Below are 57,671 nucleotides of genomic sequence, written 5' to 3' on the forward strand. Positions count from 1 at the left end.
ATTCCAAGCCGCTGTCCGTAGTCTGCGTCTGCAGCAGCAGCTGTCCCTCCGGCGCATCGGCAGCAGTAGGAATGAGCACTTCGGCACCTTCCTGCAGCACAATGCTGACTGCATGCAACAGCTTCACCAGATTCGCCTCGCTCTGGTCCGCAGCAAAGAATTGCTGGGCGTTCATGATAATATCATTAGATGGATGTAACATAAGCGTCATCTCCTTATAAAAATCGTTTACACACATTCATAACTATAATATATAACAAAAAAACAGCTCTGTAAAGAGCTGTTTTTTGTATTTGACGCTAAAGTGACATCATTTTACATGCATTTTACAGTCAGGCTATTAGAGCATACGGAATACAGAAATAACCTTGCCAAGCACCTTAATGTTGTCAGAACCAACAATAGGCTCATACTTATCGTTCTCCGGCTGCAAACGCACACTGCGCAGCTCGCGGAAGTAACGTTTAACGGTGGTTTCCTCACCGTCAATCAAAGCAACAACAATATCGCCGTTATTAGCAAAATTCTGCTTACGCGCAATAATGTAGTCATGATCAAGAATACCTGCGTTAATCATGCTGTCACCGCATACGGAAAGCATGAAAACATCATCGTCGCAACCAATCAGGTCACGAGGAATAGGATAGGTCTCTTCAATGTTCTCGACAGCAAGAATAGGAACACCTGCAGTAACCTTGCCAACCAGCGGTACCGGAACAAGGAGCTTGTTTCTCCAGGCATCGCTCTCGCTCATCAGCTCCAGAGCACGCGGTTTGGCAGCATCACGCTGAATGAAGCCATACTCCTGCAGCTTCTTCAGATGATTATGCACACTGGCACTGGAGGATAAACCCACAGCTGCACCGATTTCGCGTACAGCAGGTGGATAACCCTTATGATTAATAAAAGTACGGACGAATTTCAAAATGTTACGTTGGCGTTCAGACAACATATCTTCGGTATAGTTGCCATCAAAGTCCGGCGGGAGTGCTTTTCTTCTTCCCATTTTAGACCCTCCAATCATGTGTTTATAGTTAGCCTTATACAAATTATAACAGATAAAAGTAATTTCGTCAAACAGCAGTGCGCACGGTTGTTAATCTAACATAAAAAACATTAAAAACTTCTCCAAACCTCCGGGGGAGGAGCAAAAAGCGAAAAATTATCATAATCCGATGCTTTTTTAAGCAAATTCCTCAGTCGGGAAATAACCATGTCTATAATGCTGCCTTTTTACCGCAAAGACTGCAAAATAATATTTTACGTCCGATAATGTATATTATGTTAAATTTTCCTTTTCTCAGACATAAGATTTTCATGCACTGCAATTCATTGCATCTGTGTAGTTAAAAGTGCCATTTGTTTACTTGCTGTTCAAGGCTTTTTTCCGTTTCAACGTCAGTTTTTTTGATAAAAAGCATCGCTGTAGCAGCTTTTTGGTTGCAGCTCAGTAAAATTTTGTTGTTATAAGCAAAATCCTTCAGCAAATCGGTATCAGCATTGATGCCGATAAGAGCTTTTTCCTGGGTGAAGTCAAAATTTGTCTTATAATCCTTCAAAGCAAAGTATTCGTTGCTGAAGCCCTTCATGCGCTGCAGACCTTCGGAGATAAAACTCTCAACCGCAAGTCTGTTGGCAACAGGCGTTGAAAGAAGCTCTTTGATTTCAGCGTCGGTAATGTTATCAACACTGGCAGTAATCAGCAGATGATTCCAGTGCTGCAGAACATTACGTGCACCGCTGCTGTAAAGCTCCGTAACCTTCTTCTGGTATTCGGGGTCAGCCTGCGGAATAGCTAATACGGCATAAACACTGTCATAATCAGTATTTGCGGCAACCTCCTGCATTTCCTTCATTGAAGAAGCCAAAGTCAGGTAAAATGTGCCCTTGTCCTTATATTTAAGATTCAGCTGGCCATAGAACCAGTCATCAGGCAGCTGCACACTTTTACCGGCTGCGGCATCGGTAAAGCCGATGGCCTTCGGCGTGCTTGTCGGAGCAAAAGCCTTAAAGCCCTTCAGCAGATCAGTGTGTGCTTTAGCGAAGCGCTGCATGGTTTCGGCCGGTACGTCGCGTACAAAAACATTCTCAACCTCCAGAGCCTTGTCCATCTCTTCCTTTGCGGAAGCAGCAGATTTGGGCTCGGTCTTGGCCTCGTCATTTTCGTCGCTTTCTGCGTCAGTATCGATATCATCAATATCTGCATCAGCGTCAGCGTCTTTTTCATCCTTCTTAGGTGCATAAAGATCCTGGTCAGTATTTACGGTAGACAGCAGATAAAGTCTGTCATTGGCAGAAACAAGGCTAGTATCAATTTTAACCAGCACATCACCCTGTTTATATAGGTAAGAAATAGTTATCGCCTTTTTGCCGGCAATTTTCCCTGTCTTAATAAGAGGCGTAAGCTTTTCCAGCTTTTCCTTGAGCACCTTGCTCTGAATCGTCAGATTGCCGTTACTGTCATGCTCGGCATATTTATCAAGCTCCAGCAGCGGCGCAGGCACGGTTTTCGGATTAAGCTGGGAGCGCTCCAAAAGTGCCAGCTTCTCATATTCCGCATCAAAATAAGCAGTAGAGAATTTTTCGCCTAAAATCTGCTCCATATCCTCTGCTGTGTAATAGTTAACAATATTAACTGCGGTATTTTTTAAATTCTCTTCGTTCTGATAAACCTTTTTGCTGCTGATATTGGTATACGCATAAACCTTCTTCGCTTCCAGCTTATAGTAAGGCTGTCCGTCCTTAACGCTGTAGCCTGCGTAGCTGTTTTCGTAGGCAGAAGCATGCGCAGCGCACAAAACAAGCACTGCCGCCAAGACTGTAATTTTTTTCATATACTCACCATCCTTTTGTTGGAAAAACGGTGGAATTATTTATTGTAGACGATGTTAACCATCACGCCGCTGCCCAGGTTGCAGGCATTAGCTTCATCAGTATCGATATGAACCTCGTCAGCATGCTTTACGCCCGCACGTACCAGAACATTATGCAGTGTTACGGAACGCTCGCCCTCTGTCTGGATATCAACGATATCGCCGTCCTTCAGGCCGTATTTTTCAGCGGTTTCCGGATACAGATGCACGTGGCGCGCAGCGATGATAATACCCTCTTTCAGCTCAAGCTCGCCTTTCGGACCGATGAGCTTAGCGCCAGCGCTGCCTGCGATGTCGCCACTGTTGCGGATAGGGGCATCAAGGCCAACCTTGCGCGCGTCGGTCAGAGAAAGCTCAATCTGAGTTTCCGGACGCAAAGGACCGATGATACGCAGCTTCATGGAATCCTTGGGAGTTACCATGGTAATCTGTTCTTCAGAAGCAAACTGACCGGGCTGCCCGATTGGCTTTTTAACGTGCAGCTCACTGCCTTCACCAAATAAAATATCCATATGCTCACGGCACAGATGTGCGTGACGTGCAGAAACACCTAAAACTATCGGAAATTGCATTGTATGTCACCTCATAAAATAATTTTTATTTATATACTTATTATAGCTTGAATTGTGGTAATTGTCATCAGTTATCGAAATTTTTTTCATAATTATAGCATTTTAAGAACATTCATATCCTATTATATATAGCGAATCTGCGTGGAATTGCCAAAGAAGCCTGTAACAAGCCATAAAACCGGTAATACTGGACAAAAACTGCCTGATAGCTTATACTAAAAGCTATCAAACACAAAGGAAGTACCATAATGAACGGTCAAGAATATTTACAGCAATTAGAGCAGCGTCTTGCTCACTATTATGATAAGAAGCCATTACCGAAAGCACCGGCATTTGTCCTCGCAGCAGAGCTTAACGCTGCGGACGAAGGCTATTTCATCGTGCCTTCTTTAAAGACCTACAGTGTGCAGCACAACGAATATCTTTATGCTGCGCACTTCGACAAAAAGCTGACTGCGGACATGGCTTCCCCCTATCTGCAGTTCACCAAGGACGCTATGGCAGCGCTCAAAACCACTACCGAGCACATGAGCAGCGTCTATGCCCTTGTGCTTATCTGCGAGCAAGGCGTTGAGGAAAAGGCTATAGCAGACCTGCAGAAGCTCAGGCAGCACAAGGACTATTGCTTCACCCTGAAAGGCTGGTCCGATCTTGCTTTGTACCTCGTAGATATCCCTGCACAGAAGCTTTATTGCAACAAAGCAGGCGTTAAGGAAAAGGCTATTTTCGAGTTTGCCAAAGCTTGATATCTGTCGATTCACACTGGACAAGTTATTTCTCCGCGGAAAAAATAAATAGTATTCGGCTGTTAAGCATTTGCACATTTTGTACAAATCTTAACAGCTTTTTCACTTTTTTAAGTTAATAAATAATTCTGTGACAATACGTTGACAATAAGCCTAATTGTGGTATACTATTTCTATATTGCACATAAGATATAGAGTGCACTAGTAGTTATCATTTTCTAAATTATTTATTTTGCAATGATGCAAAAGGGAAAGAAAGGATGTTATTTATGAGTGGTTTATTGTTGCTTGTAGGCTCAATGGTTATCTTCTTTGTTGCCTACGTAACCTATGGTTCCTGGCTGTGTAAAAAGTGGGGTGTTGACCCTACACGTAAGACCCCGGCTGAGAGATTGTGCGATAACGTCGACTATATGCCGACCAGGCCCGCTGTATTGATGGGCCATCACTTCTCCTCCATTGCCGGTGCCGGTCCTATCGTTGGTCCTATCACCGCTGCTGTATTCGGTTGGGTTCCTGTAATGCTGTGGATTTTAATCGGCAGCATCTTCTTCGGCGGCGTACATGACTTTGGTGCTCTGTACTCCTCCATCCGTTTTGACGGCAAAACCATCGGCCAGATTATCGATGCAACTCTGGGCAAGAGCGGCAAGTTCCTCTTCTCCATTTTCGCATATGTAACTCTGCTGGTTGTTATCGCTGCTTTCGCTAACATCGTAGCCGCTACCTTCGTAGCAAGCCCGCAGGCTGCAACCGCTTCTCTGCTGTTCATCGTCCTGGCTGTTATCTTCGGCTTCTCCGTATATCGCTGCGGCCTGAGCCTCGGCGTAGGCACCGTTATCGGTGTTATCATGCTGGTTGTTGCAATTGCTCTCGGCAACATGTATCCGCTGCACCTGTCCAAAAACGTATGGGTTTGCGTCCTGATGGTTTACATCTTCGTTGCTTCCATCGCTCCTGTCTGGATTCTGCTGCAGCCGCGTGACTATCTGAACTCCTTCCTGCTGTATGCCTGCATCGCATTCGCTCTGGTTGGTATCGCAATTTATCAGCCTTCCATGCAGCTGCCGGCATTCACCACCTTTGATCCTTCCGGCAAAGGCACCAACCCGATGTTCCCGATGCTGTTCGTAACCGTTGCCTGCGGTGCTATCAGTGGCTTCCACTCCCTGGTATCCTCCGGTACTACCTCCAAACAGCTCGATAGCGAAGGCAATGCTAAGCTCATCGGCTACGGCTCCATGCTGCTTGAAGGCGTTCTGGCTGTAGTTGCAGTTGTTGCTGTAGGCTATGTTGGCGGCGACAAGCTGACCGAACTGCTGAAAAACGGTGGTCCTGTAAACGTATTTGCTGATGGCGTTGGTACCTTCATGACCAAGCTCGGCTTCTCCTTCGGCGTAGCTAAAGGCTTCGTTGCTCTGACCATCTCCGCTTTCGCTATGACTACTCTGGATACCGCAACCCGTCTGGGCCGCTTCATTTTCCAGGAGCTGTTCACTAAGGTTGATCCGAAAACCGGCGAAGCTCAAGGCAATGTTCTCACCAACCCGTTTGTTGCTACTCTGATTACCGTTGTACTGTCCGGTTATATGTCCCTTGGTTCCTACCTCACCATCTGGCCGATTTTCGGTGCTGCTAACCAGCTGTTGGCTGCCCTCTCCCTGTTGGCTGTCGGTGTATGGCTGAAGAGCGTTGGCCGTGACAACCTGATGGTTCTCATCCCGATGGCATTTATGTTCTGTGTAACTTTGGTTGCATTGGCACAAATCATCTTCGCTAACATGGCAACTCATATCATTACCGCTGCATTGGGTTCTGTACTCTTCATCCTGGCAATTGCACTGTTCCTGGAATCAAGAAAGTATCTCTTCGGTGGTGCAAAATAACCAAATATGCTCTAAGCATTAAACACTGAACGTGTTCAATGGCTGTTACGAATTTCGTAATGAAGTACGTAACAGCCATTTTTTTGTTGATATTTTATACTATATATAGTATCATAAAGAAAAAAGGTATATTATGACATCCCTCGAGAAAAAACTCCGCGCTCTGGCCAACGGCAAGGATTTGCCTTGGGACCAGACCAAAGCTCTCTTAGAAAGGTTAGGAGCTGAAGTCATTCCTCCGCGTAGTGGTGGCAGTCATTTTAAAATTGTTTGCAAGGGATACAGTACAATGTACATCCCTGTACACAAAGACTCTATCAAAAAGATTTATGCACGTCAGATTGCAGATTTATTGAGCGATTTAGCGAAAGGTTAAGGTGAGGCAGATGAAAAAAAAAGACTTTAACTATTACATGTCCTTAAACTATCCTGTTGAAATCAGCGTTATTCCCGAGGATGAAGGCGGCGGTTACTTTGCCTGCATTCCCCTGCTCCCCGGTTGCTGGAGTGATGGCGAAACCTTTGAGGAAGCATACAAAAATATCTTGGAGGTAAAAGGTCTCTGGATTGAAGATATGCTCGACCGCGGTATGCTCATCAACGAGCCGAATATTAAGCCTCGTTTCAGCGGCAGGTTCGTAGTGCGTGTACCCAAAACACTGCACCGTCTGCTGGCCGAAGAATCAGAACGTGAGGGCATCAGCCTGAACCAGTTCGTCAATAACTCGTTGGCCTTTGTTGTTGGCCAAAAGCTTGCACACTAAAAACAGCTCCTCGATACGACCGTATCGGGGAGCTTTAACTTCCATAAGAAAAGCTAGTCTGCCGCAACTACAGTTACAACAGAATGGCTTCATTATATATATAATTTATCAAAAAACTTAGGATCTCTTCTTCAGTTCTTCAAACAGCATCGGATTCAGTACGCGGATATAGGTTCCCTTCATGCCCAGGGATTTAGTTTCAATCAGGCCGGCACTTTCAAATTTACGCAGTGCGTTAACGATAACGGAACGGGTAATGCCTACGCGGTCAGCAATCTTCGAAGCAACCAGCAGACCTTCGTTGCCATTCAGCTCGCCCATAATGTTTACAATAGCTTCCAGCTCGGAATAGGACAGGGTGGAGAAAGCAACCTGTACGGTAGCCTTCTTGCGGATTTCTTCGGAAACAACTGCTTCGCGATCATGCAGAATTTCAACGCCCAAAACAGTAGCAGCATATTCAGCCAACAGCAAATCATCATCATCGAATTCCGCATCATATTTAGCAACAATCAGGGTACCAAGGCGTTCGCCATTGCCGTAAATAGGTACAACAGTAGTCATCTTACCGTTAAAAATACATTTTGTATCAGCAACAAAAGAGCAGTTCTGATTCTGATGAGGAATGTTGGCCAGCGTTTCCTTAACGCTCATAATAAAGCCCAGATAATCCTCAGGGAAACGCATATCGTCAAGAACCTGCTCGCGCATAATATCGCATTCAAACTCGTGAATCAGCGCATAACCCTTTACGCCGCCTTTACGTCCGACAATATAGGTGTTTGCTTCAATAACGTCACGCAACAACTTTGCAATAGCGTTAAACTCAACCTTATCTCCTTTTTGTAAAAGCTTGTTAATCTTTCTGGTCTTTTCCAACAATTTCATGATTTTACCCTCCTAAAAAAAATTATGCTCTTGGATGATTCTTCTTGTAAACATTCGTCACATGTTCATTTGAAACGTGCGTGTAAATTTGCGTTGTTGATAAATTCGCATGTCCTAAAAGCTCCTGTACCGAACGCAAATCGGCACCATGCTCTAAAAGATGCGTTGCGAAGGAATGGCGTATCGTATGCGGACTGACATTTTTATGGATAGCCAGCATATTTATATATTTCTCTAAAATACGCCTTACACTGCGGTCCGTGAGCCTACCACCACGGTTATTGACGAAAATGAAGTCATGCTTCTGCTGATATTGAAGCATCAGCTGCTGTCGTACACGGTAATATGTGCTTAACGCAGCACAGCAGGTGTGGCCTACCGGCATAACTCTTTCCTTATTACCCTTGCCGAGCAGAAGCACGAACCGGTTGCTCAGGTCTACTCTTTCCAGAGTAAGCCCTACTAGCTCGGATACACGGCAGCCGGTAGCATAAAGCATCTCCAGCACCGCCTGGTCGCGAACACCCAACACCTTACTTTTATCGGGCATCGCCAACAGCTCGTTGATTTCAATTTCATCCAAAAAAGCCGGCAGCTTTTTTTCCAGCTTTGGTGTGCGCACCTTTGTCAGCGGACTATATTCAATAACCGCTTCACGCACAAGGTATTTAAAAAAGGAACGCAGTGCAGATATCCTGCGGGCAATCGTCCTGCGCGCATACTGCTTTTCGTTAAGCTCTGCGAGATAGCCACGCACATCCAAAGGACCTGTCTGCTGCCAGAAAAAATTCTGCTTGTTTCTGCGCAGCATAAACTCCGCAAAGGCAGCCAAATCCTTTTGATAGCTTTCAATCGTATGCTGAGAACAATTTTTTTCAACCTCCAGATAAGTTAAAAACCTTTCCGGATAGTTATTAACTGTAGTGTCCATAATCTAAAAATACCTTCATTTTATTTTATCACACAAAACCGTAAGAATCAAGCTAATATTGCTATTCTTTCTAATTTTCTAACAGCTTTGCAACGCTTGAAAAAAACAGTGCTAAAAAGCACTGTTTCATCATTGAATCAGCAGTCATACGTTACAGAATTTATCCTATAACATGTAAACTGATTTGTCAAGTAATTGAAAATGATTTTACTATTTTGTCAAAATTTAACTCTGAAATTGTATCTTTAGCTACGATTTCAGCTATAATCATTCCTAATTACTTACAATTATTTACGTGTCAGCTTATAGATAAGCGCATTGCAGATTGCTGCAGCAACGTTGCTGCCACCCTTGCGGCCGCGGGCAACGATATAAGGAATACCGGTCTTCATGATGATTTCCTTGGATTCCACAACGTTTACAAAGCCTACAGGAACACCGATAACCAGCTCCGGCTTAATCTTGCCTTCCTTAACCAGCTCGTCCAGACGAACCAGTGCGGTCGGTGCATTGCCTACGGCAATGATTACCGGGCCTTCGATTGTGCAGGCCTTTTCCATGCAGGCAGCGGCTCTGGTGGAGCCTGCTTCCTTAGCGCGTGCCGCAACATCGGGATCTGCCATGAAGCAGACAGCCTTTGCGCCCAGCTTGCCCAAGCCCATTTTGTTAATGCCGGTGCAGGCCATGTTGGTATCGGTAACGATGGTAGCACCCTTTTGCAGTGCATCCAGCGCCTTCTCTACTACGCCGTCGGAGAACAGCATATTGCGGGCATAATCAAAATCTGCGGAGGTATGGATAACACGCTTAACGATATCAATCTTCTCGGGGTCGATACGAATCTGCCCCAGCTCCTCACCGATAATTTCCATACTACGTTTTTCAATGTCAGCGGGTAAAACATTTTGTAAATGCATTATTTTACACTACCTTTCTTAACATATGCTGCAAGGCCGAAGCCTTATTTTTCAATGCCTACACGCGCCGGAATACCTCTTTTGAAGGGGTGCTTGCGCATGCAGACCTCAGATACATAATCAGCCAGCTCCACCAGCTCATGTGCCGGATTACGGCCTGTCATAACAACCTCCAGCTCCTGCGGCTTGTTCTTCAGGAATTCTACTAAAGCAGCCTGGTCAAAAACGCCGGTATTGCAGGCACCGATGATTTCGTCGAAAATCAGCAGGTCGATATGCTCGTTGGCGCATTTTTGCTTAACCTTATCGAAAAGCACCATATGCTCGCGCTTAACCTCTGCCTTTTCCTTATCGTTCATCTGGAAGGTGAATTTCTTGGTTTCCTTGCCGCGCATTACCTCAATATTGGGCAGCAGTGCCAGGCTCGCAAGCTCGCCTGTCGGTCTGCTTTTGAGGAACTGTACAATCAGTACATGGTTGCCATGGCCTGCGCAGCGGATTGAAAGACCCATAGCAGCAGTGGTTTTTCCCTTGCCATCGCCACAGTAAATATGAATCAGCCCACCGTCTTTCATTCAGACACCTGCTTCCAAAATCTCATAGATTTTCTTCATATCCAGATTTTCGCGGATGCTGTCGGCAAGAATATCGTATTGCTGACGTTTGTATTCCGCAAAGTTAATGGTCTGGATATCATCCATCTTTTTACCCTTCTTGGCCAGCAGCGCCTCTACAATCTTCACGGCAATACCATCGCCGTCAAAGACGCCGTGTACATAGGTACCGTAAACATTGAGCTTACCTTCGGTGTTCTGAGAGCCTTCGGCCATAATCTCACCGTTCTCATGAATCGGGCTGATAGAGGTCAGTGCCTTCTCCTCGGGGAATTCGGTTACACCGGAGTGAATCTCATATCCGTAAAGCGGCAGACCGCTCAGTGCGGAGAAAATGCCCTGCACCTGACCGAATTTGCCAGCCATCTGGATGGTACGTTTCTTTTCGATAAAGGTAGTTTCGATATCCAGCAGGCCCATGCCGGGAGTAACGTTGGCCTTACCGGTGCCGTCCTCTTCGCCGTACGGGTCGGAAATCTGCTTGCCCAGCATCTGATAACCGCCGCAGACACCGAACACTACGGTACCGCTGTTAGCATGCTTCAAAATAGCAGCCTCCATACCGCTCTGGCGCAGCCATTTCAGGTCACCGGTGGTATTTTTGGTACCGGGGATAATAATCATATCCGGCTGGCCCAATTCGCGTACACTGGTTACATAGCGCAGGGATACGCCGGGAATCAGCTCGAATACGTTGAAGTCTGTATAATTGGACATACGCGGAATGCGTACAACCGCAATATCAATCAGCTTAACCTCACTGCGGCCGCTGATACGCTCGGAGAGGCTGTCCTCGTCCTCGATATCAACCTTCAGCATCGGCAGCACGCCTACGATAGGCACGCCTGTTTTATCTTCGATCATCTTCAGACCGGGGCGCAGGATTTCTACGTCACCGCGGAACTTGTTGATGATAACACCCTTAACCATTTCTCTTTCGTCATCCTCCAACAGCATCAGTGTGCCGTAGATGGAAGCGAAAACACCGCCACGGTCAATATCTGCTACCAGCAGCACGGGAGCCTTGGCCATTTTAGCCATGCCCATGTTGACAAAATCGTCCTTTTTGATGTTAATTTCCGCCGGGCTTCCTGCACCCTCGATGCAGACGATATCAAACTTGGAAGCCAGCGTATCAAACGCCTTCTGTACCTCCGGACGCAGAGTATGCTTCATTGCATAATATTCGCCGGCCTTCATGGTACCGATTGCTTCGCCGTTGACAATAACCTGGGAACCGCTGTCGCTGGTAGGCTTCAGCAGAATAGGATTCATCAGTACGCTGGGTTCGATATTGGCTGCTTCAGCCTGCACAACCTGCGCACGTCCCATTTCCGCACCCTCGGCGGTGATAAAGGAATTCAGCGCCATGTTCTGGGATTTGAACGGTGCTACCTTGTAGCCATCCTGATTGAATACACGGCATAAACCTGCTGTTACCAGACTCTTGCCTGCATTGGACATGGTACCTACTATCATAAGTGCTTTTGCCACTTTAATCACTCTCTTTCATCAAAAAGTCCAGTATGTCACGGTAGCTTTGCAGCCGGATAATGTGACCTGTGGTATTAAGATAGCCTGCAATCACAGGCGTGCAGCCGTCACCGTGCTTGCCTGTTACCGAACTGGTAACGTGGTCGCCGCAGATGACGAGCTTCAGTGGTTCATGATACTTTGCTGCTATGGTCTGTAAAAACTGGGTATCTATCCTGCTGATAAAATCAGCCTTGCCCTGATAATCATAACGATGTGAAGCCTCGTCACTGCCGTTGAAATGTGCAATAACGAAATCATCCTGCTGCAGCATAGCAAGTGTTGCTTCGGCCTTCGCCATAATATCAGTGTCCACATCGCCGGTTGCATTCGGCGGTGTTATTACATCCATGCCCAAGGCTTTGGCGATGCCGATGACAATCTCCGCCTTGCACACCGCCCCACCGCGCAGTCTGTGCATACCGCTGAAGGAAGGCAGTCCCTGACGGGCTGAAGGGCCCCAGGGATAGAGGATGTACTGCAGGCCGTCGCGGGCAAAGGGCTGCAACCTTTTTGCCGACTCCTGCAAAAAATAGTTAATGGACAGAGATTGGCTACGCAGCTCCTGCAGCAGCTTGCTTACATCCTCGCCTACACTTTCGTGCGGCGGCTGTACTGTGCAGTCCAGCACACTTGCTTCCCTGTTCATCACTAAAAGGTTACGGTATTCGGATAAATGAATAAACTCTATATCTTTAAGGATACCGTCACAATGTTTGGCAGCCTGCTGCATCTCCAGCGGCGTAAGTCCCTGCCCGTTAAAGGCAGCAAGACGGCCGGATGCATCAACAGCAGCCAGATTGCAGCGCAACACCATTTCATATTCGGAAATATAACGATTGTGCGCCAACAGCTCCAGATAAGCACGGTTGCGCGGTATATCCTTTTTATCTACACCCAGAAGCCGCAGAATACAGCTGCAGCTTTCGGGAATAATGTCATTTTCACATATGCTGAAGCTCCCAAGTGTCCCGGAAGCAGCCAGCGCATCCATTGCAGGATGCACTGCGTGCTCAAAGGGAGTCTGTCCCTGCCATGCAGAAATCGGGGAATCGCCTAAGCCATCAATTAATACTAATAAAGAGCGCATGTTTTTATTGCTTCCTTAAGTGCTTTAATTAGACCGCGGTTCTGCACTCTCGTTTTGACCGCGATACGGTAATATCCTGGCTGCAGATTGTGGTAGTTGGCGCATGAACGTATCAGATAGCCACGCTCATGCAACAGCTCCGGAAGATTTTCCGGCTGCGGCAGATAAAAGAAAATATAATTGGCCTCCGAGCCGTATACCTTAGCACCCAAAGCTGCAAGCCGGTTACGCAGATAGCTGCGCTCCTGCTCAATCAGCTTAAAGGATTTAGCCAGATATTCGTGCTCCTTTAAAGCAGCCTTGCCTGCCTCCTGCGCCAGAATGGAAACGTTCCAGTCCTGACCGCTCTGATGCAGCGCTGTGATCAACTCACTGCTGCCGCTGAGGCAGTAGCCTAAGCGGATGCCGGGCATCGCAAAGGTTTTGGTGAAGGCCTTAAGGATAACCAGTTCAGGATAGGTTGCCAGCAGATCACGCATGCTGAAGGCCTTTTCCTCACTGACAAAATCCATAAAGCATTCATCTATTAAAAGATGGGCTCCTACCAGACGGCATTTGTCGAGAATCTGCACCAGCAGCTCACGGCTCGTCAGCTGGCCGGTAGGATTATTGGGATTACAGATAACAACCAGATCTGTATCGGGCGTAATCGCATCGACAATATCATTATTGTCAGCAGCAAAATCACGCGCCTCCTGCAGATTATAATAGCTTATTTTGCAGTCTACCGTGCGCAGAGCCTTTTCATAATCGGCAAAGGTAGGTGCCAATAAAAGTGCTCGTCCGGGCTTCAAGGCCAGCGCCAGACGGAACAGCACGTCGGCCGCACCGTTACCGAAGAAAATATAATCCTGCGGCAGCTGCAGATAGCTTGCTGTCACCTCTGCCAGCTCGCGGCAGAAGGGATCAGGATAGTTGATACAAAGCTTTAAAGCCTGTTGAACGGCCTGCTTTATACCAAGCGGCAGGCCAAGAGGATTGATATTGGCAGAATAATCTACGAAGGGACGACCATCCTTGGTCAGCTTTTCCGTATAGATATCTCCGCCGTGTTCGTATTTATACATCATCTTCTACCTGCTTCATTTCAAAATAAGACTGTTAACCAGATAAATCAGAGAAAACAGCAACAGGCTGAGAACAGCCGTCATATAAAGTAAATTGTTGGTGGTAACTATATCCTCGGGGCACACCGGACGGATGTCGTCGCCGATTGTTTCCTTGTGGACGAGTTTACCGAAATAAAAATGATCGCCGCCGAGCTGAATGTTCAAGGCACCGGCCGTAACTGATTCCGTCATTGCGGAATTAGGACTGAGATGATGATAGCGGTCGCGCCAGAATGTCTTCCACGCTCTCTTGGCATCAAGATTAAGGAAATAAGATGCCACAATCATTACCAGACCGGTAATACGCGCGGGAATCAGATTGGCCAAATCATCTAGCTTGGCAGCACAGCGTCCAAAATAAAGATACGTGTCATTTTTATAACCGACCATGGAATCCATAGTATTTATGCCTTTGTACAAAAAGGCCAGAGGAGCGCCGCCGATAAACATATAGAACATCGGAGCGATGATGCCGTCGGCAGTATTTTCCGCAACGGTTTCTACTGCTCCCTTAGTCACCTCTGCAGCATCAAGTTCTTTTGTATCACGCCCAACGATCCAGGAAAGCTTCAGTCTTGCATCCACAAGATCGTTATCCTTCAGAGCAGTGTATACCTTCATGCTTTCGTCACGCAGACATTTTGTAGCAAAAATCTGGTAGCACATAACGGTTTCCAGAGCAAAACGCAGCCAGGGGTTAACATGTTCCGCCAACGTCAGCACAGCATACGGCACGGCAAAGGCAAGAACCAGAACGATTATTACCATCAAGGCACCGCCGAGCAGTAATGCTGTCTCGCCGGGAGCAAGCATACGCCGCAGTTTTTTATCCAGAAATCCTATTAAATTGCCAATTAAGCAGATCGGATGCGGCAACCAATGCGGGTCGCCGAAAATCAAATCTAAAATAAAACCTGCTACAATTGCGCCTAAGGTCATCATCTAAGCAAACTCCCCTTTTCAGCAGTCTGTCGACTGCTATTTAGCAGCATACGCTGCACATTGTTTGATAAAGCTGCGGGCAAATTCAGGATTGCCCCACAGGTGGATGTGCGGATAACCGGCATAAAGTGTCGGTGTTGTATTCGCGCATTCCCAGCTGCCGCGGCCGGACGCCTTGGCAGCTATAAAGCTTGCACCGTTGTTGGTGCTGTCGGAGTAATGGAACTCGTGTCCATTTATCGTACCACCGGCAGGACACAGCAGATTATCCTGCTGCGCCGTCAGGTGCACATATCCGAAGCGCGTCAGCTTTTTAGTCATGGCCGATTCGCCCTTCAATGCACCAACCCAGCTGTACAGCTTATCGCCGTCGCGATAATGCTCCAGCAGATACATGAAGCCGCCGCATTCCGCAAAACAAGGCATACCGCCGTCGATAGCGGTTTTTAGCTCCTGCAGCAGCGTTTTGTTATCCGCTAATTGCTGTGCGTAAAGCTCGGGATAGCCTCCGCCCAATACAAGGCCGCTGATGTTCTCCGGGAGATGCGCATCAGCTATCGGGCTGAAGGGTACGAGCTCCGCACCCAGCTCAGCTAAGAGGTCAAGTGCGTCCTGATAGTAGAAACAGAAGGCTTTGTCCATAGCGACAGCCACACGCATACGTCCGACGGGTTCAAGGCTTACCTCGTCATATGTAAGCGGTGCAGCCTGCGCCGCTATCTGCAGCAGGCCGTCCAGATCAACTGATTTGGCTGCCTGAGCTGCCAGCTTGGCAACTATCTGCTGCAAATCTCCTATTTCCTCAGCTGTAACCAGGCCTAAATGACGGCTTTCAAAGTTACAGTCTTGCATCACCGGGAAGTAACCTAACAGCTTCACACCGGTTTCGCGTTCAATTACATCCTTATAGAAAAGATAGCTCATCGGATTAACATTGTTCAGAATAGCGCCGACGATGTAGCTGTCGCTGCGGAATTCCTTAAAGCCCTTGATGGTCGCAGCAATGGATAAGGCGGCTCCCTTGCTGTTGACAATCAATACTACCGGAACATCGCATGTGCAGGCCAGCTCATAAGCACTGGCTTCCGTGGTTTTACCCATACCGTCGTAAAAGCCCATCGCTCCTTCAAAGACAGCTACATCCGCATGACGTGCATTTTTTGCCACCAGATAACGGGTTGTCGCCTGCCCCAGCATGAACAGATCCAGATTGCGGGATTTTGCTCCGATAACACGAGAATGAAACATCGGGTCAATATAATCAGGTCCTGATTTGAAGGCTGCCACAGACAGCCCTTTTTCCATCAGCGCCTTCAGCAGGCCGCAGACGATAGTTGTCTTGCCGCTGCCGCTACCGGGAGCACTGATCATAAAACGTGGAACTTTTACTTCAGCCATGTTAATCTTCCTTCTTCAATGCAGTCATTACATATACAGGGTTTTGTGCCATCATCAGGTTGTAGCTGCCCAGATGCTTGCTGCGCGCTACAAACACATTGACGATTTCCAGACTGTAAGCGGGATGCTCCTTGTAATAAGCAGCAACCTCTGCCAGAGTTTCTACCGTAATGGCATTGATTACAACACGGCAGTTACTGTTCTTGGCATAAATTACATCCAGCATTTCACACAAATCGCCGCCGCTGCCGCCTACGAAAACACAATCGGGAGCAGGCATGGCTTTGATGTTTTCCAAAGCCTCACCAGCAATAACCTCCAGATTGTCAACGCCAAATAAGGCCTTGTTCTTTCCGAGGAGCTCAACGGCAACAGGGTTGCGCTCAAATGCCCAAACCTTACCTTGGCTGGCCAGCAGAGCCAGCTCAATGGAGCAGGAGCCTGTACCGGCACCGATGTCATAAATCAAATCCGTAGCCTTCGGCTGCAGCTTGGACATCGATACGCTGCGTACCTCCTGTTTGGTCATAGGCACCTTGCTGCGCTGGAACAGGTCATCGGCAAGGCCGTGTACGGTAGAGGTAAAGCTTTGCGCATCCTCGTTCAAAATCATCATTACGGACAAGGACGGGAAATCCAAGGCACTAATTTCTTCCGCCGTACCGCTGGTGATTTTTTCTTCGGGATACGAAAGGTTTTCACCGACATAGACCTTAACCTGACCAAGACCATGCTCACACAACTGTGCGCACAGCTTTTGCGGAGAATTTTCTCCGCCGGTCAAGGAAAATACCTTTTTGTTACGGGCAACTGCCGCTACCAGATTTTGCGTACGTCCGTGCATGCTGACGATTTTGGCGTCATCCCAGGACAGCTGCAGCTTGGAGGAAAAATACACCAGGCTGCTGATGCCGCAGTAGCGGACACATTCACAATCCGGCAGCTTACCGCTGATGGTTTTGGCGAGGCTGAAAAAGCCTACATCGCCGGAAACCAGCACCGCCAGCACATCCTTATCAGGCTGTGCCTGCGCTGCAATCTCAGCAATAGCAGCAGTTTTGATTGTATCATATACAGTTTTGCTGCTGTCTGCAAAAGCAGCCAGCATGCGTTTGTCGCCAATCAAGATATTACTTGAGGCAATAGCCTGACGTGCTTCGCCGGTCAGCAAATTGGGATTACCGGGGCCGATACCGACGATGTTTACGCGTAATTTTTGCGACATAGGAAGCAAGCCTCCTTTTTATTTATATCAATTACCGGCAGCAAAATGCTGCTTGAGGTAATCAACAATCTCACTATAACCGGCACCGGTTTCCTCCTGTGCACGGCCGATGACTATCAGCTTGGCGCCGGCAGCAGCCGCTGCCTCCACCTTTTCGTCAAAGCCGCCGACAGCACCGGAATCCTTGGTCACCATAAACTTGCTGCCATACTTTTTCAGCATAGCGACATTCAGCTCTTTGCTGAACGGTCCCTGCATACAGATAATATGCGCAGGCTTGTAACCAAGCTTAAGAGCAATCTGCAGGCTGCTTTCCAGCGGCAGGATACGCAAAACGATACGCTCGGCGTAATCATGCACAGCGGTGAAGTCCGGCAGATTCTTGCTTCCGGTAGTCAGGAAGATGCCGCCGTCCAGATGATTCAGAAGCTCAACTGCTTCCGCAAAATCGTGAACGGTAATGTAATCGCCGCCCTCGCCCGACGGACGCACCAGGCGCAGATATTCAACCTGCTCTGTGCTGCAGGCCTCCTGCACCGTTGCGGTAACAACGGTAGCATAAGGATGCGTAGCGTCGATAACGCAGGCAGGGCGATGCTCCCGAATAAAGGCACGCATAGCCGCAAGGTCCATACGCTCTGCCATAACGGTCATTCCCGGCTGCGGCTCAATTAAGGACGCACCGTAATCCGTAGCAACAGAAACATACAGCTCCACCGGCAGCTTAGCCAGCTCCTTAATCAGGCGGCGTCCCTCACTGGTACCGCCGATAAGCCAGATTACCGGTTTCATGCCAGCTTGTAACCACGCGGGGTTACCATACGGCCATTAATTACTTCGGTCTGGGTGTTGCCGATAATAACGGTAGAGAACATATCTACCTGTTTATCGCGCAGCTCTGCCAGAGTAGTCAGTTCAAAATCCTGACCATCGCGGCCGATGTTGCGTACAATGCCTGCAGGAATGGTACCGGGCTGATTTTTCAGCATGATATCGCAAGCCTTTTGCAGGTAATCATGACGCTTGTGGCTGGAAGGATTGTACAGGCAGATGCAGAAATCGCCTTTGGAAGCGCAGTCAAGACGCTTCTCGATTTTTTCCCACGGAGTCAGCAAATCGCTGAGGGAAATCAGGCAGAAGTCACTGATCAGCGGTGCGCCCAATACAGCAGCGCCGGAGCATGCTGCTGTAATGCCGGGAACAACCTCGATTTCAATTTCGGGATGATCCTTGGCAACCTGGCACATAATGCCTGCCATGCCGTAAACGCCTGCGTCGCCGCTGGAAATCATAGCAACGGTTTTGCCCTTCAGAGCTTCGTCCAGAGCCAGCTTGCAGCGGTCAACCTCTTTACGCATGCCGTTGGAGAGAAATTCCTTCTCCTTGAAATCTTCCTTAATCAGGTTAACATATACATTGTAGCCTGCAATAACATCGCAGGACTTCAGTGCGTCGTAAGCTCTTTTGGTCATTTGCTCTACGCCGCCGGGGCCAAGGCCCACAACAAATAATTTACCCATTATCTCGTCTCCTTAATCAGTCTTCAATCCAGTTCTGGCAAAATCCAGGACCAGGTTTTCGGCTGCAACAGCCAGAGTCACACCATTCAGACTTGTCTTGCGCAGCAGCAGCCTGCCGCCCTTGCTGTCTTTCACAGCACTGCGCTCGCATACGTTGCTTACACCAACTACGCTCTGCACAAAGGCCGACGGCGTGAAATCGCCTGCTACGCTGTTCAATTCATCGGCTGAATAGAAATTAGCAGCAAAGTTATATTTTTTGGCAAAGGCCAGTAAACCCTGCTCGTCTTTTTTCAAATCTACGCTAGCGATTGCCACAACGGAACGCTTGTCCAGCTGCAGCTTTTCCAGCTCCGGCAGTACCAGAGCTTCAATATTTTCCAAAGGCGTATTGCGACGGCAGCCGATTCCCAGATGCACAATCTTGGGAAGCAGGCGCACCGTAGTAGCAAACGGCTGCAAATGCTTTTGCAGCGTAACAGCCATGCCGACAGGCAGGCTGCTGTCCTCAACTACCAGCTTGGGCAGAGAACCTGTAAGCTGAAATTCCTTATCATAATACAGGCCTACCTTTTCATCACCCACCAGTGCTGCGGCAAAATCCTTGGCTGCTGCCAAAGAGCACAGCACCATGCGGTTGCGGGCCGCCCATTCGTCAACAGCGAAAAGGCCGTTGACATCTGTCGCCGTAGTTACGCAGGCAGTTGCGCCCAGCGCTGCCGCCAGACAACGCGAAAGCTCATTGGCTCCGCCGATGTGACCTGCAAGCAGAGGAATAACAAAGCTGCCGCGTTCGTCTACCGAAATAACCGCAGGGTCCGTCAGCTTGCTTTTGATAAAGGGCGCGATAGTACGCACCGCAATACCAACAGCGCCGACGTAAACCAACGCCTGACATTTGTTGAAAACAGCTGCGCAGGCACCGTTATGGTCCGGCAGCATCGGGGCAATGCCCGTCTGCTCCGCATATTTCGCTACAGTCTGCAGCTCCGTTTCATAACCGATGCTGTGCAGATATTCGGCAACTTTTTTGCTCAGCTCCGCGCCACGCGCTGAAAAGGAAAATATAGCCGCGCGCATAGCTTATTTAACCTCGGGCTTAACGTCCAGTTTAGTCGGGTCTGCTTCACGGAAGCCGTGAGCGAAGGTCGGGTTGTACAGCTCGCTGCGGTCATAAGCATTGCCCAGGAAGCCGCCGACAGTAATCAGCGCAGTTTTGTTGATACCGTATTTAGCAGCGTTTTCTGCCAGGGTACCAACGGTGCAGCGGATAACCATTTCATCCGGCCAGGATGCTTTGTAAACAATAGCAGCCGGAGTATCGTTTCTGTAACCGCCTCTTACGAGCTCGGTCTGCAGTTTTTCCAGCATGCCGCTGCTCAGGAAAATAACCATAGTTGCCTTGTGGGAAGCATAATCAGCAATCTTCTGATGGCTCGGAACCGGAGTACGGCCTTCCATACGGGTGATAATAACGGATTGGCTTACGTTCGGCAGAGTGTATTCAGCCTTCAGGCAAGCAGCAGCAGCGCAGAAGGAGCTTACGCCGGGAACAACCTCGTAGTCAAGGTTGTAGCTGCGCAGCAGGTCAATCTGCTCGCGATGTGCACCGTAAATGCTGGGGTCACCGGTGTGCAGGCGTACAACCAGCTGGCCTGCCTGAGCTGCGGGAACCATAGCAGCAATAACCTCTTCCAAGGTCATGGTTGCGCTGTTCATAATAGTACATTCCGGTTTGCAGTATTTCAGCAATTCCGGGTTAACAAGGGAGCCTGCGTAAATAACCAGGTCAGCCTTTTCCAAAAGCTCTTTACCTTTTACAGTAATTAAATCAGCTGCACCGGGACCAGCACCAATAAAATAGATCATTATTCATCAAACTCCTTTTCTTTAACCAATATTACAGAGAAATAGCTGCTCTTAGGATCTACTTCTTCAAGGTTACGATAGATTTTTTCACCCGGCAGGCCGCATCTTTCAACCATACCGGAATTTTTAATGAGCTTACGCTCGCGCAGCTCGTCAACTACACGGCCGATTTCGCTTGCAGATTTCATCAGCACCTTGTTGCCAGGGCCATCTAGGAATGCTGCGGACTGTTTGTAGCTGCCGGGCAGAACAATCAGCGGTTCCGCTCTTTCGCACAGGGAAGTGTTCAGCTTAGCTGCAACAGCGCAGATAGAGGTTACGCCCGCAACCAGCTCTGCATCATAGCCATCCTTCAGCACCAGCTTATGAACGTAAATGCAGGTTGCATATACGGTAGGACAGCCAAGAGTGATGAATACAACGTTTTTGCCTTCATCAAGCAGCTTTTCAATAGCATCGGCACCCTCGCGGTGTGCTTTGTCCATTGCTGCCATATCCTTAGTCATAGGCATATAAACAATCAGCTGGGGTTTTGCATCAAGATCTACTACGTGATTAACGATTTCCTTAGCCGTCATTACGTCGGTATCTCCCTTAGGCAATGCAACAACGTCACATTCCTTCAACAGGCGTACAGCCTTCAGGGTCATTAATTCCGGGTCTCCGGGACCGATACCAACACTATAAAGTTTGCCTCTCATTCTCTCATACTCCTTTTTGCTTATGTAGCTGGATTAATTCGTCTGCGTACTTGGTCTTGCCCAAAATGCCATAAACATTGGAAAACATCAAAGCAGCCGTTTTTATTTTGCCATGCACTCTATGCTGCATGTAAAAATCAATTTTTTCCGTAACCTTGTCCATTACAGGCTCAAAAATTTGCTCCCGTTTCAGAACCTTAGTCACCTCATCGGTAGTAAGGCAGCCGTAAATCTCACGTCCTACCTCCACCGAAGCTCCGTGGAACATCGCCTCCAGAGCAAACAGCTCCGTGCGGCAGTCCGCGTACTTGGAATGTGTATTCATTACGCCCTGCGCCACCTTCACCAGCTTACCGGAATGGCCGATAAGCAGCAAGGTTTCAAAGCCGCAGTAAACAGCATAATCCAAAAGCTCACCCACAAAGTTACTGCAGGTAACATGACCTTCAAGGTCAAGCTTCATTTCATCGCGGGTAAAATCCTCGCCGTAGTTACCGAAGAACACCAACAGATTTTTATTGCCGCGTGCCTTCTGCGCTCTGATTTCCACATACATCGTTTCAATCAGTGCCTTTTCACTCATCGGCTCAACAATGCCACTGGTTCCTAAAACCGACAGACCGCCGATAATACCAAGACGGGGGTTGAAGGTTTTCTTGGCAATTTCTACACCTGCGGGAATAGAAATCGTCAGCTTCATGCCGCCGTTATAACCGGCAGTCTCCATAGCCTTGCCAACCTCCTGCGTAATCATTCTGCGCGGCGTGGGATTAATTGCCGGTCCGCCGACAGCACATGCCAGACCTGGCTTAGTCACCCTGCCTACGCCTACGCCGCCATCCAGCTCAATACCGCTGCCATCAGTCCTTTCGGCTCTGGCATAAACCAGTACACCGTTAGTATCATCAGGATCGTCACCGGAATCCTTGCGGATTGCGCAGCTGACGTAATCCGGAGTCATCTCTACATCCAAAGGCTCGAGATCAAGTACGATGCCCTTGGGAGTGTCAATGCGCACAGTTTCAACGCGCTCGCCTGTCAGCAGCATGATTACTGCTGCCTTAGATGCGGCCGTTGCACAGCTGCCGGTAGTATAACCACAACGCAAAACCTTTCCTTGCGAAAACTGATATTCTTCCAAAGTGCAGCTCCTTCACAATTAATTTTCCCATCTGATAGGGATTATCAATAATAAAAAAAGACTTCTGCCGAATCCGACAAAAGCCATAAAGACAGAATTAACTAATGACAATTATTCCATGCAATTAGCAAACTCAACTGCCTCCATCACCCGTGGATTCAGAATAAAGCATGGGCTGACTGCTGACTTAGACACAAGGCCTTCACAGCGGCGGGACCGTCAGGAGTTAACCATCTTGTCAATTAAGAATGAATCACCCACACCAATAACCTGTTTTATTATATCATAAATAAATAAAATTTCCAATACTTTGCATAAGAAAAAGCAGATAAGCCGAAGCCTATCTGCTTGAAACTCTTAGAGAACACGGCAAGCGCCGTAATAACGTGCGCCCCAATAGCCGGTAAATGCGGAAGAAACAGTTACGCCGGTGCTGGTGCCTGCATGAATGAAGTTGCCGTCACCAACATAAATACCAACATGAGAAGCACCCGGTTCATATGTGGTAAAGAAAATCAAATCGCCGGGACGAAGCTGGCTCATGGAAATCTGACGGCCGGAGTAGAACTGGCTGTCAGCCATACGCGGCAGATATATACCGGCTCTGGCAAATGCATACTGGGTAAAGCCAGAGCAGTCAAAACCATAAGGAGTAGTTCCACCAAATACATATGGAGTACCGATGACACTGTAAGCAGAACGCAGTACGTTGCGTACAACGGAATTGCTACGATTAGGAGGCATCTCCCTGTTCATCAGCGCTCTATAAGTAGCTGATCCTACAATACCATCAACCTCTAATCCTTTATCAGCTTGGAAGTTTTTAACAGCTCTTTCAGTTTCGGGACCGAAATCACCATCTATATTATTAATAGAATAACTTAATTCTAGCAATCTCTTTTGAATCGCCACTACTTCCTGCCCATTGTCTCCGCGTTGGAAGGAAGCCAAAGCTGTTACAGCACAGCTTAAACTAAACAAAACTGTCATACAGAAAACTAATACTTTGCGTTTGACCACTGGCACCTACATCCTTTCTTCTTTTTTAAGACATACTTATTATACCACAAAATACCGTTTCTGTAAAATGCTAATTTGTTATAATATTAATGCGCTTATTTTGCTTTATTTTCGTTTATTTTGTTACAGTTCTGCAGATGGCGCGCCACTAAATATAGTGGTCTATGCTTGATTTCTTCAAAGATACGCCCAATATATTCGCCCAGGATACCTATCCCTACAAGCTGAATTCCTCCAAGAAACAAAACACTGACTGTAGTAGTTGCCCACCCCGGAACGGCATCGTTGGTCACAAATTTCACATAAAAAACATGGCCCAAAAGCAGAATACTGCACATACCGAAAACAATACCGATGTAAAAAGCCCAGCGCAAAGGCAGGTTGGAAAAGGCTGTAATACCGTCCAGCGCAAAGTGCAGCATCTTGTGCAGGTTGAACTTGGAACGTCCCGCAAAGCGTGGCGGTGCTACAAATTCCACCACAGCAACGTGAAAGCCGAGTGTATTTACCAGACCGCGTATAAAACGCGCACGCTCGCGGTACAGCTTGAAGGCATCAACCGCAATTCTGTCCATCAGACGGAAATCACTGCCGCCGGGAGTAATTTCTACTTTAGATAAGGTGTTGATAAGCTTATAGTAGGCTGCGGATGTCAGGTTCTTGAAGAAGCCCGCATCCTCCGTAGCCATGCGCTTGGTCTGCACAATCTCGTTGCCTGCTTCCCAAAGGCGCAAAAGCTCGGGAATCAGCTCAGGCGGATGCTGCAAATCTCCATCCATCGTAATAACCGCGTCACCGTCGGCATGATCAAGGCCACAGGTAAGCGCCATCTGGTGACCGTAGTTACGGCTCAAAAGATAGGCCTCCACATGCTCGTCCTGCGCCGCCAGCTCTGCCAGAATCAGCGCGCTGCTGTCACGCGAACCGTCGTCAACAAAGATAATATTGTAATCATAGGCTTCCTGCTGCATAACAGCGGTAGCATGCTTGTGAAATTCGTGCAGGTTATCTTCTTCATTAAATACCGGCACTACCAAAGAAACTTTTTTCTTCATTATATTACACCACTTATTCTTCTGCCAAAAAATCTGCTCAAATAAAATCAGACAAAAAAGGCTGCCATCAGGCAGCCGTTTTGCAAGGTATGAGTACTCAATAAGCCGAGTTCTGTTCCGCGAAGCGGTGATGATCATTTATCTAGTCTTACAGTTACCTGCAAGCTCAAGCGACACAACCCGGAAGGCTCAGCGGGCAGCTTCATCCCTCCCCTATTTGGTCTTGCTCCGGATGGGGTTTACCTAGCCGGCCTGTTACCAGACCGCTGGTGCGCTCTTACCGCACCGTTCCACCCTTACCTGCAAATGCAGGCGGTACACATTTCTGTGGCACTATCCCTGAGGTCACCCTCGCCGGACGTTATCCGGCATCCTGCCCTGTGGAGCTCGGACTTTCCTCATCTGACTTAAAGCCAGCCGCGATCATCTTTCGTACTCAACTGTAGATTTTAGCATATTTATTCCGCTTAGTCAATAGCAGCGGCTGCAGTATTATTGTCGCAAAGCATACTGAAATCAAACTGAACTGTCACGAAGCTTCCCCCAAATGTTTTTCTACCCAAAGCAAACCTGCCGGCTGACTCACGTCAGGCGGCAGGCCCATAAACGCTTTATTCAGTTGTCGCAGGTTTAATTATGCTTCCTTATGTTCAGCGATAATTTTTTCTGCCATCTTAGGCGGAACGTCTTCGTAATGGTCGAATTTCATTTCGAAGGTTCCCTGACCTTGGGTAATTGCGCGGAGGTCTACGGCATATTCCGAAATCTCTGCATAGGGTACCTGAGCATTAACTACGCTCAAGCCGTCTTCTACGCTCTGCATACCGAGAATGCGACCGCGTTTAGAGTTCAAATCGCCGATAACATCGCCCATCATAGAATCGGCACAGGTTACGTTTAAGCTGTAAATAGGCTCAAGCAACACCGGCTTGCATTGTTCCATGGCCTTCTTGAAGGCGATATTGGAAGCAGTTTTAAATGCCATTTCAGAGGAATCGACAGTATGATACGAACCATCAAGCAGGGTGATACGCATATCTACAACCGGATAGCCTGCAAGGATACCCTTTTCCATAGCTTCGCGCATACCCTTTTCAACAGCAGGGATATATTGGCGAGGTACTGCGCCACCGAAAATCTTATCTACAAACTCAAATCCACCTCCGGGCGGCAGGGGTTCCATTTTAATAACTACGTGACCATACTGGCCATGACCGCCGGACTGTTTCTTGTGCTTGCCTTCTACTTCGGCAGAGCCACGAATAGTTTCGCGATATTCGATAATCGGTGCTTTGAGAACAGCCTCAACACCAAATTTACGCTGCATACGCTCCATGATTATATCAATGTGCTGGTCGCCCATACCGCTGATTAAGGTTTCCTTGGTAACAGGGTTCTTGGTAACGATAATCGTCGGGTCTTCATCCATCAGACGATTCAGAGCGGACATGATCTTGTCCTCATCACCCTTTTTCTTCGGGTAAATTGCTCTGGTGTACATCGGCAGCGGGAAGTTAATGGGCGGGAATTCAACCTCAGAATTCTTGTCGCAGAGGGTGTCACCGGTAGAGGTATATTGCAGCTTGGCAACTACACCGATATCACCGGCAGGAACCTGCTTCATAGGAATCTGAGCCTTACCACGCATTGTGAAGATGTTAGCAATACGCTCTTCTTCTTCACGGCGGGAGTTATAAACTACGCTATCTGCTTTAATTGAGCCTGAGAATACACGGAAATAACTTAGACGGCCAACAAAGGGGTCGGAAGTTGTCTTAAATACCAACGCTGCCATCGGAGCATTGGCGTCACGCACTTCTTCTTCGCCGGTTTCTTTATCCATAACGATATAGTCGTTCAAAATTGCCGGATAGGTAAAGTCGATGATAGCGTTCATCAACCGACCAAGACCAATGTTCTTGTAGGCACTGCCGCAAAGCATAGGATAGATGATAGCCTGACGAATGCCCTTAATCAGACATTTCATAATTTCCTCGTCGCTAATCTCTTCTCCTTCCAAATAACGCATCATGCAATCGTCATCTGCTTCAACCGCAGCCTCTACCATCTTTTCGTGGGCAGCAGCAGCAGCCTCTTTATACTCATCCGGAATCTCTATTTCATCGGAGCCATTACCGTTGGTACGATAGGCCTTCATTTTGTAAAGGTCTATAATACCCTGGAAGTTTTCCTCCTTGCCCAAAGGCAGCTGTAACGGCAGTACATGCTTACCGAACTTACCACGCAGGTTATCCAAAATGCTATCAAAATCAGCGTTCTCACGATCCATCTTGTTGACAAAAATGATACGCGGCAAACCGGCTTCTTCAGCCAGCTTCCAGCATTGTTCGGTACCAACCTGTACACCGCTGGTTGCGCAAACCACGATCAACGCACTGTCTACTGCTCTAAAAGCTCCTTTGACCTCGGCAACGAAGTCAGCAAAGCCGGGAGTGTCGATGAAGTTAATCTTGGTATCACGCCATTCAACAGGTGCCAAAGTGGCGTTAACGGAGACCTTACGTTTGATTTCCTCGGGTTCATAGTCAGTGGTGGTAGCACCGTCTTCAACCTTGCACATTCTGCTGATTGCTCCGCTGCGATACAGCAGGGCTTCGGTAACGGACGTGGTTCCTGCTCCACCATGACCCACAATGGCCACATTTCTAATCTTATCTCCAGTGTACTCTTTCATGATAAATCCCCCTTTATCAGGCATTTGTTATGATAAGTATTTCGCTGATATTGCCCATTTATCCTGCTTTTTGTGAAAAATTTCTCATAATTTTTTAAATTCACTTAAAATTGTAACGCATATTACAGTTTTTCGGGAGAAGGCAGGATTAGGCGAAAAAATCCGACGCACCGTTCCCACAGCACGTCGGATTTGCTTTATTCATCAAACAATATTCACTTTACCATCTTTTGCTACTGAGCCAGTATTCACCGCGAAGCAAGGCCAGCACGGTAAACAGCTCCAAGCGTCCCAAAAGCATAGCCAACGCCAGCGTAAGCTGTCCCATACCGGTAACACCGGCATAGTTACCCGTAGCACCGATACTGCCAAACGCAGGACCGACACTGGAAATACAGGAGGCCACGCCGAAAACTGCCTCATCTACATCTACACCGCTTAAGCATAGCAGCATAGTTAAAATTGCGATAACCAGAACATAAACGAAAAAGAAACGGCTGACGTTGATAATCGTTTCTGTCGGCAGACGTCTTTTAGCGTAGTAAACGTTGAGCAGCATCTGCGGATGCATAGTGCGACGCAGCTCCGCCATAACTGTTTTCAGCAGTACGATAAAACGGCAGACCTTAATACCGCCGGCAGTAGAACCTGCGCAGCCGCCTGTCAGGAAGGTTACAGCCAAAATCAGCTTAGAGAAAGACGGCCACTGGTCGTAGTCCGCCGAAACATAACCCGTGGTACTGCCGAAGGAAGCCACCTGGAAGAAAGCCTCGCGTACGCCGTCTGCCACGCTGTAGCCATTCACCATAATGATGTTGATGCTGATTAAAACAGTGAAAATAGTCAGCAACACAATGTAGCTTTTGAATTCCAGATCATGCCACAAAACCTTCAGGCCGATTTGCGTAACCTGATAGTATAAGGCGAAGTTGCCTGCCGCCAAAATCATAAACAGACCAGTAACAATCTCAATACCCGCACTGTGAAAATGCGCAATGCTGTCATTATAGGTAGAAAACCCGCCTGTAGCAATCGCAGAGCAGGCATGATTGACAGCATCATAGGTGCTCATGCCCAAAATTGCCAACATACCGGTAAGAATAATCGTAAACAGCAGATAGATATAGAACAACGCTACTGCAGTTGTACGGATACGCGGCAGAATACGGCTGTTGGAAAAGCCGCTGACCTCTGCATTAAAAAGATACACAGCACCACCGGCAATCTGCGGCAGCAGCGCTACGAACAGCACGATGATGCCGATACCGCCAATCCAGTGCGTCAGCGTACGCCACAAAAGCAAGCTGCGCGATACTATGTCAAGATTGGCAATCGCCGTTGCGCCGGTAGTGGTCAGTCCGGACATACTTTCAAAGTAGGCGGCGGCGGGATTCAAAATGCCGTCAAAGCAATAAGGCAGCGCGCCCAGGGCAGCAGCCAAAAGCCATGAAAAGAATACCGTGCCGATACCCTCGCGCACGGATAAATTGCGTGCTCCTCTACCGTCACCATAATAATCAAAGATCCTGGCCAAAATAACAGCTACCGCTATGGAAAAGATAAAGGTTCTGGAGGTAGCATATTCGCCGTAAACAACAGACATCAAAAGCGGCAACAGCTGTGCAATTGCCAGGCCGGCAGAAATTTTTCCCAGGAGATATATTATAACCTTTGCATTCATCTTCTATACCTCCTGCCGTTACCAATTCTGCTTATCGCGCCAAAAATCCGGGCGCATGATAACCAGCAGCGTAAAAATTTCCAGACGTCCCAAAATCATCGCCCAAATGCTGATGAAACGTGCCCAATCCGAAAGGCTATTATAGGTAGACGTCGGGCCTACAATGCCGAAGGCCGGACCTACACTGCTCATACAGGCAGCAATCAAGCCCATTGATTCCATTATCGGTATCCCCGACAGGGAAATCAGGATAGTCAGCACAATGAATACCAAAATATACAGGAAGAAAAAACGCGTAATATTACCGACGATAATCGGGTTGATTTCGCGCTCACCCATTCTGATGGAATAAACAATGCGCGGGTGCAGGGTACGCAACAGCTCCGCCCAGCCTGCCTTCAGCAGAATAACAAGACGTGTAATCTTGATGCCGCCTGCGGTTGAACCGCTGCAGCCGCCGATGAACATCAGCATCAGCAGAACGCTGCGGCTGAAGCTTGGCCAGTTGTTATAGTCATCAGACGCATAACCTGTTGTACTACCGATAGACACAGCCTGGAAAATACTGTGACGAAGAGCGCCGTTAAAATCCATATAACCGGAAAAATACAGATTGCCACAGATAAGTGCAGCCGCTGTTGTGAGTATCAACAGATAATATCTGTGTTCGCTGTCCTGACGCACGGATGCCCAGTCACCACGCCAGATTTTATAATACAAAGAAAAGTTCATGCTGGCAATCAGCATAAAAACAATAGCAATAATCTCGACATAAACAGACCTGAAGGAGATCAGGCTGTCGTGATAATATGAAAAGCCGCCTGTCGCCATAGTTGCCAACGCCAGGTTCAATGCCTGAAATATAGGCAAGCCTGCAAGCAACAGCAAAGCAACTTCCACTGCTGTTAAAATAACATAGATTAAGAGAATCATCATAGCAGATTCCTTGATCTTCGGCAGAGTACGTTCAGCCGTACCGCCCGGAAGCTCTGCGTTGAACAGGTAGCTTGTACCGCTGTTCATCTGCGGCATGATGATAATAAACAACATGATAACGCCTATACCGCCTGTCCAGTGCGTTAAGCAACGCCAGACACGGATGCTGGGCGGAAAATCGTTAAAAGAAAGTGCGGTAGTAACACCGGTAGTAGAAAAACCGGAAACACTTTCAAAAACCGCTGCAATCGGATCCGCCGGATTTAAAAACAAATACGGCAGCGCACCCATCAGGCAGACAAGCAGCCAACCGCAGCCTACGACCGCAATGGCTTCACGCACACGCAGGCGCTGACGCGGTCTTCTGCTGCCAAAGAGGTTAAAAAGCGAAGCGATAGTGCTCGTTGTAATCAGCGTAAATATAAAAATCCATATATGCTCCCTATCTGCAAGTAATGCAGCAATCAGTGGCACCAGCAATACACAGGAAAATGCTATTGTCAGCTTGGCTAATAAACGGTTAACAAGCCTTGAATCCATAGTTAAGCGCCCCGGCCTTCAAATAACGGTACTGTAGTCTTGGAAAATTCACTTTTAATGAAGAGAATAACACGGTCATTGGCATGCAGTACAGTATTACCATTAGGAATATAGGCTTCATTACCACGTACAATAGCACACAGCAAGCATTCCGGCGGCAGGTTCATATCACGCACTGCCACACCGTCTACATCGCTGTTTTCGCCGACGATGATTTCCAGAGCCTCGGCCTGTGCGCCCTCCAGCAGGGATACTGATACAATACCACCCTTGCGGACGAAACGCAGCACCTCGCCTGCACTCAAAAGACGCGAAGACAGTACGATGTCTACGCCAACCTTTTCCATCAGCTCAATATATTCGTTACGCGCAACACGCACGATAGTTTTGCGTGCGCCCAGATGCTTGGCAAGCTGTGCCAGCAACAGGTTCAGCTTATCATCCTCAGTTAGGCAGATAACAACATCTGCTTCCGAAACGCCCTCTTCAATCAGAAGGTCGATATCGGTACCGTCACCGCACAAAACCAGACCTCGCTTCAGCTTAGCAGCCAAAAGCTGACAACGGTCCTTATCCTTTTCGATAACCTTTACCTGAATGCCCTGCTTTTCCAGCATGGGAGCCAAAAAGCGACCTGTGCGGCCTGCACCGATGATGAGAACCTTCTCCAGCTTTTCATAAGTATTGGAGAAGGAATTTTCAAACTCACGGATTGCTTCATGCTTGCCTACAAAGTAAACGTTATCGCCCGGAATTACGTAATCATTACCATGAGGAATTATCATCTGATGACGTCTGAAAACCATGGCCATCAGGATATCCTTAGGAATATTCAAATCCTTCAGCGGTATATTAACGATTGGAGAATCCTCCTTCACCTTAGCTTCGAACATGCGCACCTTGCCGTCAGCAAAGTCATCTACGTTCAATGCAGAGGGTGTCATCAGAATATGGTCGATTTCACCTGCGGTAATACGCTCAGGATTGATTACGAGGTCAATTTTCATATCATCCTTAAGCATTTCCGGCGAATGGATAGCATAATCCACGTTGCGGATACGGGCAACGGTATGCTTAATACCATGATTCTTGGCCATCAGGCAGGTCACCATATTTACTTCATCACTATCTGTGCAGGCGATAAGCACATCGGAAGCACTGATATCAGGATCAGCAAAGGTAGTAGGGTTGCAGGAGTTGCCTTCAATCGCCAGTACGTCCAAAGTATTTTGGATGACGTCCTTGCGCTTGGGGTCGATTTCTACAACTACTACATCAAACTGATCTTCAGCTAAAAGCTGTGCAATACTAAAGCCAAGCTTGCCTGCACCAGCTATTACAATACGCATTTTAGTTACTCCTTTAATACGGGAAATCCGTTAATCTCTATTACTCAAATACTGCTCTATATTATAACACAAATAGCCTTAAACGTCGACAGATGCAATTTTGACGCTGTTGACAAAGTATTAATAATATGTAAGATGGCTGTTATCATAGTAAACTGAGCAAGAGATATATCGTGCAAGGAAGAGCAATTTCAGCGAATAAGTGTCCGGAATCATCGAAGTGTTGCATTCTTGCGTGCGCATCCAAGAAGTGAGTACGCAGGGCGATGCTGATTGGCTCATGCGCGCCATGCGATAGTGTCCCAAGAAGCAAGCTCGAAGAGCGAAGCTGATTGGTTTGACACGAACCGCTAAGTGTCGCACTGTCTGAGCGCTAAGCTATCTACTATAGTAAAATCTCTTTGCATAGCGCGAGTTTTGCGACACTTCGTCTTGATTCCACACGAAATTTGAGTTAATAAATTGCTGTTGACTGAAACGATATACTCTCGCGAATAGAGAAAATAAGGTAGAAAGCTTAATCCATGCTTGTGCATCACTTTGCTCCTTCAAGCATGGCTATCTATCCCTCCAAAAATACTCCTTGCAGCAATACTTCATTAAGAAGTTGCCGCTACCGACTTTACTGCATAATCGTAGATTCTATCCTCAATCGACAAGCTGATTACATCAGCTCGTCGATACGCCTCGCCGCTTACACGTCTATGCGTCGCATAGCTCCTTTAGACGTGGCGGTTGGGCAGCCAGCCCCGCCGTTGGTCATAAGATGGCTGACGGTAAAAGAAAAAAGACATGTCACATGACATGTCTTTTTTCTAACCGGCAGCTATCTATCCTCCCAGGCCGCTTCCAGCCAAGTACTTTCGACGTATAAGGGCTTAACTACTGTGTTCGGGATGGGAACAGGTGGATCCCCTTAGCCATCACCACCGGATTATTTAATTTTGAGGTTTGTACCCTCAAAACTTCAACAGAAGAATGAACCGTTAAGTTCTTTTTAACGTTTTGTTTAAGCTGACTTCTTCATCAAAAACCGCTCCTTATTCAGTCGCTGTTTTCGATGTTTGCACGACCTTTTCGATTTCTCGCTTCGCTTTGCTTGCGACAAATCGGGTCCTTGCTTCAAGTCAAGCCCTCGACATATTAGTATCGGTCCGCTGAATACATTACTGTACTTACACTCCCGACCTATCAACCTCGTCTTCTCCAAGGTGTCTTACTAGATTGCTCTATGAGAGATCTCATCTTAAGGCTGGTTTCACGCTTAGATGCTTTCAGCGTTTATCCTTTCCGAACGTAGCTACCCAACTATACCTCTGGCGAGATAATTGGTACACCATTGGTTCGTCCACTCCGGTCCTCTCGTACTAGGAGCAGCCCCCTTCAAATCTCTTGCGCCCGCGATGGATAGGGACCGAACTGTCTCACGACGTTCTGAACCCAGCTCACGTACCACTTTAATGGGCGAACAGCCCAACCCTTGGGACCGACTTCAGCCCCAGGATGTGATGAGCCGACATCGAGGTGCCAAACCTCCCCGTCGATATGGACTCTTGGGAGAGATTAGCCTGTTATCCCCAGGGTAGCTTTTATCCGTTGAGCGATGGCCCTTCCACTTGGATGCCACCGGATCACTAAGCCCTACTTTCGTACCTGATTGCCGTGTTTGGCTCTCAGTCAAGCTCCCTTCTGCCTTTACACTCTTCGCGCGATTTCCGGCCGCGCTGAGGGAACCTTTGGGCGCCTCCGTTACTCTTTGGGAGGCGACCGCCCCAGTCAAACTGCCCGCCTGACACTGTCCCGAGTTTCGTTACTCCTACGGTTAGAATTCCGATACATCAAGGGTGGTATCCCAACGGCGGCTCCACGAAGACTAGCGTCCTCGCTTCCATGCCTCCCACCTATCCTGTACGTGATGTATCAGAACCCAATGTCAGGTTACAGTAAAGCTCCATGGGGTCTTTCTGTCCAGTCGCGGGTAACCTGCATCTTCACAGGTACTTCAATTTCACCGGGTCCCTCGTTGAGACAGTGCCCAAATCGTTACACCTTTCGTGCGGGTCGGAACTTACCCGACAAGGAATTTCGCTACCTTAGGACCGTTATAGTTACGGCCGCCGTTCACCGGGGCTTCGGTCGAATGCTTTGGATTGCTCCGGACATCCTTCCTTAACCTTCCGGCACTGGGCAGGTGTCAGCACCTATACGTCAGATTTCTCTTTAGCAGGCACCTGTGTTTGTGGTAAACAGTCGCTTGGGCCTCTTCTCTGCGACCGCCTCATGCTCCGTCTGTTCAGACTTCACAACAGCGGCTACCCTTATCCCGAAGTTACGGGTACATTTTGCCGAGTTCCTTAACGAGGGTTCTCCCGCGCACCTTAGGATTCTCTCCCCGCATACCTGTGTCGGTTTACGGTACGGGCGGTAATTCTCTAACTAGAAGCTTTTCTCGACAGTGTGGGGTCAGCAGCTTCAGTTCCGTTTCCGGAACCTCCACATCACGCCTCAGACTCACAGGACGCGGATTTGCCTGCGTCCCATCCTACACGCTTGTACAGGAACAACCAATCTCCTGCCTGCCTGCCCTCCTGTGTCACTCCATCGCTCAAACAATCATTACCGGTACTGGAATATCTGCCAGTTGTCCATCTCCTACGCTCCATGCCTCGGATTAGGTCCCGACTTACCCTGGGACGACGATCGTTGCCCAGGAATCCTTATGCTTTCGGTGGAATGGATTCTCACCATTCTTTTCGCTACTCATACCAACATTCTCACTTCTGTGAAGTCCACCGTTCCTTACAGAACGACTTCAGCCCTCACAGAACGCTCCCCTACCCCACGACATATGTCGTAGCCACAGCTTCGGTTTCGTACTTTAGCCCCGGTAATCTTCGGCGCAGGGTCTCTCGACCAGTGAGCTATTACGCACTCTTTAAATGGTGGCTGCTTCTAAGCCAACATCCTGGTTGTTTTAGAGACCCCACATCCTTTTCCACTTAGTACGACATTGGGGACCTTAGCTGGTGGTCTGGGCTGTTTCCCTTTTGACCACGGATCTTATCACTCGTAGTCTGACTCCCAAGCTCTACAGTATAACCATTCGGAGTTTGACAGGGTTCGGTAACCTTTATGGCCCCTAGCCCGATCAGTGCTCTACCGCCTATACTTACTACTTGAGGCTAGCCCTAAAGCTATTTCGGGGAGAACCAGCTATCTCCGCGTTCGATTGGAATTTCACCTCTACCCACATCTCATCCTAAAGCTTTTCAACGCTCACAGGTTCGGTCCTCCACGCAATTTTACCTGCGCTTCAACCTGGACATGGGTAGATCACTGCGGTTTCGGGTCTACGTACACTAACTATCCGCCCTCTTAAGACTCGCTTTCGCTTCGGCTCCGTGTCTTCCACTTAACCTCGCTAGTGCACGTAACTCGTTGGTTCATTCTTCAATAGGCACGCCGTCGCTTTCGCTCCGACTGCTTGTAGACATACGGTTTCAGGTTCTCTTTCACTCCCCTCCCGGGGTTCTTTTCACCTTTCCCTCACGGTACTATGCGCTATCGGTCGCCATTCAGTGTTTAGGGTTGGAGGGTGGTCCCCCCGGCTTCCCACAAGATTCCTCGTGCCTCGTGGTACTCTGGATACTGCTCATCTCTCCGGTCTTTAACCTACGTGGCTTTTACACTGTATTGCCTACCTTTCCAGGTAGTTCGGATAGACCATTGAGACTAAATGCAGTCCTCAACCCCGGCGAGCCGTAGCTCACCGGTTTGCCCTCTGCCCTCTTCGCTCGCCGCTACTGTGGGCATCTCGTTTGATTTCTCTTCCTCCGGGTACTTAGATGTTTCAGTTCCCCGGGTTCCCTTCCTTTCGGATACCTGCCCATGACGGCAGGTGGGTTTCCCCATTCGGACATCTACGGATCAATACTTGCTTGCAGTTCCCCGTAGCTTTTCGCAGCTTACCGCGTCCTTCATCGGCTGATGGCGCCTAGGCATCCGCCGTATGCCCTTAGTAGCTTGACTTTTTCAGCTTACTAAGAACTTTGCGTTCCTAGATCTCGTTAACTCATTCTCTTTGCTTTCGCATTGATTAGAGGTGCCTTGTCATCTCATCAACAACAAGGACTTTTATTCTTCTGTTTGAAGTTTTCAAGGTACAATAGAAGGTTTTTTGAACCTTCAAAACTAAACATCAACCTAAGCGAATGTGCGTCGACTTGTCGTACGAACAAGTTTCCCCGTTCATGTACTCCATAGAAAGGAGGTGATCCAGCCGCACCTTCCGATACGGCTACCTTGTTACGACTTCACCCCAATCATCGGCCCCACCTTAGACGGCTGGCTCCTTACGGTTACCCCACCGGCTTCGGGTGTTACCAACTTTCGTGGTGTGACGGGCGGTGTGTACAAGGCCCGGGAACGTATTCACCGCAGTATGCTGACCTGCGATTACTAGCGATTCCGACTTCATGCAGGCGAGTTGCAGCCTGCAATCCGAACTGGGATCGGGTTTCTGGGGTTTGCTCTGCCTCACGGCTTTGCTTCCCTCTGTTGCCGACCATTGTAGTACGTGTGTAGCCCAAGACATAAGGGGCATGATGACTTGACGTCATCCCCGCCTTCCTCCAAGTTGTCCTTGGCAGTCTCCTATGAGTCCCCGGCATTACCCGCTGGTAACATAGGATAGGGGTTGCGCTCGTTGCGGGACTTAACCCAACATCTCACGACACGAGCTGACGACAGCCATGCACCACCTGTTTTCATGTCCCCGAAGGGAAAGCTCCATCTCTGGAGCGGTCATTCAATGTCAAGCCTTGGTAAGGTTCTTCGCGTTGCGTCGAATTAAACCACATACTCCACCGCTTGTGCGGGCCCCCGTCAATTCCTTTGAGTTTCATCCTTGCGGACGTACTCCCCAGGCGGGGTACTTATTGCGTTAACTCCGGCACAGAAGGGGTCGATACCTCCTACACCTAGTACCCATCGTTTACGGCCAGGACTACCGGGGTATCTAATCCCGTTCGCTACCCTGGCTTTCGCATCTCAGCGTCAGACACAGTCCAGAAAGGCGCCTTCGCCACTGGTGTTCCTCCCAATATCTACGCATTTCACCGCTACACTGGGAATTCCCCTTTCCTCTCCTGCACTCAAGTCTTCCAGTATCCAGAGCCATACGGGGTTGAGCCCCGCATTTTCACTCCAGACTTAAAAAACCGCCTACATGCTCTTTACGCCCAATAATTCCGGACAACGCTCGCCACCTACGTATTACCGCGGCTGCTGGCACGTAGTTAGCCGTGGCTTATTCGTTTACTACCGTCATTACAGATCATTATTTACAATCTGCACATTCGTCATAAACAAAAGAGCTTTACGGAACGAATTCCTTCATCACTCACGCGGCATTGCTCCGTCAGGCTTTCGCCCATTGCGGAAGATTCCCCACTGCTGCCTCCCGTAGGAGTCTGGGCCGTGTCTCAGTCCCAATGTGGCCGTTCATCCTCTCAGACCGGCTACTGATCATCGCCTTGGTAGGCCGTTACCCCACCAACTAGCTAATCAGACGCAGGCCCATCCTCTAGCGATAGCTTATAAATAGAGGCCATCTTTCACAGCATCCTCATGCGAGATTGCTGTCACATTCGGTATTAGCACCCCTTTCGGGATGTTGTCCCCATCTAGAGGGCAGGTTGCCCACGCGTTACTCACCCGTTCGCCACTAAGAAAGTTCAACACCTAATACTTCAACCACCGTGTTAGTTCATGCTTTTAATGCGTAGTAAAAATTGCTTCGCAATTTTTACCGCTACACTTCAGCGGATGAAATACTTGGTGTTGAACTTTCTCCGTTCGACTTGCATGTGTTAGGCATGCCGCCAGCGTTCGTCCTGAGCCAGGATCAAACTCTCCAATAAAGTTTATTGAAGAACTAATCTAGCTCTTATTATTTAAAAAAGAAGTTATTTGACTTGGTCTTGCGTTTTCACGCTCGACCCGCACATTCGCTTTTTTCTAGGTTCAATGTTCAGTTTTCAAGGTTCAGTGCCTAGCGACTTTGGCTTTTGTTTTGTTGCCGTATCGCGTCGACTTGTATATAATACCATGTGACCTGCATTATGTCAACATCTTTTTTGTTACTTTTTAACATTTTTTCGTGAAACACGTGGCTCTGTATTCAAAAGAAGTATCATGTATACACGCTTTAAAGCACCTAAAATTTCTTCAAAAAAATCTCAAAAAAAGTTAAAATTTCTACCGAAAAACGGTAAAATCTGCGTATATTTCTCCAAAAAAACGAGCTGACTCAAGAATTTTTTCTCTCGCCAGCTCGTTTTTTATTGTACTAATACTATTCTATTTTACTTCAATTGGCAGCTTAATCAGCTTCTGCTGCTCGCCGCTGTTATCCAACATCACAAAAATTTCTTCTGCATTACCGGTTTCCCAGTCTGCTTTAAATAATTCAATCGGATACAACTTATGGATTTGTCGCCAGCTGCTGAATTTATATGCAGGAATATATCGACGCACCTTTTCCTCATCACGCCAAAAAGCAGAAACTACCTCAAAAATTGCCTCCGTCTGCCACTTCAGCCACTCCGGACGCCATTGCGGTATCTCGCAGAATACGTCAAAACGCAGAATCTCCAGCAATTCCGTTTGCTGCTCTACATAGTTTTCTTCTATAAACTGCTTTAAGATAGCTGCGACACCCTTATCATTATGCGTCTGCGGATAGAAGCCTGCCTTCACCCACCACTGCGTCAGCTGTTTATAAAAAGCAAATGCCGTCATACCGGAAGCACGCAGCAATGCCCTCAGCGTATACTTAAAGCCACCGCTGTTGGCCGTCTGGTCCAGAATATTATCCAAGTGCTTCAAATACAGCATATCCTCATATGGCATATACTTAGTCGCCAAAATCTCATAAGGCGGTTCATCCATATAACGCAAATCATGCTGCTCTGTTTCCCTGCGCATCTGCGTACCAGGCAGAACCTTTAAAAAGCCCAGCTGCAGCATATCCGCACCCAAACCGTAAACATCATCAAAGGATTTAGCAAAGGTCGGCAAATCCTCATAAGGCAGGCCGGCAATCAAATCAACATGGATATGCATATTACCGAAGGACAGCAGACGTTTGACATTTGCTGCCAGCTTCTCCCAGTTATCCTGCCTGTTGATGGCCTTTAATGTAGGCTGATGCGTGCTTTGAATGCCGACTTCCAGTTGGAAACGTCCCTTAGGCACCGTCGCCAGGAAATCCATAACGCGCTCTGACAGTATATCGGCCTTAATTTCAAAGTGAAAGGTAGCATTTGTATCAGCCTGCGCCAGATGCTGCATCATCGGCAGAAAGTATTTTTCGTCCAAATTATAGGTACGGTCGACAAACTTCACCAACGGCACACCTGCAGCGATAAAGCGGTCCAAATCGCGCAGCACCAGCTCCAGCGGACGCTTGCGCACAGAGCGCGAAATGCTGGACAGACAGTAAGCGCAATTAAAAGGACAGCCACGCGTGCATTCGTAATAAACTATTTTATGCTCTGCCAGCATTTTTTCCAGATCAGGATACGGAAACGGCAGCAGGGACATATCTTCTATTACAGTAATGCCTCCGTTCAGGTTCACCTGCTCCCCTTCGCGATACGCAATATGCTGAGAGACAGCGCCACCGCCAGCCAAATACTGCAGCAGCTCGCTGAATACCAGCTCGCCCTCACCCTGCACGATATAGTCTGCCTGCGGCAGTTCCACAAAAATTCTCTCCGCATCGAATGCTACCTCAGGTCCACCAATCACGATTGCAGCCTGCGGACGCAGCTTGCGCAACATACGGATCAGCTTAAATACGAACGGCTTGTTCCAAATATGTACCGAAAATCCGTAAACCTGCGCCGGCACTGCCATGATTTTTTCCAGCACCGCCAAAATAGGCGTGTTAATAGTTTCTTCTATCAGTGTTACCTCATGTCCCTGCGTTTTGGCATATTCGCCGACGTAGCGCAGGCCAAGACCCGTATGAATATATTTACTGTTAATTGCGCTTAATACTACTTGCATTTCCTTGCTCCTCAAATTTTTAACCACAAATACAGAAAAAGCTCTACAACCGAAATTGTAGAGCCTAAATTTACTGGTGCCGAAGGCCGGACTCGAACCGGCACGAGCGTGAACCCGCTTGATTTTGAGTCAAGTGCGTCTGCCAATTCCGCCACTTCGGCATAAGTTCCAATCACTCGGAACAATAATAATTATACTCGTTTCTTAAAGCTTTGTCAATAGCCTTATTTAAAAATTCTTATAGAGAGGATTACTTTCCCAACAGTGCCTTCAGCTCCTTGAGCTTAGCAGCAAACTTCTGCAAAGTTACGGTTACAGGCTGCGGCGTATTCAGATCCACGCCGGCGTTCTTCAGGATGTTCAGAGAATAATCGCTACCGCCCGCATGCAGGAAGCCCAGATATTTTTCCACCGCTCCCGCTTCGCCGCTTAAAATTGCGCTGGCGAAGGCGGTCGCTGCACTGTAGCCTGTTGCGTACTTGTACACATAAAACGGCGTGTAGAAGTGCGGTATGCGTGACCATTCGCTTGCCAGTTCCTTGTCCACAGTCAGCGCCGGGCCATAGTAATCCCTGTTGCTCTGCAGCCAGTATTCCTCCAGCTTTTCGGCCTGCAGTGAACGGCCTGCTGTGATCTCGCCGTGAATATATCTTTCGAATTCCGCAAACTGCACCTGTCTGTAGACTGTTGTGCGCACTGCCTCCAAAAACTGATTCAAAAGATAAATCTTCTGCTCCGCCGTAGCATGCTTCAAGGTATGCTCCAAGAGCAGGTTTTCGTTCGTCGTGGACGCAACCTCAGCGCAGAAAATCGTATATTCCGAATTAACGTAGCTCTGTGCCTGGCTGCTGAAATAGCTGTGCATAGCATGGCCCATTTCGTGCGCGATGGTAGAAATGCTGTTGTAGCGCGCCTGATAATTGAGCAGCACAAAGGGATGCACGCCGTACACGCCCCAGGAATATGCACCGGAGCGCTTGCCCTTGTTTTCGTAAACGTCAATCCAGCCTTCGGTCATGCCTTTGTGGAGTGCCGTCAGATATTCCTTGCCCAACGGTGCCAGTGCCTCCTCAACCTTAGCGCAGGCCTCCGGGAAGCTGCAGGCAAAGCTATCGCCTGCGGTGGAAATAGGCATATACATATCATAGTAATGGAATTCATCTACTCCAAGTACATCCTTCTTTAATTGGATGTATTCATGCAGCGGTGCAAAATTATCATGCACAGTATCAATCAGTCCGTCGTAAAGACTGGACGGAATATTATCCTCTGCCAACGCTGCTTCCAGTGTATCTTTATAGTTATGCACGGTAGCATAAAAATATCCGGTGCGCGCAGAGCCTGTGAGCGTTGCTGCCAGGGTATTGCGGTATTGATGATAGGTATTCATCAGGCCGGTAAAGGAATTTTTACGCAGCACACGGTCAGGCGATGTCATATTCAGCAGATAGCAGCCTTCGCTGACGTTTGCCTTATTGCCCTGGCCGTCGGTAATCTCCGGGAACTGCATATCGGCACTCACAAGTGCGCGGAAGGCCGCTGCCGCCGTGCCTGTTGCCAAATGGCTTTGCGCAAAAACAGCCTCTTTATCTGCAGACAAAACATGGTCTGATAAACGAACCATATTTTCAATATAAAAACGGTATTCTGCCAATGCAGGCTCTTCGTCCAGCATTTGCAGCAGTTTTTCCTTACCTAAGGCCAGCATTTCCGGCTCTACAAAAGCATTAGCGTTACTGAAGGCTGCCGCCATACCTTCAGCCTCGCCTGCGAGCGCCTGCAGCTTCTGGTCCGTATTATCCGCATCCTGCTGCAAGCGTGCGTAAGCGTAAATCTTATCCAGCAGCTTTGCCAACTCTTCCTGCAGCTTTAAGGCTGCACAGACTGCGGCTGCAGTATTCAGTTGGCCCTGCATAGCCTGCAGCTGCGGCAGCTTGCTCTTATATTCTTTGCAGGCCGCCTGCCAATCATTTTCACCGGCATATATATCGCTTATATGCCATTTGCAGGCTGTCGGAATCTGCTCTCTGGCAACATTGCTGCCATGAAGCGGAGTAGTATTTTTTTCTTCTGTCATTATCAATCAGCTCCTTATAAAACTGCTTATTTAGGCCACAGGCTGGGATTGCCGTATTGAGCATCCAGCTCGTCACTGAACCAGCGTCCGTTCAGCACATTATGAATGATATAATTTTTGCTTTGCTCATTGATGCTCTTGTCATTAGCCATCTCTGCCAAAATGCCGGCATAGCTTACTCTACTGTTGATACTGCTGATGCGTGCATGCTGACGGTTGGCATCCCATACAAGTTCCGGACGGTAGGTGGGATTCCATGCCTGCCACGTTGTTCCCAAAGCCGAAGTATTAGGATTACCGGTACGCACAAAGGCTGCAATCGAATCAATAAATGCTTTGCTCAGTTCCTTGGAGCCTGCCTGCTCAAAGGCATCGGTATTTTTGGTATAGCCGTAGCCCTGATCCGTCAGGAAGGGCTGGAAGATGCCATGCAACGCACCGTTACGCACCATATATTCCTTGCCGACAACGTCAGCAGTATGAGCAAAGGCAAAGCTGCAGACATACATATCTGCCTTATAATGCGGATACAAAACCTCGGCAGACTGCTGGCCGTTGAAGAAGCCATACAAAGCACTGCCGTATTTATTGGCAAATTTAAATTCACTCGTAGTCTTATAATCGTTGTTGATTAAGCCAAGACGATCCTTAAAGAAAGGATCACGTGCAGCAAAGGAGCTGAACTCGTCAGCACTTGCCAGCATCAGCAGCGGTACGCTGTAGTAATGCTTCGTAGCAAAGCCTTCTACCGGCAGCACCTCTCCATCGCCGTAAAGATGCGGAAATGCGCTCATGCGGATGACAGCGCCTGCCATCACCGGCGCCAGACGCTCTGCCGGTATTGCCTGCAGATATTGACGCACAGCCTTTTTATCCTTGCCGTTGTCACTAAGCAGCCAGTTTTCGGCGTTAATCAGGTTATTCTGCTTACCATCCTCTACCACCATCGGTGCTAATTTCTGCGCGATAGTTTTTTGACTCTTGGCAGCATCGGCAACAGTCAGACCGCCGCTGAAGGAAATAGCCTTATCAAATTTATTTTTGAAAACAGGCGAAATCAGCATCGCCATAACATCACGTCCACCGGCGGAAAAACCGGAAACAGTAATATTCTTGGCGTCACCACCGAACTCCTTGATATTTTCGCGTACCCAGTCCAAGGCTGCAGCCTGGTCAAGGAAGCCGAAGTTACCGCTCTGTTCCTTCTTGTTACCATCTGCCAGAGCAGGCAGATTATTAAAGCCAAAAAGTCCCAGGCGATACTGTACGGAAACATAAACCATGTTGCCTTCCTGCGCCAGCCTGTTGCCCTCCATCAGATGGCTGTTGCTGGCCTGATTATTGCCGCCGTGAATATAAACCAGTACCGGCAGATTCTTTTCCTGCGTATCCGGGCGCACAATATCCAACGTCAGCATGCCCTCCTGCCCAAGCACCTTTTTGCCGTTGTATTGGATATTCGCCGGTGCAGCCTTGGTGCAGTCCAAAATTCCCTTATGCTTTTTAGCCTGCTGCGCCTCACGCCAGCGGTCAGCGCCCGTCGGCTGCTGCGCATACGGAACACCCAGCCATTGTACTACCTGATGCTTGTCGTCATAAGCACCGGCAACAACACCCTGCTGGGTTTTTACTTCATTATTAAAATTGGCAGCCTCAGCAGCAGTTGTAAAAACGCTTGCCGCCAGCAGCGAAGCAACCACATATTGCATCTTTTTCATCTATATCATCTGCTCCCTCATAGAAATTTATTAAACACTTACTTTCTATTATAAAGAAGTAGCGCCAGCTTGACAAGCTACGGCACGAAAAAAGAGGCTGCCTTCTCAGCAGCCTCAAATAACTATTGTGATTGACTTTTTCAAATTACCTTAGCAGCATAAAGAGCGCACAGGGTTTTGGCATCATACAGCTCGCCGTCGGCAACCATGCGACGCAGCTCTGCAGGAGTAAAGGCCTGCACGCCGATGAATTCGTCCTCATCGGTATGCTGAGCAAACTTTTGCAGTCCCCAGGCCTTATATAAATGGATAATCTCATCAGAAAATCCCGGCGTAGTCGCAATGCTGATCAGCTGCTGCCAATGCTCTGCGTCATAGCCTGTTTCCTCGCTCAGCTCACGCTTCGCGCACTCCGCAGGATCCTCATCCGGACCATGGTCAAGCTTGCCTGCCGGAATCTCCCACAGCAATGTACCAAGCGGATAACGGCACTGCTTTACCAGCACCACGCTTCCGTCAGCCAGCACTGGTACAATCGCCACTGCCCCCGGATGACGGATATATTCACGCGTTGTATCATTACCGTTCGGTAGCGTTACGTGGTCACGCTGCACCTTCAGCAGGCGGCCGCTAAAGACCTCCTCATTGCTTCCAGGTACATATATTTCATCTAAAGCCGCCTCATGAAATTTTTTCAGCATTATCTTACCTCATTTCTCCTGCAGTTGCTTCAAGCTGCTTTTTATCTGCTCCGCACCCTGCAGCAGCTCGGTAGCACTTTCAAAGGCTGCCCTGCTGGCAGTTGCGCCTGCCGTCATGCGCACCAGCTCCTGCAGACGTCCGTTATAATCAAGCGTTGTCAGCTGCGTTACCGTGCGTCCGTCAGTACTTTGCTTCTCAATATGAATATGATTATCCGCAAAGGCAGCAATCTGCGGCAGATGCGTAATACACAGCACCTGGCCGACACCGGAAATAGCAGCAATTTTTTCCGCCATCTTCTGCGCCGTAACGCCACCGACACCGGTATCAATCTCGTCGAATACCATCGTAGCAACATCGCCGCTGTTCATCAGCACAGTCTTAACCGCCAAAGCAATACGGCTCAGCTCGCCGCCGCTCGCTACCTTTTCCAGGTCATTCAGCGGTTCGCCCATATTCGCACTGAAAATAAATTTCAGCTCATCACGGCCCAGCGGCATAAACTTATCCAGCTGACCGCACTTTATCTGCAGCACACCGTTAGGCATCGCCAAATCGCGGATATGCTGCGTAATACGCTGCGCCAACGCCTTGGCGCTGGCTTCACGCAACTGCGTCAGCACTGCGGCAGCACGTCCCAAACGCACAACCGCTTCCGCTACCGCCTTCTGCGCCTGCTCTAAGAGCTTTGCAATCTGTTGCAGCTGTTCCAGCTTTTCCTGCGTCTGCTGCAGATATTCCAACGCCGACTGTGTACTGCCGCCGTACTTCTTCTGCAGACGGTAAATAATATCAAGGCGCTGCTGTACCTGCGCTGCACGCTCACCGTTAAACTCACTGCCTGCCATATATTCGCTCAGCTCCGTGCGGCAATCGTCCAAGCTGATCCAGGCACTGTCAGCACACTCTGCCAACGGCGCCAGACGGCTGTCGTAGCGTGCCGCATACTGCAGCTGGTCGCGCACTCGCGCCAGACGCGAAAGAATCGCGTCCTCCTCATCAAGCTGCTGATAAGAGCTGTCAACAGCCTTCATAATGCGCTCACTGTTCTGCAGCAGGCGTGCCTCCGCCTCCAGGCCATCTTCCTCACCAGGCTTCAAGGCAGCGTCCGAAATCTCCTTGATTTCCCAGGCGTAACGATCCAGCAGCAAATCCTGCTGCTCATTTTCCTGCTCCAAACTGCTCAAATGCTTTACCGCAGCAGTATACTCGCTGTAAAGCTGCTTATACTCCTGCAGTGCCTGCGCCAGCTTCAAACCGCCAAAAGCATCTGTCAGATGCAGCGGCGCATCCGGCTTCAGCAAGGCCTGGTTCTCGTGCTGGCCGTGAATATCCACCAAACGCGCACCGATAGCCTTCAGCACAGCCAAAGGCACCTGCACGCCGTTGATATAAGCGCGGCTCTTGCCCGCAGCACTTATCTGACGCTTCAGAAATAAATCCTCCTCCGGCTCCAGACCGTGCTCCGCCAGCAGCGCTTTAATCTCCTGCTGACCGCTCACGTCAAAAACAGCCTGCACCCACAGTCCGTCAGTACCGCTGCGCACATAATCGGCAGAAGAGCGCCCGCCAAGCACCATGCCAAAGGCATCTATCAGAATAGATTTACCGGCACCGGTTTCGCCTGTAAAAACATTGAAGCCGGGGGTAAAATCAGCATGCGCGTCCTCTAATAGTGCAAAATTGTGAACATGCAATGATTGCAGCATAATCCCTTGCCTCGCTTATCTGTAATTCTTGAAGCGTTCCAGCAGAGTGATTACAGCTTCTTTATTTGGCAGAGCAATGAAAACGGTGTCATCACCGGCAATAGAACCAAGAATCTCCGGCCATTTCATGTAGTCTACGGCAAAGGCAACAGCCTGCGCTGTGCCCGGCAGCGTGCGGATTACCACCATGCTGTCGGAAGCACGTACACTTACGATAGAATCGTTGAAGGTACGCTCCAGACGCTCCATGGTCAGCATCGAGCTGTGCTCCTTCGGATAAGCATAGTGATAATGTCCGTTGGCATCCGGCACCTTGACCAGCATCAGTTCCTTGATATCACGCGAAACCGTAGCCTGCGTAACATCAATGCCCTGATGACGTAAAGCGGAAGCCAAATCCTCCTGCGTTTCAATTTTATTGTTGTCAATAATCTCTTTAATTTTAGCGTGTCTGGTCATTTTCATAGTCAATCACCTCTAAAAGCAAAATATTTCTATGTCGTACTTTCCTATAATCATGATACTTCTATAAAGGTTATGATTTATAGTAATGCCTTACGTATTTATTTATGGATGACGTATACGGTGCCTTATCATGCGCCGCTACGCCCTGTACATCTATCCTTCGTTTACGTCACAGTACACGAGAAGGTGCCAGAAACAAAGAAGGGTAACGATGGCGTACTACTGCTACGTTGAAGAGATCTGATGGCGTATACGCTAGCGCCTTATCATGCGCCGCTACGCCCTGTACATCTATCCTTCGTTTACGTCACGGCACACGAGAAGGTACCGGAGACGAAGAAGGGCGACGATGGCGTACTACTGCTACGTCGAGGGCCCTGATGAAGTATATGGTGCATTATCGTGCGCCGCCTATAAATTGCGCATTAATTTTTGTTGCCAAGTCTGATAATAATCGCGTCGCGTAAGTCTTACAAACTTCATCTCATAAGGCGATTTGGCGATATGCACACTGGTATCGTTAGGCACCTCTATAACATTTTCGCCGTCAGCCGAAAGCAGCATTTCCTCACTGCCTGGAATCGGCCTGAGCTCTATTGTTTCCGACATAGGAATAACAAGCGCTCTGTTCGTCAGCGAATGTGCGCAGACAGGAGTAATGACGCTGACATCAAGCTCCGGCATAACAAGCGGTCCGCCTGCTGAGAGAGAATATGCCGTAGAACCGGTTGCCGTTGCGATAATCAGACCATCTGCCGCATATTTACCGGATAAACGTCCGTTAATAAAAAGCATCATATGCGCCAGCTTGCTGAACATGCCCTTAGCCAGAACTAAATCGTTGAGCGCATGCGCCGTAGCAAGCAGCTTATCGCCGCAGATAACTCTGGCCTGCAGCAGACTGCGGCTTTCCAGCGTATAGTTGCCCTGTGCCAGACGGCTGATAGCCTTATACATACCCTGCAAATCAATCTCTGCCAAAAATCCCAGCTTGCCGAAGTTGATACCGAACGCAGGCACATCAAGTGGCGCAAGGTGACGCGCCATCTGCAGCAGTGTACCGTCACCGCCGAGACTAACACCATAGTCCAGTGTTTTCAGCGTTTGCGGCTCACTTTTATTGTAGCTGCTCACGCCATACTGCTGCGCCACCTCCTCAGGCAGCACCGGTTCAAGTCCCCAGTCCTTGCAGAGCTGAACAAATTCCGGCAGAGCGATACGGACGTTTTCTTTACCCAGATTAGGAAAAATCCCTAAACGTTTCTTTTGCATCTCATGCCTCTGTCTTTTCTGCTTTCTTATCTAAGTCGCCATGACTGCGGCCTACAAGCTGTGCTACCTGCTCGCTGCTTACGGCATCGTCGTCACCCAGCGTCAGGTGCAGCAAATATTCAATGTTACCCTCAGGTCCCTTGATAGGAGAAAAATCCAGACCGGCAATACCGAAGCCTTCGCTCTTGGCGAAACTGATAACGTTATTGATAACCTGCTCATGCACGGCAGCATCACGTACAACGCCCTTCTTGCCGACATTTTCCTTGCCTGCTTCAAACTGCGGCTTGATTAAAGCCACTACAAAGCCTTCAGGCTTGAGAATTTTATGGACCGCAGGCAAAATTTTATCCAGCGAAATAAAAGCTACGTCGATGGTAGCAGCATCAACCTGCTCGGGCAGGCTGTCTGCTTCCAGATAACGCACGTTGGTACGCTCCATGTTCACTACGCGCTCATCGTTGCGCAGCTTCCACGCCAGCTGACCATAGCCCACGTCTATCGCATAAACCTTCGCCGCACCATTCTGCAGCGCACAGTCGGTGAAACCACCGGTAGAAGCACCGATATCGGCAACAACCTTGCCTTCTACGCTGATGGGGAAAATCTGCAAAGCCTTCTCCAGCTTCAGGCCGCCGCGGCTTACATAGGGCAGCTTATTGCCCAGCAGACGGATAGTAACCTCCGGTGCTACCGGTGTCCCCGGTTTATCTATTTTCTGTTCATTGACCAATACCTGTCCTGCCATAACCGCAGCCTGCGCTTTGGCACGGCTTTCAAACATACCGCGGTTAACTAACAGAACATCAAGTCTTTCTTTTTTCACTCTTCTTCACCCTTTACAAATGCTGCAGCCTTGGCAGCAATGGTTGGCGTATCCAGTCCCAAATCACGGAACAGCAGCTTTTTGTCGCCATGCATAACAAATTCGTCAGGAATGCCGAAGCAACGTACTTCACACTGCTCCAGCAATTTATTTTCATTAAGCTCTTCAAGAATTGCGCTGCCGACACCGCCTGCCAGTACGCCTTCTTCCAGAGTAATAATCTTTCCGTAGCTTTGCGCATGCTCACGCAAGAGTTCAACATCCAGCGGTTTGGCAAAACGCATATTCACAACACCTGCGCTGATTCCCTGCGCTTCCAGCAGCTCCGCTGCATCAAGAGCAGTCTGCACCATGCTGCCAATCGCCCAGAAGCAGACATCCTTGCCTGTACGCAGCACCTCTGCCTTACCAATCGGCAAATCCTGCCACTGCGTATCCAGCGCAACGCCCACACCGCTGCCGCGCGGATAGCGCACGGAAACAGGTCCGTCAAAATCAAGCGCTGTTTTCAGCATGTGCTGCAGTTCATTCTCATCCTTCGGCGCCATAATGGTCATGTTAGGAATGCTGCGCAGATAAGCGTAGTCAAAAACGCCATGATGCGTATAGCCGTCATCACCCACAAGACCGGCACGGTCCAGACACAGCGTTACGTTCAGCTTCTGCATGCAGATATCGTGCATGATGGAGTCATAAGCACGCTGCATGAAGGTAGAATAAATTGCCGCCACAGGCTTCATTCCGGCAGCAGCCATGCCTGCAGCCGCAGTAACCGCATGCTGCTCGGCAATACCAACATCAAAGAAATGATCCTTATGCGCCTCGGCAAAAATATTCAAGCCGGTGCCGTCAGGCATCGCAGCAGTAATACCCACGATTTTATCGTCGATATCAGCCAGTTTAGTCAAAGTTTTACCAAAAACCTCGGTATAACTTACGGGTGCATTCGGATTAGTAATCTTTTTGCCGGTAGCAATATCAAAGGGGCCTGTACCGTGGAACTTATTGGGGCTTTCCTCGGCAGGCTTATAGCCCTTGCCCTTTTTCGTCAGCACATGTACCATAACCGGTCCGTCAATCTTTTTTGCAGCCTGCAGCACATCCAGCAGGCCATCCAGATCATGTCCGTCAACCGGTCCCAAATAAGTAAAGCCAAGCTCTTCAAAAATAGAGGTCGGCACCATCAGGTATTTTACGCTGCCCTTCAGGCGGCGGATAGCCTTCAGCACATCACTGCCGAATTCCATATTTTTGAGCCAGCCCTCAATATCATTTTTAATTTTGTTATAGGTTTCGCCTGTACGCAGCTGGTAAAGATATTCGCTCATCGCACCCACGTTTTTGGAAATAGACATTTCGTTATCGTTGAGCACGACAATCATATTCTTATGCAGCATACCGGCGTTGTTCAACGCCTCAAAAGCCATACCGCCGGTCATGGAGCCGTCGCCGATAACGGCTACGACATTATAATCCTCACCCTGCAGGTCGCGGGCGCAGGCCATGCCCAGAGCAGCGGAAATAGATGTACTGGAATGACCGGTACCGAAGGCATCATGCTCGCTTTCGCTGCGCTTAGGAAAGCCGGAAAGACCGCCGTATTGACGCAGCGTAGGAAATTGCTCCCTGCGTCCGGTGATAATTTTATGGATATAGGCCTGGTGACCTACGTCGAATATAATCTTATCTTCCGGCGTATTGAAAACCTTATGCAAGGCCAAAGTCAGCTCTACCACGCCCAGATTCGGCGCCAAATGGCCGCCGGTGTGCGAAATAACGCTGATTAAAAGCTGTCTGATTTCCTTAGCCAGCTGCTCCAGCTGCGGCACGGAAAGCTTTTTGACATCAGCCGGTGAATTAATTTTATCTAAAAATTTATTCTCTGCCATAATTACTTCTTTCTGTCAGTCATCAGGCGAGTAATTTCACGTAACGGCTCTGCGTTCTCGCCAAACATTTCCAGACATTCCAAAGCCTCTGCCACAGTCTTTTCTGCCAACTCGTGTGCTGCCTGCAGGCCGTACAGTGTTACATAAGTAGATTTGTGGTTCTTGGCATCGCTGCCTACCGGCTTGCCAAGCTCCTCCTCAGTACCTTCGACATCAAGGATATCGTCGGTAATCTGGAAGGCAAGTCCCAGCAAATCAGCAAATTTGGTAAGAGCCAAAAGCTGCTGGTCATTAGCACCGGCCAGATGCGCACCGCCGCGAATAGCAGCAATAAAAAGCGCACCGGTCTTGCCCGCATGCAGTTTGCGCAGCTCCTCCGGCGTAATCTTTTTGCCTTCAAATTCCAAATCAAGGCCCTGGCCGCCAACCATACCGAAGTTACCGGCACACATAGCCATTTCGCGTACAGTTTCAATCAAAACTTTAGGATCAACATTCTTCTGTTCCAGCATTACCTCAAATGCCAAAGTGAGCAGGCCGTCACCGGCAAGCACTGCCATAGCTTCACCAAAAACCTTATGATTGGTCAGACGGCCGCGGCGATAATCATCGTCATCCATGCACGGCAGGTCATCGTGAATCAGAGAATAGGTGTGAATCATTTCCAGACCGCAAGCCACGGGCAAATAATTGTAGCCCTTGCTGCCCACAGCCTCTGCCGCAGCCATCAGCAGAATCGGACGAATGCGTTTACCGCCTGCCATCAGGCTGTATTCCATAGCTTCATCTACCTTGGAAATACCCTTTTTGGCAATTCTGTTCTTCAAATAGTTTTCTACCAGTTTTTGCTGGTTAGCATAATAAGCTTTAAAATCCATTATTTTACCTCCAAATCCTGGAATGTTTCTAATTTATAGCCAACGTCGTTACTGTCGGTAACAACGATTTTATCAACCTCCTGCTTCACTGTTTCCAGTCTGCTGCTGCAGACACGGCTCAGCTCCACACCGTATTTAAACACCTCCAGAGCCTTGTCCAAAGGCAGCTCGCCGCTTTCCAGAAGCTGTACCTGTGCTTCCAGCTCGCTTAAGGCATCTTCAAACTTAATGTTCTTTGCAATCTTTTTCGTTGCCATCCTTTACCGCCTTTCTACCTGCTGCACAACTGAGGTTATCACACCATCTGCTACTGTTGTCAGCAGCTCGTCGCCCCATCTGAGGTCATCAACACTGCTTACCAGCGTATAATCGGATTTTTGGCTCACTGAATAGCCTCGTCCCAAAACAGCCAGCGGACTGAGGCTATCCAGCCTTGCCGCCGCCAGCGCCAGCTTATGCTCATCCTGCTGCAGATGCAGCTCTAAGGCCTCACGCAGTCTGCGCGAAGCAGTATCAAGACGCTGCGCCTGGTCGGCAAAAAGCCTTTCCGGGTCACGCAACGCCCACGAATTAACTAAGTTGTCCAATCTGCGCTGCTGCTGCGTAAGCAAAGCCGACAACAGACTGCGCGCACGCTGCTCCAGATAGGCAACGCGTTGCTTATAGCCTTCAACATCAGCCACCACCAGCTCCGCGGCCTGCGACGGTGTCGCAGCCCTCACGTCGGCAGCAAAATCACACAGCGTAAAATCTGTTTCATGACCTACGGCGCTGACTACCGGGATTTTGGAGGCAGCCACCGCTTTTACAGTGATTTCCTCGTTAAAGGCCCACAAATCCTCGATAGAACCGCCGCCACGTCCCACAATCAGAACGTCTGCCAGCTTTTTGCGGTTAAAGAATTCTATAGCCGCGGCAATTTCCGCCGCAGCGCCCTCACCCTGCACCTTAACAGGATAAAGTAACAGCTTTATGCCCTGATTTCTCCTGCGTGACACTGTTATGACATCACGCACAGCGGCACCTGCAGGAGAGGTAATAATTCCCACGGTACGCGGATGCAGCGGCAGCTGCTGTTTACGCTCAGGCGCAAACAGGCCTGCACGCTCCAGCTTCTGCTTGAGCTTTTCGTAAGCCTGCATCAAATCGCCCACGCCCTGCTGCAGCAGTAAATCGGTATACAGCTGATAAACGCCGTCGCGTTCATAGACTGCCAAGCGCCCTACGGCAACAACAGTATCGCCGTTCTGCGGCTGAAAGCGCAGATTAACAGCCTTACTGCGGAACATTACGCATTTGAGCACCGCACCAGCATCCTTCAAAGTAAAATAGCAATGACCTGAAGGATATCGCTTAAAATTAGAGATTTCACCGACAACCTGCAGATTACGCAGCTCCGGCTCCTGCTCCAGTATATGCTTTATGAAATTATTTATTTCGCTTACCGAATAAACAGCTTCAGTCATTTTTCTTATGTAATCTCCAGGCAACAGCGGCACAGCCACTGGCATTATCACAGCTGAAGCGGCCTTCAGGCACCCACAGGCGCACACGGCGCTTCGCCAGCTTTTCTTCAACATGCTTGCGGATGTACTTGTTGGAGCCGACGCCGCCAACCAAAATAACATCTCGCACACCATATGCCGCTGCACCGTTGCGCAGCAGACGGGCAAAGGTTTCCGCCAGCGTATGCTCCACACCCAAGGCCAGAGAGGCAGCATTTGCCCCCGCCTCCAGCTTGCGCATAGCGGCAGTTGCAGGTCCCGATAAGCTCACATCCAGCTTACGCACGGACACCGGCAGCTCCAGCGGTTTCTCCGCCTGTTCTGCAAGCTGCTCCAGTGCCGGACCTGTCGGAAACTGCAGTCCCAACGCCACACCGATGCGGTCAACAAACTGACCGGCGTGCAAATCGAGGCTGCCGCCAACCTGCGTCAGGTTATAACGGCTGTCTTCACGGCGTTCGCACAGCAGCAAATCGGTAGTACCGCCGCTGGCATGCAGCAGCAAAAAGCGCTCCGCCTGCGGACCGCCTGCCGACCAAAGACCGGCCTCCAAATGATTTTCCTGGTGGCTGATGACCTCCAACGGCACCTTATAGGCAGCCGCCAGGCTGCGAGCAACGCTCATGCCGGCAAGAAACGCCGGCATATAGGAGTCCGCAAGCGGACGCGGATAACCGCTGACACCAATCGCTGCCAAGGTGCAGTCCTTATCGGCAAACACCTCCTCCACCAAGCGCGGCAGATTGCGTGTATGCTGAAAAACCATCTCGGACTGCTGCAGGCCGCAGCGTCCCGGCTTAACGCTTAAAATCTGTCTGGCCTCGGCAAGCAGGCTGCCATCCTCCGCCAAAAGAGCGGCAGAGGTAGTATAACAGCTGGTATCAATGCCTAAATAAACCTTTTGGCTCATTTTCTTGCCAGCTTACCTAAAACACCGTTAATAAAGCGCGGAGATTCTTCGGTTCCATAAGCCTTGGCAATCTCCACTGCCTCATTGATAGCAACACCTGCAGCCAGGGCAGGCTTTTCATGGCGCATTTCAAAAACTGCTACGCGCAGGATATTTCTGTCGGTAGCAGGCATACGCTCTACTGTCCAGTCGGTTGCACAGCTGTTCAAAGTCGCATCAATAGCTTCTTTGTTTTCTACAACACCGTTAACAAGCACCATAGAATACTTCTTAACATAGTTTCTGGCACTTGCTGCCCCCAGCTCCTTATGCTGGTCCAAAGCCTTGTCTACCGCAGCCTCCGGATGCAGCTCCTCATGCTCATCTAAAGCTGCGTCAACAGCCTGTTCTACCTCATTACCGGTAAAGTCTATTTGGAATAACGCCTGTAAGGCAACCTCTCTTGCAAGTCTACGAATCATTTGCACACTCTCCTTGTATAAAAAATTTTAATAAATATCTTGTATGATGATGTATTCAGATTAGGCAGATGGTGCCTTATCTTTTGCCGCCACCGCCGTTATCTGTGATAGCCGGGAGGCAACAACCTATCCAACCACTCCAGCAAATCCTCTTTCTTATCCAGCTTGTTGCCGATAAAAAAGCCCAAGCCGATGCAGATCATCAGAAACAGTGCCTGAAAAAATCCCAGCCACAGCACAACCACGCCAATAAACAGGCCAAACACCGAGCAAAGCAGACGGCCGCGATAATTATTCCAGATATCATTAAGAATATCGTTAAACATAGCTTCTGCCTCCTATTCTTCCTTTGCTTTAATCTGTTTGAAGAACAGCTCTATTTCCTTAACCTCAATGCCGGTAACCTTTTTGATGGTTTCACGGACGTTGTTCTTAATCTCACCGGAGGTTTCCGGAATATTTATTCCGGGTTCAATCGAAGCATTAATGCGCACATCAATGCATTGATCCTCCAGCTTCACTATAACCTTTACATGATGGATGCCGTATATTTCCTGCGACAGAACAGCAATATAATCCTCCAATGCGCCCTTGCCTACAAGCACCTTGCCCTTATCGCTGTCACTCAGCTTCAGCGAGCTTACGCCCGTCAGTCCCAGGCCGGTGATAAGCAGGCGTACGCTCACCAGCAGCATAATCACGCCGCCGACAGCATAAACCCAGTTGCCCGGGATATGGCTGATAAACGCTACCATACCGGTATCAGAGAAAACGCCCAGGCTGCACAGCAGCGTCAGCACTGAAGCTACCGTCATCAATATCGTATACAGCGTCAGGATAATTCTATCCGCAATACCCATAACAGTTAATCCTCCTCTAAAAACTTCCTATGCTTTTCATCCATGTCTTCCTCCGGCGGCAGCTCAAAATCATGGTTATCATGGAGATTAACCAACTGCTGCTCAAAGGAATTGGCCTCCGTTGCTTCCGCACGCTTAGCCTGCGCCTGCAAAATCTCTGCCATATCTACATCAGATGAGCTTTCCTTTTCCAGCTCGCTTTCACGCCTCTTGGCCACGCCTTCGACATTGACATCGACAAACTGCACCTCGTAACCGGTCATAGCCTCAATGGCATCTTTAACCTTTTCCTGCACCTCCAAAGCAATCTCCGGAATGCAGCAGCCGTATTCAATAACAATATACACACTGGCATTTACCGTCTTGCCTTCAAAATGCAAATGTACGCCCTTAGAAGCGTTCTCCTTGCCCAAGAAGCGGTTAATGCCATCTGTCAGGCCACCGCTCATGCCTACAACTCCCGGCACCTCCTGCGCCGCCAGGCTGGCAACGATACAGATAACCTCGTCGGCAATACGTATATCACCATATTCTTCCTTGTCCTGTGTTTCCGCTGCTTCGGCAGCAGCTTCAGCGGCTTCTGCAGCCTTGGCCCTGATAGTGTCCTTTATATTTTTTTCTTCCATATCCGGCACCTCCTGCTCGCTTACGTGCCGGCAAAAGCGCGACAGCGTAATGAAGACAGTTATACATTATTATCTTCTTATTATAACACATTTTATACAATCCGTATGCATAAAATGTATAAAAAATAAGTGCTAAAAATGTATATGATAAGATTCTGTTTTTTCAATCGCTGTATCTGAACAAGGCAGGCCAAACAGAGAAATTAGCTCCTTATACGCAATATAAAACACCCTACGCACTGCCAACGGCAATACGCAGGGTGTTTTCATTTGCTTATACAAAGCTTATGCAAAATCCTTGTAGATACCTTCCTCACGGCGTCTGGTTGCCGTTTTGGAAACGTAGGTACCATGAACAATATTGGTAAGCTTCTTCTTCGCTAAAATCTTTTGGATGTAATCAAGATGCGGGCAAGGCGGCTTATGCGAATTATCCGATACCATGCAGGTAGAAAGATGCACGCAAATCTCTTGTCCATCCTCTTTAAAGCGGCGCAGGCGCTTCGCCAGGTTCTCCAGCTTAACCGTCAGCGCACCGCCGGAGCAGCCACCGCAGGTGAAGCTCATGTAATGCGTATCCTCTGGATAACCGGCAAACTTACCCTCGCGACTGTAAAAAGCGTGCGTACAGTTGTAGCCGCAACAACGCTGCTGCACCGTATCACACTGGATAATTACTACTAGCTTGCTCATCTTATCATGCCTGCTGCTTTTAAAGCTGCATCAAGCTTAGCCTCAGCGGCAGCGCTGATAGGAGTCAGCGGCAGACGCGGAGCACCTGCTTCAATACCGGTAACCTTGGTAACGGCAGCCTTAATAGGAATCGGGTTGCTTTCTATGAACATAGCCTTAGCCAGCGGTACCATAACCTTGTTGAGGTCAGCGGCATCCTTAACGCGACCTTCGCTGTAAGCCTGCATCAATTGCTGCAGCAGGTTGCCGTTAACATTGGCCAGAACGGAAATCAGACCGCAGGCACCAACGGACATGAACGGCAGAATCAGGCCGTCATCACCGCTGTAAATGGAGAAATCTTCCGGCAGTACACGATACAGCTCTGCAGTCTGTGCTACATTGCCTGCTGCCTCTTTGATAGCCACAATGTTGCTGAAATCTGCTGCCAGACGTGCAACAGTTTCCGGAGCAATGTTGCCGCCGGTACGTCCCGGAACATTATAAACGATAATCGGCAGCTTAGTAGCCTTTGCTACGGCTGCAAAATGCTGATAATAGCCTTCCTGAGTCGGTTTGTTGTAGTAAGGTCCGACTACGAGCACGCCGTCTACACCGCAGGCTTCCATTTTCTTAACCAAATCAATAGTGCTGGCAGTACAGTTGGTGCCTGCACCGGCAACAATCTTGGCACGGCCGTTGACACGAGCAACGATGGTCTGCATGAATTTAATTTTTTCATCCATGTCCATGGTTGCAGCTTCACCGGTAGAGCCTTCTACTACCAGGCCGTCACTGCCGTTAGCGAGCAGCCAGTCAGCAAAATCTGCACCGGCTGCATAATTAACGCTGCCATCAGCGTTGAACGGCGTAACCATTGCCGTTAATAATCTGCCAAAATACGGTTTTTTCATTGTAATTCCACCTCTTAAAACTAATAGAAACTAAAATTCTCTATGATATATTGCTTATTATCTAAATGATTTTATATTTTTTACGACGTACTAACAGTACGTCGAGGAAACACAACAAC

48 protein-coding genes, 1 tRNA gene, 3 rRNA genes, 1 other RNA gene and 1 pseudogene (1 of these 54 cut by a window edge) are annotated in these 57,671 nt (G+C 48.7%); 4 read left to right on the plus strand and 50 right to left on the minus strand.

The genetic code is table 11. The features are described 5' to 3' along the window. The 4 genes and pseudogenes from M5E81_RS11430 to pduL form a co-directional block, all read right to left on the minus strand. Window positions 1-238 (minus strand): annotated as a pseudogene (locus tag M5E81_RS11430) (SseB family protein) (its annotated part extends 158 nt beyond the left edge of the window); the annotation flags it as partial. Between the two features lie 102 nt (window positions 239-340). Then, a complete protein-coding gene (gene lexA, locus M5E81_RS05825) occupies window positions 341-1,006 on the minus strand; it encodes a transcriptional repressor LexA (protein WP_050787083.1) in 666 nt (221 codons plus the stop codon). Between the two features lie 340 nt (window positions 1,007-1,346). Then, entirely contained in the window at window positions 1,347-2,834 is a 1,488-nt protein-coding gene (locus M5E81_RS05830) for a hypothetical protein (protein ID WP_249747018.1), read from the minus strand. Window positions 2,835-2,869: 35 nt separating this feature from the next. Continuing rightward, window positions 2,870-3,445 carry a phosphate propanoyltransferase gene (gene pduL / locus M5E81_RS05835; protein ID WP_021720810.1) on the minus strand — a complete coding sequence of 192 codons (576 nt, stop codon included), beginning with the start codon at window positions 3,443-3,445 and terminating at the stop codon, window positions 2,870-2,872. Between the two features lie 248 nt (window positions 3,446-3,693). Between pduL and M5E81_RS05840 the strand changes: the two genes are divergently transcribed. The 4 genes from M5E81_RS05840 to M5E81_RS05855 all read left to right on the plus strand — a co-directional run bounded on the left by M5E81_RS05840 (window position 3,694) and on the right by M5E81_RS05855 (window position 6,841). Continuing rightward, entirely contained in the window at window positions 3,694-4,191 is a 498-nt protein-coding gene (locus M5E81_RS05840) for a DUF8052 family protein (RefSeq protein WP_009144614.1), read from the plus strand. 269 nt (window positions 4,192-4,460) lie between these two features. Then, complete coding sequence (locus M5E81_RS05845; protein WP_040564566.1) at window positions 4,461-6,077, plus strand: carbon starvation CstA family protein; 1,617 nt, start codon at window positions 4,461-4,463, stop codon at window positions 6,075-6,077. A gap of 133 nt (window positions 6,078-6,210) precedes the next feature. Further along, entirely contained in the window at window positions 6,211-6,453 is a 243-nt protein-coding gene (locus M5E81_RS05850) for a toxin-antitoxin system toxin component HicA family (RefSeq protein WP_009144616.1), read from the plus strand. 10 nt (window positions 6,454-6,463) lie between these two features. After that, window positions 6,464-6,841 carry a toxin-antitoxin system HicB family antitoxin gene (locus M5E81_RS05855; RefSeq protein WP_249747019.1) on the plus strand — a complete coding sequence of 126 codons (378 nt, stop codon included), beginning with the start codon at window positions 6,464-6,466 and terminating at the stop codon, window positions 6,839-6,841. Window positions 6,842-6,958: 117 nt separating this feature from the next. Here the strand turns inward: M5E81_RS05855 and codY are convergent, their stop codons facing one another. The 46 genes from codY to dapA form a co-directional block, all read right to left on the minus strand. Continuing rightward, window positions 6,959-7,732 carry a GTP-sensing pleiotropic transcriptional regulator CodY gene (codY, locus tag M5E81_RS05860; RefSeq protein WP_087942288.1) on the minus strand — a complete coding sequence of 258 codons (774 nt, stop codon included), beginning with the start codon at window positions 7,730-7,732 and terminating at the stop codon, window positions 6,959-6,961. A gap of 19 nt (window positions 7,733-7,751) precedes the next feature. Next, the gene (xerC, locus tag M5E81_RS05865) at window positions 7,752-8,660 is read right to left on the minus strand and encodes a tyrosine recombinase XerC (protein WP_009144619.1); all 909 of its coding nucleotides are present in this window, start codon (window positions 8,658-8,660) and stop codon (window positions 7,752-7,754) included. Between the two features lie 287 nt (window positions 8,661-8,947). Beyond that, a complete protein-coding gene (locus M5E81_RS05870; protein WP_009144620.1) occupies window positions 8,948-9,577 on the minus strand; it encodes a precorrin-8X methylmutase in 630 nt (209 codons plus the stop codon). A gap of 44 nt (window positions 9,578-9,621) precedes the next feature. After that, complete coding sequence (locus M5E81_RS05875) at window positions 9,622-10,152, minus strand: cob(I)yrinic acid a,c-diamide adenosyltransferase (protein WP_249747020.1); 531 nt, start codon at window positions 10,150-10,152, stop codon at window positions 9,622-9,624. Beyond that, window positions 10,153-11,685: a cobyric acid synthase gene (locus M5E81_RS05880; RefSeq protein WP_040564570.1), complete on the minus strand. Its 1,533-nt coding sequence runs from the start codon at window positions 11,683-11,685 to the stop codon at window positions 10,153-10,155. Window position 11,686: 1 nt separating this feature from the next. Next, a complete protein-coding gene (locus M5E81_RS05885; RefSeq protein WP_249747021.1) occupies window positions 11,687-12,814 on the minus strand; it encodes an alkaline phosphatase family protein in 1,128 nt (375 codons plus the stop codon). Continuing rightward, window positions 12,799-13,884 (minus strand): pyridoxal phosphate-dependent aminotransferase, encoded by a 1,086-nt coding sequence (locus M5E81_RS05890; protein WP_249747022.1) that lies wholly within the window; start codon window positions 13,882-13,884, stop codon window positions 12,799-12,801. The genes M5E81_RS05885 and M5E81_RS05890 overlap by 16 nt, the downstream gene beginning before the upstream one ends. 12 nt (window positions 13,885-13,896) lie before the next feature. Next, window positions 13,897-14,865 (minus strand): adenosylcobinamide-phosphate synthase CbiB, encoded by a 969-nt coding sequence (cbiB, locus tag M5E81_RS05895; protein WP_009144625.1) that lies wholly within the window; start codon window positions 14,863-14,865, stop codon window positions 13,897-13,899. 36 nt (window positions 14,866-14,901) lie between these two features. Further along, window positions 14,902-16,263, minus strand: coding sequence for a cobyrinic acid a,c-diamide synthase CobB (locus tag M5E81_RS05900; protein WP_009144626.1), 1,362 nt, complete (start codon window positions 16,261-16,263; stop codon window positions 14,902-14,904). A gap of 1 nt (window position 16,264) precedes the next feature. Then, complete coding sequence (gene cbiE, locus M5E81_RS05905) at window positions 16,265-17,488, minus strand: precorrin-6y C5,15-methyltransferase (decarboxylating) subunit CbiE (protein WP_249747023.1); 1,224 nt, start codon at window positions 17,486-17,488, stop codon at window positions 16,265-16,267. 27 nt (window positions 17,489-17,515) lie between these two features. After that, window positions 17,516-18,280: a precorrin-6A reductase gene (gene cobK, locus M5E81_RS05910; RefSeq protein ID WP_009144628.1), complete on the minus strand. Its 765-nt coding sequence runs from the start codon at window positions 18,278-18,280 to the stop codon at window positions 17,516-17,518. Then, window positions 18,277-19,008, minus strand: coding sequence for a precorrin-3B C(17)-methyltransferase (gene cobJ, locus M5E81_RS05915; protein WP_009144629.1), 732 nt, complete (start codon window positions 19,006-19,008; stop codon window positions 18,277-18,279). Before cobJ ends, cobK begins: the two co-directional genes overlap by 4 nt. 12 nt (window positions 19,009-19,020) lie before the next feature. Next, window positions 19,021-20,088 carry a cobalt-precorrin 5A hydrolase gene (locus tag M5E81_RS05920; protein WP_009144630.1) on the minus strand — a complete coding sequence of 356 codons (1,068 nt, stop codon included), beginning with the start codon at window positions 20,086-20,088 and terminating at the stop codon, window positions 19,021-19,023. 3 nt (window positions 20,089-20,091) lie between these two features. Further along, the gene (cobM, locus tag M5E81_RS05925; protein ID WP_249747024.1) at window positions 20,092-20,877 is read right to left on the minus strand and encodes a precorrin-4 C(11)-methyltransferase; all 786 of its coding nucleotides are present in this window, start codon (window positions 20,875-20,877) and stop codon (window positions 20,092-20,094) included. Further along, window positions 20,877-21,578 carry a precorrin-2 C(20)-methyltransferase gene (gene cobI, locus M5E81_RS05930; RefSeq protein ID WP_009144632.1) on the minus strand — a complete coding sequence of 234 codons (702 nt, stop codon included), beginning with the start codon at window positions 21,576-21,578 and terminating at the stop codon, window positions 20,877-20,879. The genes cobM and cobI overlap by 1 nt, the downstream gene beginning before the upstream one ends. Before the next feature lie 4 nt (window positions 21,579-21,582). Next, window positions 21,583-22,719, minus strand: coding sequence for a cobalt-precorrin-5B (C(1))-methyltransferase CbiD (gene cbiD, locus M5E81_RS05935; protein ID WP_040564573.1), 1,137 nt, complete (start codon window positions 22,717-22,719; stop codon window positions 21,583-21,585). 357 nt (window positions 22,720-23,076) lie between these two features. Further along, on the minus strand, window positions 23,077-23,709 hold the full coding sequence (locus M5E81_RS05940; protein ID WP_277083986.1) for a C40 family peptidase: 633 nt from the start codon (window positions 23,707-23,709) through the stop codon (window positions 23,077-23,079). A 125-nt stretch (window positions 23,710-23,834) separates the two neighbouring features. Next, window positions 23,835-24,794 (minus strand): glycosyltransferase family 2 protein, encoded by a 960-nt coding sequence (locus M5E81_RS05945; protein ID WP_249747026.1) that lies wholly within the window; start codon window positions 24,792-24,794, stop codon window positions 23,835-23,837. An 86-nt stretch (window positions 24,795-24,880) separates the two neighbouring features. Further along, window positions 24,881-25,233: RNase P RNA component class A (gene rnpB / locus M5E81_RS05950), an RNA gene on the minus strand. Between the two features lie 195 nt (window positions 25,234-25,428). Continuing rightward, entirely contained in the window at window positions 25,429-27,489 is a 2,061-nt protein-coding gene (gene fusA, locus M5E81_RS05955; protein ID WP_040564578.1) for an elongation factor G, read from the minus strand. A gap of 220 nt (window positions 27,490-27,709) precedes the next feature. Then, the gene (locus M5E81_RS05960) at window positions 27,710-29,170 is read right to left on the minus strand and encodes a TrkH family potassium uptake protein (protein ID WP_249747027.1); all 1,461 of its coding nucleotides are present in this window, start codon (window positions 29,168-29,170) and stop codon (window positions 27,710-27,712) included. An 18-nt stretch (window positions 29,171-29,188) separates the two neighbouring features. Further along, entirely contained in the window at window positions 29,189-30,646 is a 1,458-nt protein-coding gene (locus M5E81_RS05965) for a TrkH family potassium uptake protein (RefSeq protein WP_009144638.1), read from the minus strand. 2 nt (window positions 30,647-30,648) lie between these two features. After that, window positions 30,649-31,995 carry a Trk system potassium transporter TrkA gene (gene trkA, locus M5E81_RS05970; protein WP_009144639.1) on the minus strand — a complete coding sequence of 449 codons (1,347 nt, stop codon included), beginning with the start codon at window positions 31,993-31,995 and terminating at the stop codon, window positions 30,649-30,651. 817 nt (window positions 31,996-32,812) lie between these two features. Next, a 5S ribosomal RNA gene (gene rrf, locus M5E81_RS05975) occupies window positions 32,813-32,929 on the minus strand. Window positions 32,930-33,118: 189 nt separating this feature from the next. Continuing rightward, a 23S ribosomal RNA gene (locus M5E81_RS05980) occupies window positions 33,119-36,024 on the minus strand. A gap of 234 nt (window positions 36,025-36,258) precedes the next feature. Further along, window positions 36,259-37,916, minus strand: a 16S ribosomal RNA gene (locus M5E81_RS05985). The 16S, 23S and 5S rRNA genes sit together here, the layout of an rRNA operon. A gap of 439 nt (window positions 37,917-38,355) precedes the next feature. Further along, window positions 38,356-40,068 carry a B12-binding domain-containing radical SAM protein gene (locus tag M5E81_RS05990; protein ID WP_249747028.1) on the minus strand — a complete coding sequence of 571 codons (1,713 nt, stop codon included), beginning with the start codon at window positions 40,066-40,068 and terminating at the stop codon, window positions 38,356-38,358. Window positions 40,069-40,142: 74 nt separating this feature from the next. Beyond that, window positions 40,143-40,229: transfer RNA gene (locus M5E81_RS05995), tRNA-Leu, on the minus strand. Between the two features lie 89 nt (window positions 40,230-40,318). Beyond that, window positions 40,319-42,145, minus strand: a complete 1,827-nt coding sequence (gene pepF, locus M5E81_RS06000; RefSeq protein WP_249747029.1) for an oligoendopeptidase F — start codon at window positions 42,143-42,145, stop codon at window positions 40,319-40,321. Window positions 42,146-42,171: 26 nt separating this feature from the next. Further along, entirely contained in the window at window positions 42,172-43,863 is a 1,692-nt protein-coding gene (locus M5E81_RS06005; protein WP_249747030.1) for a carboxylesterase family protein, read from the minus strand. A 140-nt stretch (window positions 43,864-44,003) separates the two neighbouring features. Then, the gene (locus M5E81_RS06010; RefSeq protein WP_009145012.1) at window positions 44,004-44,564 is read right to left on the minus strand and encodes an NUDIX domain-containing protein; all 561 of its coding nucleotides are present in this window, start codon (window positions 44,562-44,564) and stop codon (window positions 44,004-44,006) included. A gap of 9 nt (window positions 44,565-44,573) precedes the next feature. Beyond that, on the minus strand, window positions 44,574-46,274 hold the full coding sequence (recN, locus tag M5E81_RS06015; RefSeq protein ID WP_249747031.1) for a DNA repair protein RecN: 1,701 nt from the start codon (window positions 46,272-46,274) through the stop codon (window positions 44,574-44,576). A gap of 15 nt (window positions 46,275-46,289) precedes the next feature. Next, window positions 46,290-46,739, minus strand: coding sequence for an arginine repressor (argR, locus tag M5E81_RS06020; protein WP_009145014.1), 450 nt, complete (start codon window positions 46,737-46,739; stop codon window positions 46,290-46,292). Between the two features lie 411 nt (window positions 46,740-47,150). Next, the gene (locus M5E81_RS06025; protein ID WP_009145015.1) at window positions 47,151-48,011 is read right to left on the minus strand and encodes an NAD(+)/NADH kinase; all 861 of its coding nucleotides are present in this window, start codon (window positions 48,009-48,011) and stop codon (window positions 47,151-47,153) included. A gap of 1 nt (window position 48,012) precedes the next feature. Further along, window positions 48,013-48,837, minus strand: coding sequence for a TlyA family RNA methyltransferase (locus M5E81_RS06030; RefSeq protein ID WP_009145016.1), 825 nt, complete (start codon window positions 48,835-48,837; stop codon window positions 48,013-48,015). Further along, entirely contained in the window at window positions 48,834-50,726 is a 1,893-nt protein-coding gene (dxs, locus tag M5E81_RS06035) for a 1-deoxy-D-xylulose-5-phosphate synthase (protein WP_249747032.1), read from the minus strand. The genes M5E81_RS06030 and dxs overlap by 4 nt, the downstream gene beginning before the upstream one ends. Before the next feature lie 2 nt (window positions 50,727-50,728). Beyond that, complete coding sequence (locus M5E81_RS06040; protein WP_009145018.1) at window positions 50,729-51,604, minus strand: polyprenyl synthetase family protein; 876 nt, start codon at window positions 51,602-51,604, stop codon at window positions 50,729-50,731. After that, window positions 51,604-51,861, minus strand: coding sequence for an exodeoxyribonuclease VII small subunit (gene xseB / locus M5E81_RS06045; protein WP_009145019.1), 258 nt, complete (start codon window positions 51,859-51,861; stop codon window positions 51,604-51,606). The genes M5E81_RS06040 and xseB overlap by 1 nt, the downstream gene beginning before the upstream one ends. A gap of 3 nt (window positions 51,862-51,864) precedes the next feature. After that, window positions 51,865-53,070 carry an exodeoxyribonuclease VII large subunit gene (gene xseA, locus M5E81_RS06050; RefSeq protein WP_249747033.1) on the minus strand — a complete coding sequence of 402 codons (1,206 nt, stop codon included), beginning with the start codon at window positions 53,068-53,070 and terminating at the stop codon, window positions 51,865-51,867. Beyond that, window positions 53,063-54,019 carry a Kae1-like domain-containing protein gene (locus M5E81_RS06055; protein ID WP_009145021.1) on the minus strand — a complete coding sequence of 319 codons (957 nt, stop codon included), beginning with the start codon at window positions 54,017-54,019 and terminating at the stop codon, window positions 53,063-53,065. The genes xseA and M5E81_RS06055 overlap by 8 nt, the downstream gene beginning before the upstream one ends. Further along, the gene (gene nusB / locus M5E81_RS06060) at window positions 54,016-54,480 is read right to left on the minus strand and encodes a transcription antitermination factor NusB (RefSeq protein WP_009145022.1); all 465 of its coding nucleotides are present in this window, start codon (window positions 54,478-54,480) and stop codon (window positions 54,016-54,018) included. Before nusB ends, M5E81_RS06055 begins: the two co-directional genes overlap by 4 nt. A 98-nt stretch (window positions 54,481-54,578) precedes the next feature. Further along, complete coding sequence (locus tag M5E81_RS06065) at window positions 54,579-54,806, minus strand: DUF2273 domain-containing protein (protein ID WP_009145023.1); 228 nt, start codon at window positions 54,804-54,806, stop codon at window positions 54,579-54,581. 12 nt (window positions 54,807-54,818) lie between these two features. Then, complete coding sequence (amaP, locus tag M5E81_RS06070) at window positions 54,819-55,340, minus strand: alkaline shock response membrane anchor protein AmaP (RefSeq protein ID WP_210684369.1); 522 nt, start codon at window positions 55,338-55,340, stop codon at window positions 54,819-54,821. Window positions 55,341-55,345: 5 nt separating this feature from the next. Beyond that, window positions 55,346-55,966: an Asp23/Gls24 family envelope stress response protein gene (locus tag M5E81_RS06075; protein WP_009145025.1), complete on the minus strand. Its 621-nt coding sequence runs from the start codon at window positions 55,964-55,966 to the stop codon at window positions 55,346-55,348. A 285-nt stretch (window positions 55,967-56,251) separates the two neighbouring features. Continuing rightward, window positions 56,252-56,659 carry a CGGC domain-containing protein gene (locus M5E81_RS06080; RefSeq protein ID WP_009145027.1) on the minus strand — a complete coding sequence of 136 codons (408 nt, stop codon included), beginning with the start codon at window positions 56,657-56,659 and terminating at the stop codon, window positions 56,252-56,254. Beyond that, window positions 56,656-57,552: a 4-hydroxy-tetrahydrodipicolinate synthase gene (dapA, locus tag M5E81_RS06085; protein WP_009145028.1), complete on the minus strand. Its 897-nt coding sequence runs from the start codon at window positions 57,550-57,552 to the stop codon at window positions 56,656-56,658. The genes M5E81_RS06080 and dapA overlap by 4 nt, the downstream gene beginning before the upstream one ends. Between the last annotated feature and the right edge of the window lie 119 nt (window positions 57,553-57,671).

The organism is Phascolarctobacterium succinatutens, assembly GCF_023497905.1.
In the GTDB taxonomy this organism is placed as follows: Bacteria; Bacillota; Negativicutes; order Acidaminococcales; family Acidaminococcaceae; genus Phascolarctobacterium_A; species Phascolarctobacterium_A succinatutens.

Coding starts and splice junctions, on each gene's coding strand:
- lexA (WP_050787083.1), bottom strand. CDS start 1,006: ATGGGAAGAAGAAAAGCACTCCCGCCGGACTTTGATGGCAACTATACC.
- M5E81_RS05830 (WP_249747018.1), bottom strand. CDS start 2,834: ATGAAAAAAATTACAGTCTTGGCGGCAGTGCTTGTTTTGTGCGCTGCG.
- pduL (WP_021720810.1), bottom strand. CDS start 3,445: ATGCAATTTCCGATAGTTTTAGGTGTTTCTGCACGTCACGCACATCTG.
- M5E81_RS05840 (WP_009144614.1), top strand. CDS start 3,694: ATGAACGGTCAAGAATATTTACAGCAATTAGAGCAGCGTCTTGCTCAC.
- M5E81_RS05845 (WP_040564566.1), top strand. CDS start 4,461: ATGAGTGGTTTATTGTTGCTTGTAGGCTCAATGGTTATCTTCTTTGTT.
- M5E81_RS05850 (WP_009144616.1), top strand. CDS start 6,211: ATGACATCCCTCGAGAAAAAACTCCGCGCTCTGGCCAACGGCAAGGAT.
- M5E81_RS05855 (WP_249747019.1), top strand. CDS start 6,464: ATGAAAAAAAAAGACTTTAACTATTACATGTCCTTAAACTATCCTGTT.
- xerC (WP_009144619.1), bottom strand. CDS start 8,660: ATGGACACTACAGTTAATAACTATCCGGAAAGGTTTTTAACTTATCTG.
- M5E81_RS05870 (WP_009144620.1), bottom strand. CDS start 9,577: ATGCATTTACAAAATGTTTTACCCGCTGACATTGAAAAACGTAGTATG.
- M5E81_RS05875 (WP_249747020.1), bottom strand. CDS start 10,152: ATGAAAGACGGTGGGCTGATTCATATTTACTGTGGCGATGGCAAGGGA.
- M5E81_RS05885 (WP_249747021.1), bottom strand. CDS start 12,814: ATGCGCTCTTTATTAGTATTAATTGATGGCTTAGGCGATTCCCCGATT.
- M5E81_RS05890 (WP_249747022.1), bottom strand. CDS start 13,884: ATGATGTATAAATACGAACACGGCGGAGATATCTATACGGAAAAGCTG.
- cbiB (WP_009144625.1), bottom strand. CDS start 14,865: ATGATGACCTTAGGCGCAATTGTAGCAGGTTTTATTTTAGATTTGATT.
- M5E81_RS05900 (WP_009144626.1), bottom strand. CDS start 16,263: ATGGCTGAAGTAAAAGTTCCACGTTTTATGATCAGTGCTCCCGGTAGC.
- cbiE (WP_249747023.1), bottom strand. CDS start 17,488: ATGTCGCAAAAATTACGCGTAAACATCGTCGGTATCGGCCCCGGTAAT.
- cobK (WP_009144628.1), bottom strand. CDS start 18,280: ATGAAACCGGTAATCTGGCTTATCGGCGGTACCAGTGAGGGACGCCGC.
- cobJ (WP_009144629.1), bottom strand. CDS start 19,008: ATGGGTAAATTATTTGTTGTGGGCCTTGGCCCCGGCGGCGTAGAGCAA.
- M5E81_RS05920 (WP_009144630.1), bottom strand. CDS start 20,088: ATGCGCGCGGCTATATTTTCCTTTTCAGCGCGTGGCGCGGAGCTGAGC.
- cobM (WP_249747024.1), bottom strand. CDS start 20,877: ATGATCTATTTTATTGGTGCTGGTCCCGGTGCAGCTGATTTAATTACT.
- cobI (WP_009144632.1), bottom strand. CDS start 21,578: ATGAGAGGCAAACTTTATAGTGTTGGTATCGGTCCCGGAGACCCGGAA.
- M5E81_RS05940 (WP_277083986.1), bottom strand. CDS start 23,709: ATGACAGTTTTGTTTAGTTTAAGCTGTGCTGTAACAGCTTTGGCTTCC.
- M5E81_RS05945 (WP_249747026.1), bottom strand. CDS start 24,794: ATGAAGAAAAAAGTTTCTTTGGTAGTGCCGGTATTTAATGAAGAAGAT.
- fusA (WP_040564578.1), bottom strand. CDS start 27,489: ATGAAAGAGTACACTGGAGATAAGATTAGAAATGTGGCCATTGTGGGT.
- M5E81_RS05960 (WP_249747027.1), bottom strand. CDS start 29,170: ATGAATGCAAAGGTTATAATATATCTCCTGGGAAAAATTTCTGCCGGC.
- M5E81_RS05965 (WP_009144638.1), bottom strand. CDS start 30,646: ATGGATTCAAGGCTTGTTAACCGTTTATTAGCCAAGCTGACAATAGCA.
- trkA (WP_009144639.1), bottom strand. CDS start 31,995: ATGCGTATTGTAATAGCTGGTGCAGGCAAGCTTGGCTTTAGTATTGCA.
- M5E81_RS05990 (WP_249747028.1), bottom strand. CDS start 40,068: ATGCAAGTAGTATTAAGCGCAATTAACAGTAAATATATTCATACGGGT.
- pepF (WP_249747029.1), bottom strand. CDS start 42,145: ATGACAGAAGAAAAAAATACTACTCCGCTTCATGGCAGCAATGTTGCC.
- M5E81_RS06005 (WP_249747030.1), bottom strand. CDS start 43,863: ATGAAAAAGATGCAATATGTGGTTGCTTCGCTGCTGGCGGCAAGCGTT.
- M5E81_RS06010 (WP_009145012.1), bottom strand. CDS start 44,564: ATGCTGAAAAAATTTCATGAGGCGGCTTTAGATGAAATATATGTACCT.
- recN (WP_249747031.1), bottom strand. CDS start 46,274: ATGCTGCAATCATTGCATGTTCACAATTTTGCACTATTAGAGGACGCG.
- argR (WP_009145014.1), bottom strand. CDS start 46,739: ATGAAAATGACCAGACACGCTAAAATTAAAGAGATTATTGACAACAAT.
- M5E81_RS06025 (WP_009145015.1), bottom strand. CDS start 48,011: ATGCAAAAGAAACGTTTAGGGATTTTTCCTAATCTGGGTAAAGAAAAC.
- dxs (WP_249747032.1), bottom strand. CDS start 50,726: ATGGCAGAGAATAAATTTTTAGATAAAATTAATTCACCGGCTGATGTC.
- M5E81_RS06040 (WP_009145018.1), bottom strand. CDS start 51,604: ATGGATTTTAAAGCTTATTATGCTAACCAGCAAAAACTGGTAGAAAAC.
- xseB (WP_009145019.1), bottom strand. CDS start 51,861: ATGGCAACGAAAAAGATTGCAAAGAACATTAAGTTTGAAGATGCCTTA.
- xseA (WP_249747033.1), bottom strand. CDS start 53,070: ATGACTGAAGCTGTTTATTCGGTAAGCGAAATAAATAATTTCATAAAG.
- M5E81_RS06055 (WP_009145021.1), bottom strand. CDS start 54,019: ATGAGCCAAAAGGTTTATTTAGGCATTGATACCAGCTGTTATACTACC.
- nusB (WP_009145022.1), bottom strand. CDS start 54,480: ATGATTCGTAGACTTGCAAGAGAGGTTGCCTTACAGGCGTTATTCCAA.
- M5E81_RS06065 (WP_009145023.1), bottom strand. CDS start 54,806: ATGTTTAACGATATTCTTAATGATATCTGGAATAATTATCGCGGCCGT.
- amaP (WP_210684369.1), bottom strand. CDS start 55,340: ATGGGTATTGCGGATAGAATTATCCTGACGCTGTATACGATATTGATG.
- M5E81_RS06075 (WP_009145025.1), bottom strand. CDS start 55,966: ATGGAAGAAAAAAATATAAAGGACACTATCAGGGCCAAGGCTGCAGAA.
- M5E81_RS06080 (WP_009145027.1), bottom strand. CDS start 56,659: ATGAGCAAGCTAGTAGTAATTATCCAGTGTGATACGGTGCAGCAGCGT.
- dapA (WP_009145028.1), bottom strand. CDS start 57,552: ATGAAAAAACCGTATTTTGGCAGATTATTAACGGCAATGGTTACGCCG.